Raw genomic sequence first — 57671 nt, forward strand, 5'->3', positions numbered from 1 at the left:
CCCGCTGGAGCCGACCCTGGAGACCCTGCGCGCGCTGCACAGGAAGCACCTCATGACGGTGCCGTTCGACAACGAGCGCCATGTCCACAAGGGCGCTGCGGTCTGGGACGAGGCGGGCACCGACCCGCAGGTGCTGTTCGACCGGCTGATCACCGGGCGCAGCGGCGGCGTGTGCCACGAACTCAACGGCCTCTTCCGCGCCCTGCTGCGGCAGCTCGGCTTCGACGTCGTCATCCTGTCGGCCGGCATCCGGGGCGCGGACCAGCAGTTCGGCCCCGACCTCGACCACATGCTCAACGGCGTCCGTATCGACGGCGAGCTGTATCTCGCCGATGTCGGCTACGTGGGGCCGTCGTTCGTGGAGCCGCTGCATGTCTCGCCGGAGATCCAGGAGCAGAACGGCTTCGCCTTCCAGGTGGTCGAGGAGGGCGAGTACCGCGTCGTCCGCCGCAAGGGCGCCACCGGCGACTGGGTGCCGGTCTTCCGCTTCCGGCCCGAGCCGCGCGAACTGTCCGCCTGGGACGGCTACGCGGCCTCCCTCACCGACCGCGCCGAGTGGGAGTGGGAGGGCCAGCAGATCGGCTCCGCGACCCTGATCCGGGGCCGCGCCTTCGAGGACGGGCAGAAGATCCTCATCGGGCGCCGGCATGTGATCTCCCGGAACGGCACGGAGACCTTCAAGGCCATCATCGACAAGGCCGTCTTCGAGGAGGTCGTACGGGACATCCTGCGCCTGCCCGCGTGACTCCGCGCCACCGGCGCGCACACGGATCAGGGGCCGCCCGGCAGTTCGCCGGGCGGCCCCTGATCCGTGTGCGCTAACCCGCCGGGACCGGCACCGCCGCCCCCAGAGCCGCCCGCAACTGACCGATCACCTGGGACAGTTCGGCCCGGTCGTTCGCGCCGCCGTAGACGTAGAAGTCCGGACGGATCAGCAGGGCCCGCGCGCGGCACTCGGCGAGATGGCGCAGATGGACGCCCTCGGTGTCGGTGACCTGCCAGGGGGCGGTGGCCGGGGTGCCGGCCGGCAGCACCTGCACCAGACGCGTGCCGAGCCGCTCCAGGAAACGCAGATCCTCCTCGGCCGGCAGCGCGGCCGGGTCGTCCGCGCACAGCAGCACGAAGCCGGTCCCGACCACCTCGTCGAACAGCCCGCTCCGCCCGGCGCGCTCCACCCGGCCCTGCGGGGCCAGCTCCCCGGCCGGGCGGCGCGGGGCACGGCCCGCCGAACACCGGTACAGCAGACCGTCCTTGAGCGGCTGCACCGCACCCTGCGGGCGGCCGCCGCCCAGCCCGCGGTCGCGGGCCGCGAGCATGGCGGTGTCCCGCTCGGCGGCCGCCACCGGGTCGTCCTGGCAGATGACCCGGCCGAGGTTCACCGACATCCCGATGGCGTGCTGGACATGCCCGCGCCGCTCCCGCTGATAGCTGTCGAGCACCTCCTGCCCGGCCCGGCCGGTGAGCACCAGGTCCAGCTTCCAGGCCAGGTTGGCCGCGTCCCGGAAGCCCGAGCACATGCCCTGCGCGGCGAACGGCGGCATCAGATGGGCGGCGTCGCCCGCCAGCAGCAGCCGGCCCGAACGCCACTGGTCGGTGGAGCGCGCGTTGAAGGTGTACACGGCGTGCCGCTCCAGGACCGCGTCCTCGGGCGTGACACCCTGCTCGCCCAGCAGCTGCCAGGCCCGCTCGGCGGTGTTCAGCTCCTCGACGGTCTCACCCGGCACCCGCATGAACTCCCAGCGCCGGTGCCCCGGCCCGGCCGACACATGGGTGCGGGGCCGGGCCGGATCGCACACCTGGAGGTTGTTCGGCTCGTACACGACCGGCCGGTGCGGGGCCACGTCACAGATCAGCCAGTCGTGCGAGAAGCCGAGGTCGGTGACGGTGGCGCCCATCTCACCGCGTACGAAGCTGTTCGCGCCGTCGCAGCCCACGACCCAGCGGGCGGTCAGGGTGCGGGCCGTGCGGGCCGCACCGCCGGCGGGCCGGACGGTCAGCGACACACCGTCGTCGGAGACGGCGAGGCCGACCGCCTCGTGGCCCCGCAGCACCGTGAGGTCCGGCAGCCGCGCACCACGGGACTCCAGGGCGGCCTCCAGCCCCGGCTGGTACATCGCGGTCGAGTCGGCCCAGCCGCACCGGCCCCGCTCGGAGGCCTCGATGCGCAGCAGGGACCGCCCCTGCGCGTTCAGCCACTCATAGGCCCCGGACGGTTCCGAGAAGCCCGGGATGGCGTCGGCGAGCCCGGCATCGGCCAGGATGCGTGCCGACTCGCTGTCGAAGTTGACCGCGCGCGGCATGGCGTACGCCTTCGGCCACCGCTCGACGGCGGTGACGCGGTGGCCGCGCTGGGCCAGCAGGATGGACAGGGTCTGCCCGACCGGGCCGTAGCCCACGACAAGGACGTCGCTGTCGGTCGCGGCGGTGACGGTCGCGGCGGTGACGGTGGCGGTGGTGGCGTTGCCGGTGGGAGGCATGGCGGTCCGTCAGCTCCCTCAGGCGGCCGCGGCCGGGGCAGCGGCCGGCAGCAGCGGTTCGAGGAACTCCGCGACCATGCCGGGGGTCGGCTGGTCGAAGAGCAGCATGGCGGGCAGCGCCAGACCGGTGGCCTCGGAGATCCGGTTACGCAGCTCGACGGCGGTCAGCGAGGTGAAGCCGATGTCGAAGAAGCCGCTGTTCTCCTCGATCTCGTCGAGGCCGTCATGGCCGAGTACGGCGGCTGCCTGGCCGCGCACCAGATCGGTGAGGACGTCGAGCCGCTCGTCGGCGCCCAGTCCGGCGAGCTTCGCGGCGAGGACCTCGCCGGGCTCCTGCGGGCCCTCGTTGTCGTCGGTCAGGTTCTGCGGGGTGGTGTTCTCGCCGTTGCCGGTCACGATCGATGCCTCCAGCCAGTAGTGACGGTGTTGGAACGCGTACGTGGGAAGGTCGGTCCTGCGCGCCCCGGTACCGGCGAAGGCCGGGCCGAAGTCGACGGGGGCGCCCCGGACCTGGAGCTTCGCCAGCGAGGCCCAGAAGGTGGCCAGGCCGCCTTCGCCCCGGCGCAGCGACCCGGCGACCACGGCGCCGCCGGGCATGCCGTCCAGGGCCTGCTGCAACGCGGGCACCAGGACGCCGTGCGGGCTGGACTCGACCCAGATCTGGTAGCCCTGGTCCCGCAGCGCGGCCGCCGCGTCCGCGAACCGGACGGTGCGGCGCAGGTTCTCGTACCAGTACTTGGCGTCGGTGTCGCCCGCCCCGATCCACTCCCCGGTGACGGTGGACAGCATCGGGATCACCGGCTTGCGGGGCTCGATCGGCGCCAGCAGGTCGTACAGCTCGGTACGGATGTCCTCGACGTGCGGCGAGTGCGAGGCGTAGTCGACCGGGATCCGCCGGACCCGCACGCCCTCGTCGTTGAGATGCGCGGTGAACTCGTCCAGCGCCCCGGCCCCGCCCGCGATCACCGTGAACCCCGGTCCGTTGACCGCCGCGACGGCCAGTTCGGTGCTCCACGGCTCCAGCCGGCGGGCCGTCTCCTCGGCGGGCAGGAACACCGTGGCCATGCCGCCCCGGCCGGTGATCGCGCCGATCGCCCTGCTGCGCAGCGCCACCACCAGGGCGGCGTCCTCCAGCGAGAGCGCCCCGCTGACGGCCGCCGCGGCGATCTCGCCCTGGGAGTGCCCGATCACGGCGTCCGGCTCGATCCCGTACGAACGCCACAGCGCCGCCAGCGACACCATCATCGCGAACGAGGCCGGCTGCACCACGTCCACCCGGTCCAGCGACGCCGCGCCCTCGGCCTGCCGCAGCACATCGGTGAGCGACCAGTCCACGTACGGTGCGAGCGCCGCCTCGACCTCGGCGATCCGGGCCGCGAACACCGGCGACTCGTCGAGCAGCCGGCCGCCCATGCCGAGCCACTGCGAGCCCTGCCCGGGGAAGACGAAGACGGTCCGGCCGTCCACGTCGGCCGTGCCCTGCACCACCTGCGCCGCCGCCGGGGTGTCCCCGTCGGCCAGTGCGCCGAGGGCCGCCAGAGCGGCCGGACGGTCCGCGGCGACGACCACGGTCCGCCGCTCCAGCGCCTCACGGGTGGTCAGCAACGAGTGCCCCACATCGGCGAGTGAGAGGCCGGGGAGGGAGTCGAGGTGGTCGTGCAGCCGCCGCGCCTGGGCGCGCAGCGCGGCGGGCGTCCGCGCGGACAGCAGCAGCGGCACGGCGGGGGGCGCGGTGGCCGTGCCGGTGCCGGTGCCGGTCGCGGCCGCGGTCGCGGGCTCTGCCTGGGCTGCGGGTTCGGGGGCCTGTTCGATGATGACGTGGCTGTTGGTGCCGCTGACGCCGAACGAGGAGACGGCGGCCCTGCGTGGCCGGTCCAGCTCCGGCCAGGGGCGCTGCTCCGTGAGCAGTTCGACCCCACCGCCGCTCCACTCGACCTTCGGCGACGGTTCGTCGATGTGGAGGGTCTTGGGGAGGGTGCTGTGACGTATCGCCTGGACCATCTTGATGATGCCGGCGACGCCTGCGGCGGACTGGGAGTGGCCGATGTTGGATTTCAGGGAGCCCAGCCACAGCGGCTGGTCCTGGGGTCGTCCCTGTCCGTAGGTGGCGATGACGGCCTGCGCTTCGATCGGGTCGCCGAGGGTGGTCCCGGTGCCGTGGGCTTCGACGGCGTCGACGTCGGCGGTGGTCAGTCCGGCGTTGGCGAGGGCCTGGCGGATGACGCGTTGCTGGGCGGGGCCGTTGGGGGCGGTGAGGCCGTTGGAGGCGCCGTCCTGGTTGACGGCGCTGCCACGGACCACGGCCAGCACGGGGTGGCCGTTGCGGCGGGCCTCGGAGAGCCGTTCCAGGAGGACGAGTCCTGCGCCCTCGGACCAGCCGGTGCCGTCCGCCCCGGCGGCGAACGCCTTGCAGCGGCCGTCCGGTGACAGACCCCGCTGGCGCGAGAACTCCACGAACACCCCCGGGGTGGCCATCACGGCCACGCCGCCGGCCAGGGCCATCGAGCACTCGCCGCCACGCAGCGCCTGCGCGGCCAGATGGACCGCCACCAGCGAGGACGAGCAGGCCGTGTCCAGCGTCAGCGACGGCCCCTCGAACCCGAAGGTGTACGAGATCCGTCCGGAGGCGACACTGCCCGAGTTGCCGATGCCCAGCAGCCCTTCCACCTCCTTGGGGATCTGCTGCAGACGGCCGGCGTAGTCGTGGTACATCACCCCCGCGTAGACACCGACGTTCGTGCCGCGCAGCGACCCGGGTGCGATACCGGCCCGCTCGAAGGTCTCCCAGGCGGTCTCCAGGAGCAGCCGCTGCTGCGGGTCGGTCGCCAGCGCCTCGCGCGGTGAGATCCCGAAGAAGGCGGCGTCGAACCCGGCCGCGTCGTGCAGGAACCCGCCCTCGCGGACGTAGGACCTGCCGGACTGATCGGGGTCGGGGTCGTAGAGCTCGTCGGTGTTCCAGCCCCGGTCGGCGGGAAACTCGGTGATGGCGTCGGTGCCGTCGGCGACCAGCTGCCACAGCTCCTCGGGGGTGGTGACGCCGCCGGGCAGCCGGCAGGCCATGCCCACGATCGCGATCGGTTCCCGGGCGGCTTCGGCGGCCTCGGCCTGCTCACGCTTGAGGCGCTCGTTCTCGATGAGCGAGGCGCGGAGTGCCTCGATCAGCTGGGCGGACCTGTCCTGCGTCGCTGTCATTGCTTCCTCCGTGTGAGTCACTGGACTGCCCTGCCGCCGAGGGCGAGCTGCAGCAGGCTGTCGACGCTCATCGCGCCGATGAGTTGGTTAGCGCCGGTGTCGTCGGTCTCCCCGGCCGGCTGATCCCCCTGGTCCGGCTGACGGGTGGCCTCGACGTGCGGCAACACCCGGTCCACGACACCCAGTTCGGTCAGCCGATCCAGCGGTGCGGTGGCCAGGAAGCGCCGGATCGCTGCCTCCTGGGCCTCCGGGAGCGCGGTGGCCGGGGTTGTGGTGACGGTGGTGGCGGTCAGGTGTTCCTGGAGGTGGTGGGCGAGGGCGGTGGGGGTGGGGTAGTCGGGAAGACGAGGGTGGCGGGCAGTTTGATGCCGGTCGCGGTGGTGAGGCGGTTGCGCAGATCCACCGCGGCCAGCGAGTCGAACCCGACGTCCTTGAACGCCTGGCCGGCCTTGACCGCGTCCAGCCCCGAGTGCCCGAGCGCCGCGGCCGCCTCGGCCCTTACCAGGGTGAGCAGTTCACGCTGCCGCTCGGCCGGCGAGAGCCCGGCGATCCGGTCGGCCAGACCGTTCGCGCCCGCCTGCTGCGCGGTGCCGGCCTGTTTGCGGGTGGGGCGGATGAGGGTGTGGAGGAGGTGGGGGGTGGGGTGGTTGCGGGCGTAGGCGGTGAGGTCGAGTTTGGCGGGGACGAGGGTGGGGCGGTCGCTGGTGAGAGCCGCGTCGAAGAGCGCGAGACCTTCCTCGGGGGTGAGCGCGCGCATCCCGCCACGGGCGGAGCCGGCCGGCAGACCGGCCGCCATCCCGCCACTCTGCTCCCACAGCCCCCAGGCCAGCGAGGTCGCCGGCAGGCCCTGGGAGTGCCGGAACCGGGCCAGCTCGTCCAGAAAACCGTTGGCGGCGCCGTAGTTGGTCTGCCCCCGGTTGCCCAGCACACCCGTCACCGACGAGAAGAGGATGAAGGCTTCGAGGGGGTGGTGGTGGGTGAGTTGGTGGAGGTGCCAGGCTCCGTCGGCTTTGGGAGCGAGGACGGTGTTGAGGCGTTGGGGGGTTTGGGCGGTGAGGGTTCCGTCGTCGAGGGTGCCGGCGGTGTGGATGACGGCGGTGATGGGGTGGTTGTCGAGGAGGGTGTGGAGGGTGTGGGGGTTGGTGGTGTCGCAGGCTTCGATGGTGATCTGGGCGCCGAGGGTGGTGAGTTGGTCGGTGGCGGGGGTGGTGTGTCCGGTGCGGTTGGTGAGGATGAGGCGGTTGACGTGGTGGTGGGTGATGAGGTGGTGGGCGATGAGGGTGCCCAGGGAGCCGGTGCCGCCGGTGATGAGGACGGTGCTGTGGGGTCCGAGGGGGCTGGGTTTGTCGGGGGTGGTGGTGTGTCGGTTGAGGCGGGGGACGGTGAGGGTTCCGTTGGTGAGGCGGAGGTGGGGTTCGCCGGTGGCGAGGGCGGTGGTGAGGGCGTGGGTGGAGGTGGGTGTGTTGTCGAGTTCGGCCAGGACGATCCGGTCGGGGTACTCCAACTGCGCACTGCGCACCAGACCCCGCACCGCACCGGCCTCGGGACCGTCCGAGCGGAGCACGACCACCAGGGGCCCGTCGGCGGGGGCTGACTCCTCGACGTACGACTGGAGTCCGGCGAGTACGCGGCCGGTCAGCTCGCGCACCTGCTCGGGCATGTCGAGGTCCGTGACCGGGCTCGCGTCCAGCGGCGTCCAGGCCGTCGGCGCGGCGGCGGCCGCGTCCAGCGCGACCGGGATCCACTCCACCGTGAACAGCGCGTCCCGCAGCGGGTCTCCGCCGCCGGTCAGCTGATCGGCGCTGACCGCCCGGGTGACCATGGAGCCCACCGAGGCCAGCGGGGCACCCGCCGGGTCCGTCAGTTCCAGCGACACCCCGCCGCCGGCGGGCGCCGCGTGCACCCGGAGCGTCGAGGCACCGGTGGCGTGCAGGGTCACGTCGTTCCAGGCGAACGGCAGCCTGACGCCGGTGTCGTCCTCCGTGCCGGGCGCGGCCGGGCAGAAGGTGCTGGCCTGGAGCGCGGCGTCGAGCAGGGCGGGATGCAGACCGAAGCGCTCGGCTGTCCCGCTCTCGGGTTCGTCGAGCGCGACCTCGGCGAACACCTCCGCACCCCGTGTCCACACCTTCCGCAGGCCCCGGAAGACCGGCCCGTAGGAGAGACCGGCGGCGTCCTGACGCTCGTAGAAGCCGCCCAGGTCGGCCGGTTCGGCACCGGCGGGGGGCCACACGGTCGGACCGGCGGTGCCGGGCAGCGGGGCCGCCGTGTCGCTCAGGAAGCCCGAGGCGTGCCGGGTCCACGGCTCGTCCGCGGCGGCGGACTCCGGCCGGGAGTGGATGGTCAGCGGACGCCGGCCCGTCCCGTCGGGCGCCGTGACACCGATCCGCAGCTGTACGCCACCGTGCTCCGGCAGCACCAGCGGCGCTTCGACGACCAGTTCGTCCAGTGTGCCGCTGCCGGTCTCGTCCCCGGCCCGTACCGCCAGCTCGACCAGCGCCGACCCCGGTACGACAGCCACGCCCGACACCGTGTGGTCGGCCAGCCAGGGGTGGGTGGACAGCGACAGCCGGCTGGTGCACCACAGCCCCGCCGAGCCGGGCAGCCCGAGGACCGCGCCGAGCATCGGATGACCCGCCCCCGCCAGCCCGGCCGCGGACACGTCACCGGCCGAGCCGTTGCCCGCCAGCCAGTAGCGGTCACGCTGGAAGGCGTACGTCGGCAGCGGCACCTGACGGGCACCGGTGCCCTCGAACAGCGCCAGCCAGTCCACGCCGCGCCCGACCGCGTGGAGCCGGCCGGCCGACTCCACGAGTACGGCCGCCTCCGGACGGCCCCGCCGCAGCGCCGGAGCGACGGTGACGGTGGCCTGGTCGGCCTCGGGGGTCCCGAGGGCTTCCAGGGTCTGGCCGGTCATGGCGGTGAGGACGGCGTCGGGGCCGAGTTCGAGATAGACCCTGGTCCCCTGCCGGTGGAGGGTGGTGACGGCGTCGGCGAAGCGGACGGCCTGGCGGGCGTGGCGGACCCAGTAGCCGGGGGTGCGGATGTCGTCGCCCGCGAGTTCCCCGGTCAGCGTGGAGACGATCGGGATACGGGGGGCGTGGAAGGTCAGCCCCGCGACGATCCGGCGGAACTCGTCGAGCATCGGGTCCATCAGGGGGGAGTGGAAGGCGTGGGAGACCGTGAGCCGCTTGGTGCGGTGTCCGGCTTCCTTCAGCTGTGCGGCGATGCCCTGCACGGTGTCGTCGTGTCCGGAGATGACGACGGAGGAGGGTCCATTGACGGCGGCGACGGCTGCGCGGTCGGTGTGGCCTTCGAGCAGGGGCAGTACGTCGGCTTCGGTGGCCGACACGGCGATCATGGCGCCGCCGGCGGGCAGGGCCTGCATCAACCGCCCACGGGCCACGACGAGCGCACTCGCGTCCGCAAGCGTGAGAACGCCCGCCACATGAGCAGCCGCAATCTCACCGATGGAGTGTCCGGCAACATAATCGGGTCGCACTCCCCAGGATTCGTGGAGTCGGTACAGGGCGACTTCCAGGGCGAACAGGGCGGGTTGGGTCCAGCGTGTGTCGTCCAGCCCGTCACCGAAGGCGATGACCTCGGCGAGGGGTCGGTCGAGGTGGGGGTCGAGTGCGGCGCAGGCCTGGTCGAAGGCTTGCGCGAAGACCGGGAACGCGTCATGGAGTTCGCGGCCCATTCCGGCCCGCTGCGCACCCTGACCGGTGAAGAGGAACGCCAGCTTCCCCGTGCCGCGTTCGCCTTCGACGAGGCCGGGGGCGGGCCGCCCCTCGGCCAGTGCGGCCACGCCGTTCAGCAGCTCCTCGCGCTGGCCACCCACGATCACCGCGCGGTGCTCGAAGGCCGTACGCGTGGACGCCAGCGAGTAGCCGACGTCGACGGGATCGAGGGCCGCGTCACCGGAGGCGAGCGCGTACAGCCGTGCCGCCTGAGCGCGCAGCGCGTCCGGGGTGCGGGCCGACAACACCCAGGGGACGGCGGGGGGCGCGGTGGCCGTGCCGGTGCCGGTCGCGGCCGCGGTCGCGGGCTCCGGCTGGGCTGCGGGTTCGGGGGCCTGTTCGATGATCACGTGGCTGTTGGTGCCGCTGACGCCGAACGAGGAGACGGCGGCCCTGCGCGGCCGGTCCAGCTCCGGCCAGGGGCGGGCCTCGGTCAGCAGCTCGACGGCCCCGGCCTGCCAGTCCACATGCGGCGACGGTTCGTCGATGTGGAGGGTCTTGGGGAGGGTGCTGTGACGTATCGCCTGGACCATCTTGATGATGCCGGCGACGCCTGCGGCGGACTGGGAGTGGCCGATGTTGGATTTCAGGGAGCCCAGCCACAGCGGCTGGTCCTGGGGTCGTCCCTGTCCGTAGGTGGCGATGACGGCCTGGGCCTCGATCGGGTCGCCGAGGGTGGTCCCGGTGCCGTGGGCTTCGACGGCGTCGACGTCGGCGGTGGTCAGTCCGGCGTTGGCGAGGGCCTGGCGGATGACGCGTTGCTGGGCGGGGCCGTTGGGGGCGGTGAGGCCGTTGGAGGCGCCGTCCTGGTTGACGGCGGTGCCGCGGATGACAGCGAGCACGGGGTGGCCGTTGCGGCGGGCCTCGGAGAGCCGTTCCAGGAGGACGAGTCCTGCGCCCTCGGACCAGCCGGTGCCGTCCGCCCCGGCGGCGAACGCCTTGCAGCGGCCGTCCGGTGACAGACCCCGCTGGCGGGAGAACTCCACAAAGGTGTCCGGGGTGGCCATCACGGCCACGCCGCCGGCCAGGGCCATCGAGCACTCGCCGCCACGCAGCGCCTGCGCGGCCAGATGGACCGCCACCAGCGAGGACGAGCAGGCGGTCTCGACGGTGACCGACGGGCCCTCCAGCCCCAGGGTGTACGACACCCGGCCCGAGGTGGCGCTGCCCGAGTTGCCGATGCTGAGCATGCCCTCGACCTCGCGCGGCACTTCGGTGAGCCCGAGCGCGTAGTCGTGGTACATCACCCCCGCGTACACGCCGACGCTGCTGCCGCCCAGGGTGACCGGGTCGATACCGGCCCTTTCGAAGGTCTCCCAGGCGGTCTCCAGGAGCAGCCGCTGCTGCGGGTTCATGGAGAGCGCCTCGCGGGGCGAGATTCCGAAGAAGGCGGCGTCGAACTTGTCGGCGTCGTGCAGGAACCCGCCTTCGCGGACGTAGGACTTGCCGGACTGCTCGGGGTCGGGGTCGTAGAGCTCGTCGGTGTTCCAGCCCCGGTTGACGGGGAATTCGGTGATGGCGTCGGTGCCGTCGGCGACCAGCTGCCACAGCTCCTCGGGGGTGGTGACGCCGCCCGGGAGCCGGCAGGCCATGCCCACGATCGCGATCGGCTCGGACTTCACCGCCTCGATGTCGCGCAGCCTGCCCTGCGTCTGCTTCAGCTCGGCGACCACGCGCTTGAGATAGTCGCGGAGTTTCTCGTCATTCGTCATCGGAAAGCCTGTTCCTTTGTCTCGTGTCCGGTGCGTCCGGTGGCAGGTCAGGAGAGACCGAGCTCGCTGTCGATGAGGTCGAAGAGTTCGTCGTCACTGGCCGTGTCGAGGTCGAAGCCGGCGGCCGCTTCGGCCGCCGCGCCGAACTGCGCGGCGAGCGCGTGCAGCCGGGCCGCCAGCTCGCTCTGCCCGCCCGCGTCCAGCACGGCCCCGGACAGTGCCCGCTCCAGCCGGTCCAGCTCGGCCAGCGCGGTGGCCGGGGTTGTGGTGACGGTGGTGGCGGTCAGGTGTTCCTGGAGGTGGTGGGCGAGGGCGGTGGGGGTGGGGTAGTCGAAGACGAGGGTGGCGGGCAGTTTGATGCCGGTCGCGGTGGTGAGGCGGTTGCGCAGGTCCACCGCGGCCAGCGAGTCGAACCCGAGGTTCCGGAAGGCCTGCTCCGGCTGCACCGCGTCCGCGCTCGCATGGCCGATGGCCACGGCCGCCTCGGTCCGTACGAGATCGAGCACGGCGCCCGCCCGCTCCTCATCGTCGGCCAGCCCCGCCAGCCGGTCCGCGAAGGACTCGGCTCCCTGAGCCGCCGTACCCGCCGTGGCCTGTTTGCGGGTGGGGCGGATGAGGGTGTGGAGGAGGTGGGGGGTGGGGTGGTTGCGGGCGTAGGCGGTGAGGTCGAGTTTGGCGGGGACGAGGGTGGGGCGGTCGCTGGTGAGAGCGGCGTCGAAGAGCGCGAGACCTTCCTCGGGGGTGAGCGCGCGCATCCCGCCACGGGTCGAGCCGGTGGGCAGGCCGGCCGCCATGCCGTCGGCCTGCTCCCACGGGCCCCAGGCGAGAGAGGTCGCGGGGAGCCCCTGCGCGTGGCGCTGGTGGGCGAGTTCGTCGAGGAAGGCGTTGGCGGCGCTGTAGTTGGTCTGCCCCCGGTTGCCGAGGGTGCCGGAGACCGAGGAGAAGAGGATGAAGGCTTCGAGGGGGTGGTGGTGGGTGAGTTGGTGGAGGTGCCAGGCTCCGTCGGCTTTGGGGCCCAGGACGGTGTGGAGGCGTTGGGGGGTTTGGGCGGTGAGGGTTCCGTCGTCGAGGGTGCCGGCGGTGTGGATGACGGCGGTGATGGGGTGGTTGTCGAGGAGGGTGTGGAGGGTGTGGGGGTTGGTGGTGTCGCAGGCTTCGATGGTGATCTGGGCGCCGAGGGCGCCGAGGGTGGTGAGTTGGTCGGTGGCGGGGGTGGTGTGTCCGGTGCGGTTGGTGAGGATGAGGCGGTTGACGTGGTGGTGGGTGATGAGGTGGTGGGCGATGAGGGTGCCCAGGGAGCCGGTGCCGCCGGTGATGAGGACGGTGCTGTGGGGTCCGAGGGGGCTGGGTTTGTCGGGGGTGGTGGTGTGTCGGTTGAGGCGGGGGACGGTGAGGGTTCCGTTGGTGAGGCGGAGGTGGGGTTCGCCGGTGGCGAGGGCGGTGGTGAGGGCGTGGGTGGAGGCGGGGGTGTTGTCGAGTTCGGCCAGGACGATCCGGTCGGGGTACTCCAACTGCGCACTGCGCACCAGACCCCGCACCGGGGCCGACGCCGGATCGCCGCTGTCGACGGTCACGACCAGCGTGCCGCCGTCCTGCGCCGGGTCCTCCACGAAGACCTGGAGGGCGCCGAGGACGTGTTCCGTCACCGCGCGCACCCTCTCCGGCATCGTGCCGTCCGTGGCGGCAGCGGCGACGCCGATGACATCGCACCGGGTCCAGCCCGTCGGCGCGGCGGCGGCCGCGTCCAGCGCGACCGGCGTCCACTCCACCGTGAACAGCGCGTCCCGCAGGGCGTTCCCAGCCCCGCCCAGCTGCTCGGCGGCCACCTCGCGGTAGACGAGCGAGCCGACCGTGGCCACCGGCGCACCTGAGGTGTCCGCCGCCGTCACCGAGAACCCGTCGGCCCCGGCCGGCGCGATCCGTACCCGCAGCGCGGTGGCGCCGGTGGCGTGCAGCGTCACCCCGCCCCAGGCGAACGGCAACCGGGTGCGGCCGTCGTCAGCGCGGCCGGGCGCGAACGCCGCCGCGTGCAGTGCCGAGTCGAGCAGGCCGGGGTGCAGCCCGAACCGCTCGGCGGCCGCCGAGTCCGCCGGGTCGAGAGCGACCTCGGCGAACACCTCCTCGCCGCGGGTCCACACCTTGTGCAGCCCCCGGAAGAGCGGACCGAAGGCGAAACCGCCCGCCGCCAGGCCCTCGTAGAAGCCGTCCGTGCCGACCGGTTGGGCGCCGGGGGGCGGCCAGGCGGCCAGGTCCGCGGATGCCGGGGACGCGGCGGATGCGGGAGCCGACGCGGCCACGGAGGCGAGCGAACCGCTCGCGTGCCGGGTCCACGGTGAGTCCGGCGCCGCGTCCTGCGGCCGGGAGTAGATCCCGAGGGCGCGCCGGCCGCTGTCGTCCTCGCCCGAAGCCACCACCTGGACATGCACACCGCCCTTGGCGGGCACCACCAGCGGCGCTTCGACGATCATCTCCTCCAGGCACGGGCTGCCCGCCTCGTCCCCGGTGCGTACGGCCAGTTCCACCAGGGCCGTACCCGGCAGCAGCACCGTGCCCGCGATGGTGTGGTCCGCCAGCCACGGGTGCGTGGCCAGCGACAGCCGTCCGGTCGCCAGCACACCGCCCGCGTCGGGCAGCACCGACACCGCCGCCAGCAGCGGGTGACCGGCCTCCGTCAGGCCCAGGGCACCGGCGTCCCCGGCGGGCGCGGCCGGCTCCAGCCAGTAGCGCTCCCGCTGGAAGGCGTACGTCGGCAACTGGACGCCGTGCGGCGGCTCGTCGCCGTACAACGCGGTGCGGTCCGTCCGGACACCCCGCGTGTGGAGCGTGCCGCGTGCCACGACGGCGGTGCGCACCTCGCTCTGTGCGCGGCGGAGGGTGGGGAGAGTGGTGGCGTCTGTGTCTTCGAGGGTCTGGCCGGTCATGGCGGTGAGGATGGCGTCGGGGCCGAGTTCGAGGTAGGTGGTGGTGCCGTGGTGGTGGAGGGTGGTGATGGCGTCGGCGAAGCGGACGGCCTGGCGGGCGTGGCGGATCCAGTAGTCGGGGGTGCGGATGTCGTCGCCCGCGAGTTCCCCGGTGAGGGTGGAGACGATCGGGATACGGGGGGCGTGGAAGGTCAGCCCCGCGACGATCTGGCGGAACTCGTCGAGCATCGGGTCCATCAGGGGGGAGTGGAAGGCGTGGGAGACCGTGAGCTCTTTGGTGCGGTGTCCGGCTTCCTTCAGCTGTGCGGCGATGCCCTGCACGGTGTCGTCGTGTCCGGAGATGACGACGGAGGAGGGTCCGTTGACGGCGGCGATGGCTGCGCGGTCGGTGTGGTCTTGGAGCAGGGGCAGTACGTCGGCTTCGGTGGCCGATACGGCGATCATGGCGCCGCCGGCGGGCAGGGCTTGCATGAGTCGGCCGCGTGCGGTGACGAGTGTGGCGGCGTCGGTGAGGGTGAGGATGCCCGCGATGTGGGCTGCGGCAATCTCACCGATGGAGTGTCCGGTGAGGTAGTCGGGTCGGATGCCCCAGGATTCGTGGAGTCGGTAGAGGGCGACTTCGAGGGCGAAGAGGGCGGGTTGGGTCCAGCCGGTGTCGTTGAGTCCGTGGCCGTCGGTGATGACTTCGGCGAGGGGTCGGTCGAGGTGGGGGTCGAGTGCGGCGCAGGCCTGGTCGAAGGCTTGCGCGAAGACCGGGAACGCGTCATGGAGTTCGCGGCCCATCCCGGCCCGCTGCGCACCCTGACCGGTGAAGAGGAACGCCAGCTTCCCCGGGGTCGGGGAGCCGGTGACGACATCGGGTGACGTGTTGCCCCCGGCGAGTGCCGTAAGACCCGCCAGGAGCTCTGCCCGGTCGGCGCCGACGATGACGGCTCGCTCTTCGAGGGCGGGGCGGTGGGCGAGGGCCCGGCCGATGGCGCCGGTGTCCGGGGCGTCGGGCTGCTGGGCGAAGGCGAGCAGCCGCTGGGCCTGGGCGCGCAGGGCGTCCGGGGTCCGGGCCGACAACTCCCACGCGGGCAACGCCGGTTCGGCCGGTTCGCTGTCCGTCTTCATGGCCGGGGGCTGTTCGATGATGACGTGGGCGTTGGTGCCGCTGACGCCGAACGAGGAGACGGCGGCCCGGCGTGGCCGGTCCATCTCCGGCCAGGGGCGGGCCTCGGTCAGCAGCTCGACGGCCCCGGCCGACCAGTCCACATGCGGGGTCGGCTCGTCGATGTGCAGGGTCTTCGGCATGAGGCCGTGCCGCATCGCCATGATCACCTTGATGATGCCGGTCACGCCGGCCGCCGCCTGGGAGTGGCCGATGTTGGACTTGGACGATCCGAGCCACACCGGCCGGCCCTCCGGCCGTCCCTGTCCGTAGGTGGCGATGACGGCCTGGGCCTCGATCGGGTCGCCCAGCTTCGTCCCGGTGCCGTGCGCCTCGACCAGGTCCACGTCGACCGGTGACAACCCGGCCTCGGCCAGGGCCTGCTGGATGACGCGCTGCTGGGAGGGGCCGTTGGGGGCGGTGAGGCCGTTGGACGTCCCGTCCTGGTTGACGGCGCTGCCGCGCAGCAGGGCCAGCACCTCGTGGCCGTTACGGCGGGCGTCGGACAGCCGCTCGATGAGCAGGAGCCCGGCCGCCTCGGACCAGCCGGTGCCGTCCGCGCCGGCCGCGAAGGCCTTGCAGCGCCCGTCGGCGGCCAGCCCGCGCTGACGGGAGAACTCCACGAACCCGTCGGGGGTGGCGAGGATGGTGATGCCGCCGGCCAGCGCGAGGTCGCACTCGCCGCTGCGCAGCGCCTGCGCGGCCAGGTGCAGGGCGACCAGCGAGGACGAGCAGGCGGTGTCGACCGTGACGGCCGGCCCCTCCAGCCCCAGGGTGTACGACACCCGGCCGGACAGCACGCTCGGCTGGTTGCCGGTGGCCGTGTAGCCCTCGATCTCCTCGCTGACCGCGCCGACGGCGTAACCGGTGTGGAAGGCACCGACGAAGACGCCGGTACGGCTGCCGCGCAGACCGGTCACATCGATGCCGCCCCGCTCGAAGGTCTCCCATGCGGTCTCCAGGATCACCCGCTGCTGCGGGTCCATGGCCAGGGCCTCGCGGGGCGAGATCCCGAAGAACGCGGCGTCGAAGCGGTCCGCGCCGGAGAGGAAGCCGCCCTTGACGGAGTACGTCCTGCCCGGGGTGCCGGGCTCGGGGTCGTACAGGCCGTCGATGTCCCAGCCCCGGTCGGCCGGGAAGTCGGAGACCGCCGTGCCGCCCTCGGCCAGCAACTGCCAGAGCTGCTCAGGTGAGTTGAGGCCGTCGGGGAAGCGGCCGGCCATGGAGACGATCGCGATGGGGTCGTCGTCGTCCGCCGCGGTGGCGCGCGGCGCCGTGGTGACGGACGCGGCGGGCGCTCCGTCGGGTGCGGCGCCCACGGTCTGGGCGAGCAGGTGCTCGGAGAGCCGCTGCGGGGTGGGGTGGTCGAAGGCCAGGGTGGCGGAGAGCCGGACACCGGTCGTGGCGTTGAGGCGGTTGCGCAGCTCGACCGCGGTCATGGAGTCGAAGCCCAGCTCCTTGAAGGTGCGTTCGGGTGCGATCGCCGTGCCGGAGCTGTGCCCGAGTACGGCGGCCGCCGCCTCCCGCACCGACTCCAGTACGGCGTCGGCCCGCCGGTCCGCCGGGAGGGCGCGGACGCGCTCCGCGAACGAGCCACCGTTCGGGCCGGAGCCGGTCGCGCCGCCCGCCGCCGGGGCCGGGTCCTCGCGCAGCGCGTCCCGCACCTCGGGAAGGTCGCCGATGAAGGGGCTGGGCCGGGCCGAGGTGAAGCCGGGCGCGAACCGGGACCATTCGACGTCCGCGACGGTGACCGTGGCGTCGCCGCCCGCCTGAGCGCGTCCGACCGCCCGCATCAGGGCGGTCGCCGCCAGCTCCGGGTCCATCGGCGGCACACCCAGCCGGCGCATCCGCTCGGCCGCGCCGTCGGCGGCGCCCATACCGGACCCGCCCCACGAGCCCCAGGCGATCGAGATCGCGGTGCGGCCGAGGGAGCGGCGCCGTTCGGCCAGGGCGTCGAGGTAGGCGTTGGCGGCCGCGTACGAGCTCTGGCCGCCGCCGCCCCACACACCGGCGCTGGAGGAGATCAGGACGAAGGCGTCGAGCGGCCGGTCGCCCAGCAGCTCGTCCAGGTGGGCGGCGCCCAGGACCTTCCCGGCGAGAACACGGTCCATCTCGTCCGGTCCGGTGTCGGCGACCGAGCCGGACTGCCCGACGCCCGCCGCGTGCACCACGGCGGTGAGCGGCTGCCCGTCGGGAACGCGGTCCAGCAGCGCGGCGACCGAGGCCCGGTCGGTCATGTCGCAGGAGACCACCGAGACAGTCGTGCCCAACGCGGACAGTTCGTCGGCGAGTTCGGCCGCTCCTTCGCCGGCCGGGCCGCGCCTGCTGCTCAGCATCAGGTGCCCGGCCCCGGCCAGGGCCAGCCGGCGCGCGATGCGTGCGGCCACCCCGCCGGTGCCGCCGGTGACCAGCACGGTGCCGCGCGGAGTCCACTCGGATGCGGTGGCCCGCTGCTGTGGCTGCTGCTGGGGCGCCCGGCCCAGGCGTCGTACGAACAGCCCCGAGGCGCGGACCGCCAACTGGTCCTCGCCCTGGGGGCCGCCCAGTGCCGTGGCCAGCCGCCGCGCGGTCCTGGCGTCGAAGGCGTCCGCGCCACCGCCCGGCAGGTCCACGATGCCGCCCCACAACCGGGGGAACTCCAGCGCCGCGGCCACCCCGAAGCCCCAGACCAGGGCCTGCGCGGGGTCCGTCACCGCGCCGTCAGGACCGGCGCCCACCGCGCCCAGGGTCAGCGACCACACGGGCCCCGCCGCCCCGGCCGCGTCCAGTGCGGGCAGCAGCCGGGCCAGTGATGCCAGGCCCCGGGTCAGCGCCGGGTGCGACGGATGCGGCCGGGTGTCGAGAGCGAGCAGCGACAGTACGCCGCCGCCCGGCCCGGAGGTCCCCTCCAGGGCCGCCGCCAGCCCGTCGCCGTACGACTCCGGGTCCGGCCCGGCCTCGTACACCGTGAACTCGACGCCCTGCGTGCGCAGGCCGTCCAGGATCGCCTCCGCCCGGCTGTCCGCAAGCCCGGCCGGCACCACGGCCAGCCAACGGCCCGACGGCGCCGCCCCGGTGTCCTTGGGCAGCCGCTTCCAGCCGACCCGGTACGTCCACGCGTCCAGCGTCGAACGCAGCCGCTCGCCGCGCCGCCAGTCGGCGAGGATCGGCAGAGCGGCACCCAGCGCCGCGCTGTCCCCACTGCCCAGCGTCTCCTCGAACGCCTCCAGGTCGCCCTTCTCCACGGCCTCCCAGAACCGCGACTCCGCCGGCTCGGCGGTCCGTGCCTCCGCCTGGCCGTCCGCCGCCCCGGCCGGTTCGTCCAGCCAGTAGCGCTCCCGCTGGAACGCGTACGTCGGCAGCTCGGCCCGGCGCATGCCGTCACCGGCCGCGAAGAAGGCCGACCAGTCGACGCGAACGCCCCGGGTGTGCAGCACGCCGAGGGCCGACACCAGTGCGGCGGGCTCCTCCTGTGCGCGGCGGAGGGTGGGGACGGTGGTGGCATCGTCCACGACTTGGCCGGTCATGGCGGTGAGGATGGCGTCGGGGCCGAGTTCGAGGTAGGTGGTGGTGCCGTGGTGGTGGAGGGTGGTGATGGCGTCGGCGAAGCGGACGGCCTGGCGGGCGTGGCGGATCCAGTAGTCGGGGGTGCGGATGTCGTCGCCGGCGAGTTGTCCGGTGAGGGTGGAGACGATGGGGATGCGGGGGGTGTGGAAGGTGAGTCCGTCGAGGATCTGACGGAACTCGTCGAGCATCGGGTCCATGAGGGGGGAGTGGAAGGCGTGGGAGACCGTGAGCTCTTTGGTGCGGTGTCCGGCTTCCTTGAGCTGTGCGGCGATGCTGTGGACGGTGTCGTGGTGTCCGGAGATGACGATGGAGGAGGGTCCGTTGACGGCGGCGATGGCTGCGCGGTCGGTGTGGTCTTGGAGCAGGGGCAGTACGTCGGCTTCGGTGGCGGATACGGCGATCATGGTGCCGCCGGTGGGCAGGGCTTGCATGAGTCGGCCGCGTGCGGTGACGAGTGTGGCGGCGTCGGTGAGGGTGAGGATGCCCGCGATGTGGGCTGCGGCAATCTCACCGATGGAGTGTCCGGCAACATAATCGGGTCGCACTCCCCAGGATTCGTGGAGTCGGTAGAGGGCGACTTCCAGGGCGAAGAGGGCGGGTTGGGTCCAGCCGGTGTCGTTGAGTCCGTGGCCGTCGGTGATGACTTCGGCGAGGGGCCGGTCGAGGTGGGGGTCGAGTGCGGCGCAGGCCTGGTCGAAGGCTTGCGCGAAGACCGGGAACGCGTCATGGAGTTCGCGGCCCATCCCGGCCCGCTGCGCACCCTGACCGGTGAAGAGGAACGCCAGTGCCCCGTCCGAGGGGCGGCCGACGACGGTGTCCGGGCCGGGCCTGCCCTGGGCGACGGCGCGCAGGGCGTCGAGGGCGGACGCGCGGTCGGTGGCGGTGATGACGGCGCGGTGGTCCAGCTGGGCGCGGGTGGTCGCCAGGGCGTGCCCGACCTCCCGGAGGGTGAGCTCGGGCCGCTCAGCCAGATGGGCCGAGAGCCGGGCCGCCTGGGCGGGCAGCGCCTCGGCGGAGGCGGCGGACAACGGCAGTACGGTGACGGGCAGTTCGGCCGCGCCCCGGCCCGGACCGGCGTCCTGGCCGCCGTTCACGTCCGGGTCCTCGCCCCCGTCCCGGTCCTCGGCCGGGGGCTGCTCGATGATGACGTGGGCGTTGGTGCCGCTGACACCGAACGAGGACACACCGGCCCGGCGCGGCCGGTCCAGCTCCGGCCAGGGGCGGGCCTCGGTCAGCAGCTCGACGGCCCCCGCCGACCAGTCCACATGCGAGGTCGGTTCGTCGATGTGCAGGGTCTTCGGCAGTGTCCCGTGCCGCATCGCCTGGACCATCTTGATCACGCCGGCGACCCCGGCGGCGGACTGGGCGTGCCCGATGTTGGACTTCAGGGAGCCCAGCCACACCGGCTGCCCGTCCGGCCGTCCCTGCCCGTAGGTGGCGACGACGGCCTGGGCCTCGATCGGGTCGCCCAGCTTCGTCCCCGTACCGTGCGCCTCGACGGCGTCGACATCGGCGGCGGTCAGTCCGGCGTTGGCGAGGGCCTGCCGGATGACGCGCTGCTGCGCCGGACCGCTGGGCGCGGTGAGGCCGTTGGAGGCGCCGTCCTGGTTGACGGCGCTGCCACGGATCACGGCGAGCACGGGGTGCCCGTTGCGGCGGGCGTCGGACAGCCGTTCCAGCAGCACCAGACCGACGCCCTCGGACCAGCCGGTGCCGTCCGCCCCGGCGGCGAAGGCCTTGCAGCGGCCGTCGGCCGCCAGGCCCTGCTGCCGGGAGAACTCGACGAACGAGGTCGGCTGGGCCATCACCGCGACGCCGCCGGCCAGGGACATCGTGCACTCGCCGCTGCGCAGCGCCTGGGCGGCCAGGTGCAGGGCGACCAGTGAGGACGAGCAGGCGGTGTCGACCGTGACGGCCGGCCCCTCCAGCCCCAGGGTGTAGGAGATGCGGCCGGAGACCACGCTTCCGGCGGTACCGATGCCGATCTGGCCCTCGATGCCCTCGGGCGTACGGGTCAACTGCTGTCCGTAGTCGTGGTACATGACGCCCGCGAAGACGCCGACGCTGCTGCCCCGGAGCCCCGTCGGGTCGATGCCGGCCCGCTCGAAGGTCTCCCAGGCGGTCTCCAGGAGCAGCCGCTGCTGCGGGTCGCTGGCGAGGGCCTCGCGCGGCGAGATCCCGAAGAACGCGGCGTCGAACTCCCCGGCGTCGTACAGGAATCCGCCGTCGCGGACGTACGAGGTGCCGAGGTGGCCGGGGTCGGGGTCGTAGAGCTGTTCCAGGTTCCAGCCCCGGTCGTCGGGGAAGGCCGAGACGGCGTCGGTGCCTTCGGAGACCAGCCGCCACAGCTCCTCGGGGGAGGTGACGCCGCCCGGCAGCCGGCAGCCCATGCCGACGATCGCGACCGGCTCGTCGTCGTAGGCGGCGCGGACCGTGGCGGGGGAGGTGCCGGGGCCGGTGGCCCTGGTCAGCAGGGCCCGCAGGTGGCGGGCCACGGCGTCGGGGGTGGGGTGGTCGAAGGCCAGGGTGGTGGGCAGCGGCAGCCCGGTCGCCTCGGTGAGACGGTTGCGCAGCTCCACGGCCTGTACGGAGGTGAAGCCGAGGGCCTTGAAGGCGCGGCCGGCGCCGACCGCCCCGGGGCCGTCCAGTCCGGCGGTGCGCGCGGCCTCGGTGCGTACGAGTTCGAGGAGCATCCGCACCCCGCCGTCCTCGGGCAGTGCGGCCAGCCGCTCGCGCAGGGCGGCGGCCCGCGCGTCGTCGGCCTCGCCGCGGCGCGGGGCGGTGTCGACGAGGTCGTCGAAGAGCGCCGGTACGGCGTCGTGGTGCAGCGTGGCGGTGTCGAGCTTCACCGGGTACAGGCAGGCGGGGCCGGTGAGTTCGGCGGCGGCGTCGAGCATGGCGAGGCCGGTGCGGGCCGGCAGCGGCGCGATGCCGGGCGGCAGGTCACGGTCGGTGGCCTCACCGGCCGCACCCGCTGCCTCCGCCCTGCCGGGCAGGTCCCAGGGCCCCCAGGCCAGGGCCAGGGCGGGCAGTCCGCGGGCCCTGCGGTGCCGGGCGAGGGCCTGGAGGAAGGCGTCGGCGGCGGCCCGGGCGGGGTCGGCGGGGACGCCGAGGAGGCTGTCGGCGGAGGAGAACAGCACGAACGCGGCCGGCTGCGCGGCGCGGGTCAGCTCATGGAGGCCGAGCGCGCCGTCGATGGCGGCGGCCAGCGGTTCGCCGGGCCAGGAGTCCTCGGGGTCGGGTGCGTGCAGCACGGTGCCGACCGGGCGTTCGGCGTGGGCCAGCACCGCGGCCAGGGCCTCGTGGTCGGTGAGGTCGCAGGCGTGCAGCCGGATGCCGGCGTCCGGGCCGGCGAGTTCGGCGAGTTCGGCGCGCAGCGCTTCGGCGGCCGGGTCGGCCTCGCCCTGGTCGCTGATCAGCAGCAGGTGCCGGGCCCGGTGGGCGGCCACGACATGGCGTGCGGCGGCCGCGCCCCGGGCGCCGCCGGCGCCGGTGACGACCACGGTGCGCTGCGGGTCCACCAGCGGCTGCCCGGAGCCCTCGGTGGCGGCCGAGACCCGGGCCAGCCGGGGCTGGAGCACGACCCCGTCGCGGATGGCGAACTGTTCCTCGCCGGAGCCGAGGGCGGTGCGCAGGACGGAGTCGTCCAGGCCCGTGTCGAGGTCGGCGAGGACGATCCGGCCCGGGTGGCGTGCCTGGAGCGCGCCGACGTAGCCCCAGATCGCGGCCTGGACCAGATCCGGGACGTCGCCGCCGGTGCCGCCGTCTGCGCCGGTGCCGGTGCCGGTGCCGGTGGCCACGGCTCGACGGACCACGACGACGAGCCGGGAGCCGGCCTGCCGTTCGTCCGCCAGCCACGGTTCGACGGACCGGGCCAGCATGCGTACGGCGTCCTCGACGGCCGCGCCGGACATCCGCCGCCCGGCCGTGGAGCCCCGGGCGGCCAGCACCGTCACCTCGGGGACCGGGGCGCCCGCCGCGATCTCCTCCCGGAGGTCGTCCAGGTCGGCGGGGTCGGCCGCCAGGGCCCATTCGCCCGTCGCGGGCCGGGTGGCGGCGAGCGACGGCACCGGGACCCAGTCGACGCGCAGCAGCGCCTCGTGGTGGCGTCCGCCGGTCGCGCGCAGCCGGGCGGGCCGGGCGAGCAGCTCGTGCCGGGTGATCTTGCCCGACTGGGTGCGGGGCACCTGCTCGATCTCGTACAGCTCCTCGGGCACCTTGTAGTAGGCGAGTTGTTCCCGGCAGGCCTCGAACAGCCGCTCCGCGTCGAGCCCTTCGGGCCCGGGGACCAGGAAGGCGACCGGCACCTCGCCCAGGACGTCGTGCGGCTTGCCGACCACGGCGCAGTCGGCGACTCCCGGCACCTGCCGCAGGACCTGTTCCACCTCGCCCGGGTGGATGTTCTCGCCGCCCCGGATGATGATCTCCTTGATGCGTCCGGTGACGGTGAAGTACCCGGCGCCGTCGCGGCGGGCCAGGTCGCCGGTGCGGTACCAGCCGTCCCGCAGCGCGGCGGCGGTCTCCCTGGGCCGCCGGTGGTAGCCGGGCGTCACGTTGGGTCCGCTGACCCAGACCTCGCCCTCCTCGTCGGTGCCGACCTCGGCACCGGTCCCCGGGTCCACCAGTCGTACGTTGAGACCGGGCACCGGCAGACCGCAGGAGCCCTCGACCCGGGCGCCGGTGGGCCAGTTGATGGTGATCGAGCCGCAGGTCTCGGTGGAGCCGTACGCGTCGAGCAGCGGCGCCCCGAAGGACTCCTCGAAGGCCTGCCGCAGTGACGCGGTGGTGATGGCGCCGCCGACCAGGCACATGCGCAGGGCGGGTGCGCGGAAGCCGGTCTCGCGGGCGGCCCGGACGAGGTAGTGGTACATGGTCGGCACGCCGCCGAGGAAGGTGCTCTCCCGCTCCGCCAGCGCGCTGAGGATCTCGTCGGCCGAGAAGCCGTCGACGATGTGCGCCGAGGCCCCGACGGCGGTCACCGCGAGCACGCAGACGATGTGCGACAGGCTGTGGAACAGCGGCAGCGGCCACAGCACCCGGTCCTCGGCGGTCAGGCCCGGCACCGGTACGTAGCAGGCGGCCACCGACCACAGGCAGTTGCGCTGGGTGGACAGCACGCCCTTGGGCCGTCCGGTGGTGCCCGAGGTGTAGAGGATCCAGGCGGTGTCGTCCAGCCCGAGGTCGTCGCCGGCCGGCACGGCGGGCTCGGTGGTGGCCAGCCGCTCGTAGGACACACTGCCCGGCAGCGCCGGCGCGGACGCGCTCGGGTCGTCCACGACGACCACCCGCAGCTGCCGGTTCTCAAGTGCCATCTCCCGCACCTGGTCCAGGTGCGCGGTGTCGGTGATCACCACCCGGGCCCCGCTGTCCCGCAGCAGATAGTCCAGTTCGGCCTCGGTGGAACGGGGGTTGAGCGGCACCCCGACCGCACCGGCCCGGACGACGGCCAGATAACTCTCCACGGTCTCCACCCGGTTGCCCAGGACGATGGCCGCCCGGTCGCCCGGCTGGAGACGCAACTCGGCCAGATTCCCGGCCAGTCTGCCGGTGCGTGCCTCCAACTCGGCCCACGTCACGCTGCGTCGGCCGTCACTGAACGCCGTCTTCTCCGGAAAGGAAATCGCGTGCGATTTCAGGAGTTCCGGCAACGGCCTAATCAGTTCGGTACGGAGCATTACCGATCCACCCCTTGTTCGGAAAAGACGGAGTACGCGATGTGCGACTCAGTCTTGTCCGCGGGGAAGGGTGCGACCCCCCAGTAAACCCCCCTAGGGCCGCCCTGTTCCGCGGCGGCCGGTGACTTTCCACCCCAGACAATGGAAGCCGGCGGAGCACGACCATACGCTCGGTCAAGTGGCCTTTCCCGGCGAGGAGATTACCGGGTCCCACGAGAAACGCAAGCAGAACCGATCAAGTAATGCGATCTCATTCCGAGGGGAATCATGATGATCCACGACTGGCTGTACTGCAGGCTGCCCGACCAGACCTGGGCCGGCCAGGGCCCGCCGCCCTCGCCCCGGCTGCCCGCCGGGGTGCGCGAGGCCCTGGCCCTGGCCCGTTCCGATCCGGACGCGCGGTGGTTCTTCCAGCCGCTGCGCGACGGCTCCGGGCCCGGCACCGAACTCTGGCTGACCGCCGGCCGGCCGTTCACCCGGACCGTGCAGGCGGCGCTGCTCACCGAGGCGGCCCGGACCGGCAGCCGGCTGCTGCACCGCCCCGAGCGCCGGGCGCCGGAGTGCACCGACGAACTGTCCGCCCGGTCCAGCGAACTCGCGCTGGCCGTCGCGACCGCGGGCGGCCTCCCGGCACGCGACCGGTTCGCCCTCGCCGTACGCCATCTGCGCCACGCCGCGGCACTGGTCCCGGACGCGGACCGGTCCGCGTTCCTCTTCCTGTGCTGGCAGCACTGGGCCGGCCGGATCGACGCCGGCCGGCGGCTGCTCCTGGGACGGCAGGCGGCCGCACCGGACGCGGACCTGCTGCCGGACGCCCTGGACGACAACCCCCTGACCGGCCTGGACCCCGCTCTGGCCGGCCCCTGGGAGCGCTACCTCGACGCCCTCGACGCCCTGGCGGGCCATGCCGCCACGGGCGGACTGCCCGGCAACTACCTGCTGTTCGAGCAGATCCATCTGACGCATCTGCGCCTGGGCGTCCCGCCGGAGGCCGAGGCACTGGCCGCCCTGGCGATACGCAACGCGCCCGCCGCGGCCCTCCCGGAACCGGCGGTCCTGCAGGCCGCCTGACCGGCCCCGGCACCGGTCCCGACACCGGCCCCGACACCTGTCCCAACCGATCACCCAACCTGAGGGGAGGCCTCAGTGGCCTTGCCGTCCGCGCCGGTCACCGGCGAACTCCACCGGGTCGCCGTCGATCTCGGCGACCGCTCGTACACCGTCCACATCGGCCCGGGAGTACGGCAACTGCTGCCCGGCGTCGTCGAGGAGACGGGCGCCCGCCGGGTCGTCGTCGTCTCCGCCCGGCCCGACGACTGGGTACCCGATCCCGGCGTCCCGTTCCGGCTGGTCAGGGCCCGGGACGGGGAACCCGACAAGAATCTGGTCACCGTCGACGAACTCTGCCGCGCCTTCGCGGAGTTCGGACTCACCCGGCAGGACGCCGTCGTCAGCTGCGGCGGCGGCACCACCACCGACACGGTGGGCCTCGCGGCCGCGCTCTTCCACCGCGGGGTGCCCGTCATCCATCTGCCGACCTCCCTGCTGGCCCAGGTCGACGCGAGCATTGGCGGCAAGACCGCGGTCAACCTGCCCGCCGGCAAGAATCTCGTCGGCACCTACTGGCAGCCCGCGGCGGTGCTCTGCGACACCGACTACCTGGCCACCCTCCCGCCGCGAGAACTGGTCAACGGCTACGGGGAGCTGGCCCGCGCCGCCTTCATCGGGACCGGTGACATCCGGCATCTGCCGCTGCACGAGCAGATCGCCGCCAGCGTCAGGATGAAGGCGTCCGTGGTGATGGCCGACGAACGCGACAGCGGGCCGCGGCATCTCCTCAACTACGGCCACACCCTGGGCCACGCCCTGGAGATCGCGACCGCGTTCGAGCTGCGCCACGGTGAGGCCGTCGCGCTCGGCACGCTGTTCGCCGGCCGGCTCGCCGGGGCGCTCGGCCGGATCGGCCCCGACCGCGTCGCCGCCCACCTCGACGTCGTACAGGGCTACGGCCTGCCCACCCGGCTGCCGGCGGGCCCCTCGGACGCCGAACTCGTCGCCCTGATGCGGCGCGACAAGAAGGCCGCCACCGGCCTCGCCTTCGTCCTGGACGGCCCGCGCGGGCCGGAACTCGTACAGGACGTACCGGTGACGACCGTCCTGCGCACGCTGGAGGCGATGCCGCGCGACGCCGGCTGAGCACGGCCCGCACACCAGGGCCCGGCCGGCCCGCCCCGCTCCGGGGGTGGGCCGGCCGGGCCCTTCCGTACGTCGCTCCGTACACGGCGGAACGGAGAGGGCCCCGGGCCGCCGGTGGGGAGACCGGGGCCCGGGGCCGGTGGGGGGCGGGAAAAGTCCTGTCCCGACGGGGGTCTGGCGATTCCGACGGGGGTCCGGCGGTTCCTGCGGGGGTCAGACGGTGTGCAGCAGCGGGCACAGGAGCAGCAGCTCGCCCGGCTCGCCCAGGACCGCGTCCGGCCCGGCGGAGACCAGCTCGTCCCGGTCCACGTCGGCCCATACGGCGGCCACCGCCGTGACCCCGGCGCCGCGGGCACTGGTCAGGTCGGTGACCGCGTCGCCGATCATCAGGGCCTCCTCCGGCTCGGTGTTGAGCAGCATCAGGGCCCGCCGGACGATGTCGGGAGCCGGCTTGGGACGCTCGACCTCGTCCGAGCCGATGACATGGTCGAAGAAGTCGAGCACGCCGAGCGAGGCCAGCAGCGACCGTGCGCGCGGACCGCTCTTGCCGGTGGCCACCGCCATCCGCACCCCCCGGTCCCGCAGTTCGTGGAGCAGTTCGGGGACACCGCCGAAGAGCCGCACCTCATGGGAGAGCCGATAACTCTCCCGTACGAAGGGCTCCTCCATTTCCGGGGGCAGCCCCATGATCCGCATGATGTCGGGGAAGTACCGGCCCTGGTGGCGGTTGTACTCCTCGAAGGGCGCCGGACCGTCGCCGACGACCTCCGCGTACGCCACCGTGAAGGCCTGGCGCATCACCTCGAAGCTGTCCACCAGGACACCGTCGAGGTCGAACACCACGGCCCGGAAGGCGGGCCGGATCTGCGTGATGGGCATCGGCATCGTCATGGGGTCTCCTCACCGGAGGGTCGTGGCCCGCGCCTGGCGGGCCGAGGCGTAGATCCGCTCGATGACCGTGATGGTCCGGAGGGTCTCCCGGACGGCGCGGCCGGGGCTCGCCGGATCGGCGAGCAGCGCGGGCAGTTCGTCGAGCTGGCGCAGGTACTCGGCCCCGACCGGCTCCTCGGCGTACGGCATCTCTGTGACGGTGCCGTCCTGGGTGAGGGTGAGTTCCGAGCCCTTCACCCGGTTGGGGCTGAAGCCGAAGGTGCAGCGCAGCGAGGCGCTGCCCGCGCTGCCGTCGACCCGGATCACCGTGACGTCGTGGGGTTCGTGCGACGCCCAGCTGGCGCGCAGCGACACCGACACCCCGTTGTCCGCGACGAGGAATCCGCGGGCGGTGTCCTCCACGTCGCCGCCGCCCCCGCCCCCGCGGCCTCCGTCTGCGTCGCCGCCGGCCGGTGTGTCGCGCCAGGCGGCGCGGGCCGTGGAGCTGCGGACGAAGTCGTCGGAGACGGTGCCCAGGGCCTGCCCGAAGCCGACGTCGCCGAGCAGGGGCGCGACGGTGTCCAGCAGGTGCCAGCCCAGGTCGACCAGGGCCCCGCCGCCGGAGTACTGGCGCTGGGTGAACCAGCCGCCGGCGTCGGGGATGCCCCGGGCGCGTACCCAGGACAGCTCCACATGGCGGATGTTCCCCAGACCGGCGACCAGCCGGCGCAGGGCCAGTACGTCGGCCCGGTAGCGGGCGGCGCTGCCCGCCAGCAGTACGGACCGGCCGCCGGCCTCGGCGGCGGCGAGCTGCCGGGCCTCGCCGGAGTCCAGGCAGACCGGCTTCTCGACGAAGACCGGGATGCCGTTGCCGAGCAGCCGGCAGGCGATCGTGGCGTGCAGATGGTTGGGCACCGCCACCACCGCGAGGTCGGCGTGGTCCGGGGTGAGCTCCTCGACGCTGCTGAGGAGCTCGGTGCCGCCGAGGTCATGGACGGTGCCGGCCAGGGCGGCCGGATTCGGGTCGACGATCGCGCTGACGGCGAAGCCGGGGTGTTCGTGGAGCCGGGGCAGCCAGATGGACTTGGCCGCCCAGCCGAGCCCCACCACCGCGACCCTCAGGGGCCGCTGCCGGGTGCTCTGCGGGCTGTTCATGCCGAGGCCAGGGCGTCCGCGACGATCTCGGCGACCTGGTGCATCTGCTGCTCGGTGCCGAGCAGGGTGCGGTGGTGCAGCCAGATGGCGTCCGCGTTGATCGCCTCGGTGGTGGGGCAGCGGCGGGCGATCTCCTCCACCGTCTCGTCGGGGGCGCCGGACTCCCAGAAGCCGTCGGAGCGGTAGATGGCGCGGAAGGCGATGAAGGCGGGCAGGCCGCGGGCGATGAGCTCGTCCACCAGCTGGTTGCGGCGCTCCTCGGCCATCCCGGGGATCCGGAACATCGCCATGTAGTGCGGGTGGGAGGTGACGCGCGGGTCGTGCTCCTGCGGTACGACGCCGGGTATCGCGGCGAGCAGCGAACTCAGCAGCGGGGCGCGCTCCGCGCGGGTGGCCAGCTGCGAGGGGTAGCGGCCGAGCTGGGCGCGCAGCACCGACGCCGAGAACTCGTTCATCCGGAAGTTGGAACCGGAGGTCCGGTGGTAGTACTTGCGGTCGGTGGCGGGCCGGCCGCAGGAGTGGCGCAGGAACGCCTCCTCGTACGACTCGCGGTCCGGGAAGAGCACCAGACCGCCTTCGCCGGCCGTCATCAGCTTGCCGTTCTGGAAGCTGAACGCGGCGATCGAGCCCAGGTCGCCGTAGCTGCGGCCCTGCCACCGGGCGCCCTGTCCGTGCGCGGCGTCCTGGATCAGCGGGATGCCGTGGTCGGCGGAGATCTTGTCCAGGGCGTCCATGTCCGGGAAGTGGCCGGCCATGTGGACCGGCATGATCGCCCGGGTCCGCGAGGTGATGGCGGCCTCGACGGCGGCCGGGTCCAGGCCGTACGTCCCGGGGTGGACGTCCACCGGGACGGCGACCGCGCCGAGCCGCTGGGCGGCCTGCGAGGACGAGATGAAGGTGAACGCGGGCACGATCACCTCGGAGCCGGGGCCGACCCCGAGCACCTGGAGGGCCAGTTCCAGGGCATGGGTGCCGTTGGTGACGGCCAGCGCGTATTCGGCACCGTGGAATGCGGCGAACTCCCGCTCGAAAGAGGTGACTTCGCTGCCTCCCATCCGCCACCACTGGCCCTGCTCCAGCGCCCTGATCAAGGCGGTCCGCTCTTCGTCGCCGTACTGGGGCCACTGGGGAAGTTCGAGATGCTGCCGGTCAACGGACATTATCAACCGATCCTTTGATGAGGAGGAGGCCGGTAATTCATTCGGCCAAAGCGGCGGTATTTCCGTCCTGCGGCTATCACGCTACCCCAGGGATAACGAGACTTCCCATCCCCTGCCCACCCCCCTGTATGTCCCCAGGATTCCCGGGCGGCACCCCCTGTGAATTCCCGGAACCGGAATTCGGTGCTAGAAATTCAAACAGTCTCCTGATGCAGAGAGGTGGGATCATGAGCGCGATACTCCTGATCAACGGCCCTAATCTGGGCATCCTCGGAAGGCGTGAGCCCGAGGTCTACGGAACCGACACCCTGTACGACATCGAGCAGGCCATCGAGAAGGAGGTGGCCGAGCGCGGCTGGGACCTGGTCTCCGTCCAGCGCGACTCCGAGGGCGAACTGATCAAGTCGATCCAGGAGCACTACTACACCGTGGGCGCGATCGTGAATCCCGGCGCCCTGATGATCAACGGCTGGGGGCTGCGCGACGCTCTCGCCAACTACCCCAAGCCGTGGATCGAGGTGCACCTGTCCAATGTGTGGGCGCGTGAGCAGTTCCGGCACGAGTCGGTGATCGCCCCGCTCGCGGACGGAATCGTCGTCGGCATGGGCGCGCTGGGCTACCGGCTCGCGGCCCGGGCCCTGCTCGCCATGGCCGACCCGACGAGCCGGCAGGGGGGCCGGCGATGACCCAGCAGCTCACGCCGCAGCGCGTCACGGTGGACCGCGACGCCTGGGTCCGGCGCTACCACCCGGCGCCGGACAGCGGGGTCCGGCTGGTCACCCTGCCGCACGCCGGCGGCGCCGCCCCCTGGTTCCGGCCGCTGTCGGCGGCGCTGGCACCGGGGATCGAGGTGCTGTCGGTGCAGTACCCGGGTCGGCAGGACCGGCTGCGGGAACGGCCGGTCACCGACATCGCCACCCTGGCCGACCTGGTCACCGAGGCACTGCGGGACTGGACCGACCGGCCGCTGGCGCTGTTCGGGCACAGCATGGGCGCCACCGTCGGCTTCGAGGTGGCCCGCCGGCTGGAGCGCGACGGCCACCCGCCGGTGGCGTTCTTCGCCTCCGCCCGCCCGGCACCGGGACTGAACCCGGCCCAGCGCGTCCACTGGCTCGACGACACCGGGCTGCTGGCCGAACTGCGGGTGCTCAGCGGCACCGACCCCCGGCTCTTCGACGACGAGGAGCTGCTCCGGCTGATGCTGCCGATGATCCGCGCCGACTACCGGGCGGTCGAGACCTACCAGTGCGCCACGGACGCCGTGATCGGCTGTCCGGTCACCGTCCTGGTGGGCGACAGCGACCCCCGGGTCAGCGTGGAGTCCGCGGCCGCCTGGGACCGGCACGCCCCGGCCGGTACCGACCTGCGGGTCTTCTCCGGCGGCCACTTCTATCTCACCGACCACCAGGAGGCCGTCACCCAGCTGGTACGTGATGCCCTTGCCCGGTACGTCCGCTGAGCGGGACGACCGGCGGTGCGGCCAGCGCGACGGCCGACACCAGCAGCCCGCCCCCGGCGGCCCAGCGGCCGTCGAACCGGGTGACCGGACGCCCCCCGAGCAGCGGCCCCGGCGCCAGCAGCCGCGCACGGAACGTCCCGGCGGCCGGGTCGAAGACGACCTCGGCGGCCGGGAAGTCCAGCTCCCGGCCGCACAACGGGAACCAGACCTTGTACACCGCCTCCTTGGCGCTGAACAGCAGCCGGTCCCAGGCCACTTCGGGCCGGGCCGCCGCCAGCGCCGCCACCTGCCGCCGCTCGGCCGGCCGGGCCACGGTCCCCAGGACGCCGCGCGGCAGCGGCAGATCCGGTTCCGCGTCGATGCCGAGCCCCGCGAGGTCCTCCCGCCGGGCCAGTGCCGCCGCGTGGAAACCGGCGCAGTGCGTCATGCTCCCGACCACCCCGGCCGGCCAGCGCACCGCGCCGCGCCGGCCCGGCAGCAGCGGGGCAGGCGGCAGACCAAGCCGGGCCAGCGCCTGCCGGGCGGAGCCCCGTACGGCGGCGAACTCCCGCTGCCGCTCGGGAATCGCCTCCGCCACCACCGCCCGCTCCTCCTCGTAGGGCCACTCCGGCCGCTCCGGCGTGGCGCCGTACGACTCCACGCAGACCGCGCCCCTGGGCAGGAGTCCGGCGATCACCGCAGGACGTCCTCGTCCTCCGCGGCGGCCGGTACCAGCCGGCCCGCGCCCGCCGCCACCGCCACCGCCTCGATGGACAGGACCAGTGCGTCGCGCAGTGCGTCCAGTGGGTCCGGCGCGGGCCGTACCCCGCCACCGGTGAACACCCGCAGCGCCGACTCGCAGGCGCCTCCGGGATCCTCTGTGCGCCATCCGTCCGGGAACATTTCCACGTTCTCCTTCCTCGGGGCTTCCACATGCCTTTCCACAGAAATTAGTGCCGGGGATCTTCCGCCATCCCCCTGGGTATCCCCCTTGAACGCCCCGCGATTCCATACGGGCATTCCGGCGTCGGGGCCCGCCGGTAATCCCCGGATAGGCTGCCGTCCATGACATTTCTGGGAATGGACTTCGGCGGTACCAAAGTCGCTTTCCGGACCGAATACGGGACGGAAGGAAATCCGGCGGAGCCCGCGGACGGGCCGGACGGGCCGGACGAGTCGGTGTTCCGGTGGCCCGCGACCCGCACCGTCGGGGACGACCTCGCCGCGCTCGCCGGGCACACCAGGACCGTGCTGGCCCGGCAGTCCCGGCCGGTCGGGTCCGTCGGGGTGTCGATGCCCGCCACCCTGGGGCCGGACGGCCGGGTGCTGACCTGGCCGAGCCGTCCCTTCTGGCAAGGCGTCGACCTCATCGCCGAGTTGACGGCCCTGCTGCCGGACGCCCGGATCCGCTGCGCGGACGACGGCGATCTGGCCGCACTCGCCGAGGCGGACCGGGCAGGCTGCCGTGACGTGGTCTACCTGGGCGTCGGCACCGGTGTCGGCGGCGGGATCGTCCTGGACGGGCAGCTGGTCCCGGGGCCCGGCCGCGGCTCCTGCGAGGTCGGCCACATCGTTGTGGACCGGTCCGGCGAGCGGTGCGACTGCGGACGCCGGGGCTGCGTGCAGGCCGTGGCCTCAGGACCGGCGACGCTGCGCCGGGCCGCCGCCGGCCGGGGCGCGCCGGTGGAGTACGCCGGACTGCGGGACGCCTTCGCGGTGGGCGAGTCATGGGCCGTGGAAGCGATCGAGGAGAGCTGCGCCGCGCTGGCGGCCGCCGCCGTCAGCCTCGGTGAACTGGTGCGCCCCCAGCAGGTGGTGGTGGGCGGCGGTTTCGCCGCGGGCATCCCCGGCTTCGTGGCCTGCCTGGCGGCGCACACCGCCCGGCTGGGCCGCCCCGGTGTTCCCCCGCCGCCGGTGCGCGCGGCCCGGCTCGGCGGTCTGTCCTCCCTGCACGGCGCCGTCCTGCTGGCCCGCGGCGCCTGATCCGCCCGGCCTCGTCGGTCCCTCTGGTCACCTGGCCCCCCTGGTTCATCCGGTCCCCCTGGGATCACGCCGCCGCCCGGGCCGGTGTGCGCAGCCCGCCGGTCAGCGCCGGGTCGTGCTGGAGGATGGCCAGTTCCAGTTCCCGCAGCGTACGGCCCGGGTCGAGGCCGTAGCCGTCCACCAGGGACATCCGGGTGCGCTGGTACACCACCAGGGCCTCGCGCTGCCGGTGGCAGCGGTAGAGCGCCAGCATGAGCTGACCGCACAGCCGCTCCCGGGTGGGCTCGGCCGCCGCCACCTCCTCCAGCTGGTGGACGACCTCGAAGTGCCGGCCGAGGGTGAGCAGCGCCTCGGCGTGGTCCTCCACGGCCGACAGCCGTTCGTTGTCCAGCAGCGTCGTCTGCGGCCAGGAGATGCCGGCCTCGGCGAGATCGGTCAGGGCCGGGCCCCGCCACTGGTCCAGGGCCTCGCCGAGGGTCCGGGCCGCCTGCTCCTGGAAGCCGCTGGACAGCTCCGCCCGGCCCCGTACGGCCAGCGCCCGGAAGCGGTTGACGTCCACCGTGTCGGGATCGATGTGGAGCAGATATCCCGGCGAGGAGGTGGCCAGGTCCACCGGGTCCTCCCCGGGGCCGCTCTCCGAGAGCGTGCGGCGCAGCCGCGACACCCCGTTCTGCACCATCTTCCGGGCGGTGGGTGGGGCGTCGTATCCCCACAGGGCCCTGACCAGGGCGCTGGTGGCCACCACCTTGTTGCTGTTGAGCAGCAGATATCCCAGTACCGCGCGCTGGATCGTGCCGCCCAGCGCCACCGGGGCGTCGTTGCTGATGACTTCGACCGGACCGAGAACACCAAACTTCACCGTGACCACCGTTTTCGACAGCAGGGCAACACCTACACAGGAAGTAAACAAACCGAGCGGTCTCTTTGTCAACCGGTTTCGAGAGGGTGTTGTGTCGCCTGTTTGGTTGGATCGCGGTGCGATATTGGGCTTCACCTGCGCTTTCGGATGCGCTGTGAGGCATTGTTGACCTTGAAAAGAAACCGACCGCGCGGTTGCTTATGCGGCGCTGCCGGCCTCCGCCCCCAGCCCCGCGGGCAGATCCTTGCGCTGGCTGATGCCGAGCTTGCGGTACGTCCTGGTCAGGTGCTGCTCCACCGTGCTCGGGCTGACGTACAGCTTGGTGGCGATCTCACGGTTGGTGTAGCCGCGCACCGCCAGCGACGCCACCCGCCGCTCGGAGTCGGTGAGGACGACCCCGGCCGCGTTCTCCCTGGCCGGTGAGGCCTCGTCCAGCTCCTCCGGGGCCGACAGCAGCTCCGCGCACAGCGGCTCCGCCCCGCAGCGCCGCGCCATGTGGCGGGCCCGCCGGAACACCATCCGGGCCCGGCGGCTGTCGCCGTTCTCGTAGTGGGCGTGGCTCAGGTCGGCGAGCACCCGGGCCTGCTGGTAGTCGTCCCCGCACTCCTCGAAGAGGTCCAGCGCCTCGGACAGCAGTTGGGGCCGGCGCTTGGCCGGCCCCGAGGCCGCCATCATCCGCAGCGCCAGACCACGTCCGTACGGGCCGGCCGCCTCCGGCCGCCCCAGCTGGTCGTACGCGAGCTTCCTGGCCTGGTCGGCGTTGCCCAGCCGCAGCCACGCCTCGGCCGCCCCGGTGCGCCAGGCGGGCAGCCCAGGGACGTCCAGGCCCCACAGCCGCATCCGCTCGCCGCAGGCGAGGAAGTCGGCCAGGGCCGCGTGCCAGTGGCCGGTCGCCAGCTGGTGATGGCCGCGGGCGTACAGATACGTCAGCCCGTACCTGCTGTCGTACATCTGCTCAGGCACCGACTGGGTGAGCCGGCGGGCGACCTCCTCGAAGTCGCCGGTGCGGGTCGCGGCCAGGATCAGGACGCCGAGCGGCAGTCCCACCGCCGTGCCCCAGGACTTGGGGGGCAGCAGCACCAGCGCCATCCGGGCCTGCTCCAGCGCGGTGCCCAGCTCGCCCAGCCGCAGCGCGGCCTCCGCCCTGGCCGCCGCCAGGAACGCGCGCAGCGCGACCGGCAGCCGGTGGACGTCCCGGGCCGTCAGCCGGTCGCACCAGCCGAGGGCGTCCGTGGGCCGGCCGGCCGCCGTCAGCACGGACAGGGCGGTCAGCGCCGCCTCCTCCGACCACTCGTCGGCGTGACCGCGCAGCAGATCGGCGAGGACCCGCTCGGCACGCTCGGCGGCGGCCTGCGGCCGGCCCCGGGTGAGGGCGTCCGCGAGCACCCCGGTGGCCTGCAACAGGGGCCCGGAGCCGGCCGGTCCGCCGGGGCCGCCGAACGCGACGGCCGTCTCCGAGGCCTGCGGCCGGTTCTCCTTCGCGAGCGAGGGATACGTCCAGGCCAACCAGTGCTCGAAGTCCGGCAGTTCGGTGCTCTGCCCCGGCTGCGGCACCCGCGCCGTGGAACGCAGCCGCTGCAGGACCCGGCCCGCCTCCTCCGTACGGCCGTGCCACAGCAGCCGGCGGACCAGCGCGATCCGGTCCGACGGGCCGAGCCGGCCGGCCGCCGCGGCCGCGCCGAGCGGCCCCAGGTGCCGGGCGGCCACCGACGGGTTGCCGAGCCATTCGACATGCAGCAGCCGGGCCCTGGTCGCGGCCCGGACGGTCTCGTCCTCGCAGGAACGGTGGGCCAGTTCCAGGAAGGCCTCGGCGTTCTGCCGCCGGCCGGCCAGCAGCGCGCCCTCCGCCGCCTCGCGCAGCGCCGCCACGGCCCAGTCGCCCGGGGCCGACTGCGTCTCCACCAGATGCCCGGCGATCCGGGCCACCGGCTCACCCCGACGGTGCAGCAGCCGGGCCGCCTCCAGGTGCAGCCGCTCCCGCTCGGTCGGGGCCATCGCGCCGAGCACCGCCAGCCGCGCCACGGGGGTACGGAAACGTCCGTCGTCCAGCATCCCCGAGCCGTTCAGGGCCGCGAGCACCGCGCTCACCCCGGCCACCGGCACCCCGGCCAGCTCGCCCGTCTCGGCCGGTCCGGCGGCCTCGGGCCCCAGCACGGCCAGCGCCCGTACGACGTCGAGCACGGTGCCGCCGCCGCGCTCCAGATGGCCGGCGAACGCCTGCCCGTACCCCTGCGGCCGGATGCCGCCGGATATCCGGAAGTCCTCGACCAGCGCGCTCAGCAGCAGGGCGTTGCCCCCGGTCAGCCGGTGGAACTCCGCCGCCACCGGCTCCGCCCGCTCCGCCCCGAGCCGTTCGGCGGCCAGCTGCCCCACCCCGGCCGGGCCCAGCGGATCCACCGTCAGCCGGTCGCAGTACGGAAGTCGCTGCAACTCGGCACGGAAAAGCGGTAGTTCGGTGTCCGACCCGGTGTCGTCGGTGAACACCAGCAGCAACGGCACCGGGCCGATCCGGCGGGCCAGATGCAGCAGCAACCGCGCGGAGGGCGCGTCCGCGTGCTGGACGTCGTCCACGGCGACCAGCAGGGGGGTGTCGCCGCCCGCCGCGATCAGCACCCGGCACAACCGGTCGAAGAGCCGCACCACCTCCGGCCCTGGCAGCTCCGGTCCGCCGTCGTTCTCCACCGCGTCCGCCGCCCGGTCCAGCCACCCGGCGGCCTCGCGCCCCGACGCCCCGGGCAGCGGGTTGCCGTGGACGAGCTGGCTGACGATGCCGAGCGGCAGCCCGCGCTCGGAACGCGCCCCCACCGCCCGCAGTACGTGAAATCCGAGTTCCTCGGCACGTGTCATGGCGTAATTCAGCAGCTCCGTCTTTCCATTGGGTCCGGTGCTGCCCAGAACCACCGCTTTTCCGCGCCGCGTTGTGCATTCCGTCATCAGGCGGTCGAGTAGCCCGACGTGCTCGTGCCGTTCAACCAGTCGCACCGGTTCCCCCTCGGCTGAAAGCTCCGCATACGAATTGGCGCGAAGCGGTATCCAGGACTCGTCAGCGAGGCTAGCTCCGGCGGGTAACGCGACCGCCCATCGTCCGTCACCACCGGGGAACCGGACGGTCATCGCGGCGCCTGCCCAGGCACGATCCCGGCTTCCGCCGGCAGGCGGCCGGGCGCCGGCGCCCCCGGTTCCTCGCCCGCCGGGCCCGGGTGCCGGCAGTGCTCAACCGCAGGATCTGATTGTCCGGTGACGGGTCGAGCGGATGAGGACGGAGACCAGGACGGCGAGGTCGGCTGCGCCGGCGGCGTCGTCCGCGTAACGCGTGATCCGCAAGGGGCCGGTCCGATCCAGCCGAACTCCCTCCAGCTCCAGGACATAGCCGAGAGTGAGCATGGCGAGGCGGGCGTTGCCGTCGGTGAAGGGGTGGAAGAAGGCCACGTCCAGGTAGGCCCTGGCCGCGCGGGAGGCCAGGGGGACCTCCAGGTCGGCGCTGTCGCGCAGACACCGCTCGAAATCGAGCTGGGTGTGCGGCGTAAGGGCGTAGCGTTCACGGCCGCCCTTGGCGAAGGCATCGCCTTGCCGGAACGGAACCTCGGGCATGCCGAGGACAAGCCGTTGCCATTCGGCCAGAAGGGCGCAGCTGAGGGGGCGCTGCCGGGAAGCGTCTGCGCGCGACCGGGCCAGCGCCGCGTGCAGCCGGTCGGCTCGATCCGGATCCGTGGCGCGGGCCCCCGCATCGCACCAGGTGCCGAGGCCGTCCACGGTCGCCCGAACCGGGGCCGGTGTCTCACCGACCACGGAAGCCCAGTCGATCCGGTTCCTGACATGGCACCAGGCGGCCAAGGCGTCAGCGGTCACGGTAGGGCTGCTCTCCGGTCAGTCCTACGGCAAGATCCTCTCCCACGGTGTCGACCAGGGTCCGCGGCGGTTCCGTCCAGCTCTCGAACCGTCCGCCGATCGCGGTCTCGACCGCGGCCTTCGTACTTTCCGGCCCCATGCCCGTGGAAGAGAGAAACCACGTCAGCACCGTGTGGCAGAGCCCGTACCAGCCGCATTCGGCACCCGTGCGGTCCACCACCACCGTCACCAGCCGGGTAGCCGCCCGTTCCAGGTGCCAGCTGCGCTCCTCGGCGTCCGCTCCGGCAGGCGGTGCCAACCCGGCGAACCGCTCGGCCAGTTCCTCCAGCCAGTCGCGCCACTCCAGCAGCGACGCGATCACCTTGGCGGCCGTCGCCGCGGGTTCGCCTGTCGAATGGGAGGCGCAGCACCAGCTGGTGACGACGCCACCGCCACCACCCTCGCCGACCGCCCAGTGCCACCCGCAGGCCCACCGGCCGTATCGGGCTGCCAGAAACGCCGTGACCTCGGTGGTGAAGCGGTGATTCTCCCGCCACTGGGCACCGGCGGGAGGCACCATCGAGGCGATCACCACGGCGACCTGAGAGGCCTCCTCATCGTCCCAGGCGAAGGCGATGAGACCGGGATCGACGGCAGACCACGGCAACCAGGCCGGAGCGAGCTCGTGGTCGATGGCCGTGGCGTTCCTCCAGAACCGGGCAGGGTCCGCTCGGCCGCTGCCGGGCGACACACGCGAAGCGGCGGCATCCCGCTGTCGCAGGATGCCGCCGCTCGCACAGAAACCTACAGAAAGATGCAGGTCGGGATGGGTACACATCGCGATCCAGCAGCCATCTGCGTGGTGCCCCCAACGGGATTCGAACCCGTGCTACCGCCTTGAAAGGGCGGCGTCCTGGGCCACTAGACGATGAGGGCTTATGGCACCGGAAGCATATGGGAAGCCGCTCGGTATCGCCAAAACGGTTTACGGCGATGTCGCGGGCGGCGACAGGGGCGACGGGGCGGTTCCCGGTTTCACCTCCTCGGGCAGGTGGCGGCTGACCTCGGCGGTGGTCAGACCGAGGCCGCCGAGGGTGATGTCGTCCCAGGCCTGGAGCTTCTTGGTGTCGCGGTCCAGGTAGAGGACGGAGGCCATGATCTTCTGCGGGGCGTCGCCCTCGACGGCGCGCAGCCCGCCGCCGCCGGTGGAGCCCTCGATCATCAGCCGGCTGCCCTGCCGGAGGACGGTGGTGTCCCGCCGGTGCAGATGGCCGGCGAGGATCAGCGGGGTCGTGCCGTCTGCCTCCTGCGCGGCCACCGGGTTGTGGGCGACGGCGATGTCGACCTCGTCGCCGGTGGCGTTCTGCTTCCTGATCGCGGTGGCCAGCCGCTGCCCGGCGGCCCGTTCCGCGGGGTCGCCCGCCGCGGCCACCGAACGGTCGGGGGTGAACTGGGGGTCGCCGATGCCCGCGATGCGTACGCCCTTGACCGTCACGGACCGGCCGCCGTCCACGACATAGGCGCCCCGGCGGGTCGCGACCGACCGCTGGCTGGCGAGCGAGTCGTGGTTGCCGCGTACGAAGACATAGGGCGCGCCGAGGTCCGGGATGGTCGAGGTGAAGCCGTTCTCGGCGGGGGTGCCGTGGTCCATGAGGTCGCCGGTGTCCACGATGACGTCGATCCGGTACTCGGCGACGATCGACTCGATGATCTGCCAGGCCGCCGGGTTGAGGTGGATGTCCGAGACATGCAGCACGCGCAGGGTGGTGGGGTCGGGGTTGTACGCGGGCAGGGTCGAGGCCGCGTCGTACAGCTTGGTCATGTTGGTGACCAGCCGGGCCAGCTCCTGCTGGTAGACGTCGAAGTCGCTGACGATGCTGCGCGCGTTGCCCACCACCGAGGGGGCGCTGCTCAGCAGCCCGGAGAACCTCGGCTCCAGGACGGACTTCGGGTTCCAGGTCGCGTACGCGGTCCCGCCGCTCACCAGCAGCAGGACGAAGGCCAGCCCACCGGCCGCCAGCGCCCGCCGGGGCCGCCGGTAGACCACCAGACCCAGGGCGGTGGCACCGACCAGGACCGCGCCGCCCGCCTGGACGCCCAGCTGGACGAAGCTGTGCCGGACGTCACGGGTCACCTCGTCCTGGAGGCCGCTGAGCCGCTCGGGGTGCTTGACCAGGGTCCGGGCCCGCTCGGGGTCGAGGGTGTCCACGTCCACCTGGAGCCGCAGCGGGCCGTCGTGGCTGTCGAGCTGGAGGGCCCCCAGCGGTGAGACGTTCACCTTGGTGTCGCCGGTCCAGGAGGGGTGCAGCGACATCCGGGTGTTGATCGGCCCGACGGGTTCGCTGATACCGCCGAGCACCACCAGCCCCAGCCAGCCTCCGGCGACCGTCACGGCGGCCAGCGCGAGGGCGCGTACGTACGGGTGGGCGGGCCGCGCGAGGGTGAGCGTGGGCTCACCGTTCCGGGCCCGGCGGCGGGCCCTGATCGTGGCGGGGAGGCCGGTGAGGTTCCGGAGTCGCCGGAGTCGCCGGGTGCGCCGGGTGCTGGGGGTATCCGGGGTACGAGGGGTGTGCGGGGTGTTGCCGTTGGGCAGATCGGCGACCATTGCCCACGTATGCCCGCAGGGGACCTGGCCCATGCGGGCCGGTTCCGTGCGGACCGGTTCAGCCCCAGCCCAGTTCGTGCAGCCGCTCGTCCTCGATGCCGAAGTGGTGGGCCACCTCGTGGACGACGGTGGTGGCGACCTCGTCGACCACCTCCCCGGTCGACCCGCACATCCGCAGGATCGGGCCCATGTAGATGGTGATCCGGTCCGGCAGCACACCCGCGTACCACTCGCCGCGCTCGGTCAGCGGAGTCCCCTCGTACAGCCCGAGCAGCCCGGGGCCGTGCGGACCCGAAGCCTCCGGTTCGTCCTCGACGAACACCGCCACGTTGTCCATCACCCGGGCCAGGTCCGGCGGAATCCGGTCCAGCGCATCGCTCACCAGTTCCTCGAACGCGTCACGCGACATCTCCAGCACATGGCCATTGTCCGCCCTCGACGGCCACGGCCCTAGCCCCACACGGCTAACCCCACACGGCTAACCCCACACGGCTGACGCCACCGCCGCGCCCGCGAACGCCGCGCCGAGGCCGGCGACCAGGGTCGCCGTGACGTTCAGCGCGGGGAGCAGCCGGGCGCCCTGCTCGGTGAGCCGCAGGGTCTCGTAGGAGAAGGTCGAGTACGTGCTCAGGGCGCCGCACAGGCCGGTGCCCAGGAGGAGCTGGAGGTGGGGGGAGACCGAGCCGGTGATGACGCCGAGGAGCAGGCAGCCCACGACGTTGACGGTGAAGGTGCCCCAGGGGAAGAGGGTGTCGTGCCGGGACTGGATCGTACGGTCCGTCAGATAGCGCAGCGGGGCGCCGACCGCGGCACCGGCGACGACGAGCAGCCAGTTCACGCGGGCGGCTGCTTCCCGGGCTTGCCGGAGGCGCCCGGTTTCCCGGCCCGGCCCGCGTACCGGATGACCTCGACCTCGTCGAGGACGACCAGCCCCTCGGTGACCAGCTCGTCGAGCTGGGGGAGGAAGGCGCGGATCCGGTCCTCGCTGTCGACGATGACGATCGCGACCGGCAGGTCCTCGCTGAGCGACAGCAGCCGGGAGGTGTGCACGATCGACGACGCCCCGAAGCCCTCGACGCCCCGGAAGACCGAGGCGCCCGCCAGGCCGGCCGCGTGGGCGCGGTGCACGATCTCGCTGTGCAGCGGGCGGTGGTGCCAGGTGTCGTTCTCACCGGTGAGGACGGTGAGCCGCAGGGCGGGGCCGGTGAGACTCATCACATCCTTCCGCCACGTGCGTTCACGGCCGCGCGGGTGAGGGCCGACGCGGCCCAGACGGCCACCAGCGCGGCCATCGGCGTGGCGGCGAGGTAGGCCGCCGCGAGGGCCGCCCGGCCGCCGTGCACGAGCCGCTGGATGTCCACCGCGTACGTGGAGAAGGTGGTGAACCCGCCGAGCACCCCGGTGCCCAGGAAGGGCCGTACGAGGGGGTGGACCGCGCGGACCTCGGTGATGACGACCATGAGGACGCCGATGGCGGCGCAGCCGAGCGTGTTGACGGCCAGGGTCGTCCAGGGGGAACGCGCCGGTGGCGGTGGGCAGCAGCAGCCCCGCGCCGTAGCGCGCGCAGGCGCCGATGACGCCGCCGAGAGCGACGACGGCGAGCGCCGGGGCCTGGCCGCGCAGGGGCGCGGGCGGGCGGGCAGCGGCGGTGGGGGTGTCCGCCACGCGCGATTGCGCACCGCTCATCCGGACCTCCTGCCGCCGCGGCCAACGTTACCGGAGGGGCCCGGACTCCGTTGGACAGGCCGAAGCCGCCGAATCCGGCCGTCCCAGGCCGGCCCCAGCCCATCGAGGTGCTCCCGTGACGCCGCTCCGTACCGCCGCCGCCCTGCTGTTGCCCCTGGTGGCGGTGACCGGCTGCGTGAGTGTGGCCGGGGCCCAGGACGACCCGAAACCGCACGGCTCGACGGCCGTGACGGGCGAGGCGGGCGGCACCGACGGCGGGCAGCCGGGCGGCAGAGAGCGGTGGCCGGGCGGGCGGCGGTCCGGTAGGGGCGGGGCCCCGGCCCCGGACGGCGGGTCCGGGACGCCGTCGGTGAGCGCCGAGGAGTCGGTGCCGGGGCCGACCCAGGGGCCCGGGGGCGCCGGTGACTCCGGGCAGCCGTCGGGGAAGCCGTCGGGGCGGCAGTCCTCCCCGGCCAGGCCGTCGGAGTCGGCGGCGCAGCCGTCCGCCTCGGCGAGCCACCCTGACACCTCGTCGTCGGCCTCGCCCGGCGACGGCGCGCCCAGTGCCCCGTCACCGTCCAGTGCGGTGTCCGCGGTGGTGCTGGATTCAGCCGCGCGTTCAGCCGCCGACCACCTGATTGGCCAAAGCGGACGATGATGCGTATGCTGGTAGATCGTTTGATCCCATTGCCCGGCGCCACTGCACTCTCTTGACAAGCAAGAGGGGAAACGCGCCACGTTGGCGCGTTCCTTTTCTCCTGTGGCTGACCGCATCGAGGCGGTTGTAAGCAACCTGCGGAGCTGGCGCGTGCCGAGTCTCCGAGAGGTTTAGCTTCAGCATGTCTGTTGACACTGCCGACCGTTCCGCCATGCCCATCAACACGGACATGGACGAGTCGCTCGACACCAGCACCACCACCGAGCACACCCCCGACACCACCGACGTCACCGACGCTCCGGACGTCACCGACGCCGCCGACGTCATGGACGCCCCCGAGGTCCCGGACGCTCCCGAGGTCCCCACCGTCACCTTCGCCGACCTCGGTCTTTCCGAGCAGATCGTGCGCAAGCTGGCCCAGAACGGTGTCACCGCCCCGTTCCCGATCCAGGCCGCGACCATCCCGGACGCCCTGTCGGGCAACGACATCCTCGGCCGCGGCCGCACCGGCTCCGGCAAGACGCTCTCGTTCGGTCTGCCGCTGCTCACCACCCTGTCCGGCGGCCACACCGACAAGAAGCGCCCGCGCGGTGTCATCCTCACCCCGACCCGCGAGCTGGCGATGCAGGTCGCGGACGCGCTCCAGCCGTACGGTGACGTGCTCGGCCTGAAGATGAAGGTCGTCTGCGGCGGTACGTCGATGTCCAACCAGATCTACGCCCTGGAGCGGGGCGTCGACATCCTCGTCGCCACCCCGGGCCGGCTGCGTGACCTGATCGACCGCGGCGCCTGCATCCTGGACCAGGTCAAGATCACCGTGCTGGACGAGGCCGACCAGATGGCCGACATGGGCTTCCTGCCCGAGGTCACCGAGATCCTCGACCAGATCCCGCAGGGCGGCCAGCGCCTGCTGTTCTCCGCCACGCTGGAGAACGAGATCGACTCCCTGGTCAAGCGGTACCTCAAGGACCCGATCACCCACGAGGTCGACGCCGCCCAGGGCGCCGTCACCACGATGACCCACCACGTCCTGGTCGTGAAGCCCAAGGACAAGGCCCCGGTCACCGCCGCCATCGCCGCCCGCAAGGGCCGCACGATCATCTTCGTCCGCACCCAGATGGGCGCCGACCGCGTCGCCGAGCAGCTGCGGGACGCGGGCGTCAAGTCCGACGCCCTGCACGGCGGCATGACCCAGGGCGCCCGTACGCGCACGCTGGAGGACTTCAAGTCCGGTTACGTCAACGTGCTGGTCGCCACCGACGTCGCCGCGCGTGGCATCCACGTGGACGGCATCGGCCTGGTGCTGAACGTCGACCCGGCCGCCGACCACAAGGACTACCTGCACCGCTCGGGCCGTACCGCCCGCGCCGGCGAGTCCGGCACGGTCGTCTCCCTGGCCCTGCCGCACCAGCGCAAGCAGATCTTCCGCCTGATGGAGGACGCGGGCGTCGACGCCTCGCGCCACATCATCGGCGGCGGCGGTGCCTTCGACGAGGACGTCGCCAAGATCACCGGTGCCCGTTCGCTGACCGACGTCCAGGCCGACGCGGCCGCCAACGCCGCCCAGCAGGCCGAGCGCGAGGTCGCCGACCTCACCCGTGAGCTGGAGCGCCTGCAGCGCCGCGCCACCGAGCTGCGCGAGGAGGCCGACCGCCTCACCGCCCGCGCCGCCCGCGAGCGCGGTGACGACCCCGAGGAGGCCGTCGCCACCGCCCAGGCCGCCGCCGCCGAGGCCGTGGCCGCCGCCGCTGCCGTCCCCGCCCAGGCGGAGCAGCCCCGCGAGGAGCGCCAGGAGCGTTCCTTCCAGCGCCGTGACGACCGTGGCAGCTACGAGCGCCGCCGCGACGACCGCCCCTCGTACAACAGCCGTGACCGTCGTGACGAGCGTCCTTCTTCCTCGTCGTCGTCGTCGTCCTCGTCGTCGTACGGCCGTCGTGACGACCGTCCCGCGTACAACAGCCGCGACCGCCGCGACGACCGCCCGGCCTACAACAGCCGTGACCGTCGTGACGACCGCCCTTCTTCCTCGTCGTCGTCCTCGTCCTCGTCGTCGTACGGCCGTCGTGACGACCGCCCCGCGTACAACAGCCGTGACCGTCGTGACGAGCGTCCTTCTTCCTCGTCGTCGTCCTCGTCCTCGTCGTCGTACGGCCGTCGTGACGACCGTCCCGCGTACAACAGCCGTGACCGTCGTGACGAGCGTCCGTCGGACCGTCCCACCGAGCGCCCGGCCGGCCGTTCCTACGACCGCCCCTTCAACCGCGACCGTCGTGACGAGCGCCCGGCGTCCTTCAACCGCGCCGACAGCAACGAGCGCCGCCCCTACGGCCACCGTCCCGGCACCGGCTCCGGCACCGCCACCGGCTCCTTCGGCCGTCGTGACGACAAGCCCCGCTGGAAGCGCAACGGCTGACAACGCCTGGTGAACTGAGCGGACGGGCCCGGCAGATGCGACGCATCTGCCGGGCCCGTCCGCTTTATTCGTGTGGCCAAGTGGTCGACGGCAGTGGATAGTCGCCGTGGCCCTGCCAATAGGCAGCGCTTTCACGGGAGGGGATCCGAATGGCCCACCAGGCCATCAGACGATGCGTGGTCGCCACAGCGGCCGCCGGGCTCGCACTCATCGGACAGAGCGGCGCGGCCCACGCCGCGACGCCGAACACACCACCGTCGCAGCCACTGCTGTCCGAGCTGTCGACCGGTACGAAGGCCTGCGCGGCAGGTGACCAGCGTCCGTATGTGAGCAGCCGGCCGCGCCTGAGCGCGGTGCTGCGGGACCCGGACGCCACCGGTGCGGTGTCCGTCAGGCTCAACGCGGAGTTCGAGGCCTCCTGGACCGACGCCGACGACCAGCTCCAGACCCGCACCTACTCGTCCGGCACCGCGCTGACCAGTGGGTCGACCTTTACCTGGACCACCCCTTCCGACCTCCCCGCCGACACCGTGGTCTCTTGGCGGGTCCGGGCCACGGACGGCACTGACCGGTCGCCGTGGAGCTCCGACGACGGCCGGGGCCAGTGCGAGTTCGTCTACGACGACACCAGCCCGGGCAAGCCGTCCGTCTCCTCGGCCGACTACCCGGACGACGACACCTGGCACGAAGGCGTCGGCAGATACGGAAGTTTCACCTTCGTCTCGCCGTCGGCCGACGTGGTGGCCTACCGCTACTCCTTCACCGGTGAGACGGAGAAGACGGTCGCGGCGCCGGGCCCCGGCGAGCCGGTGACCGTCCGGTGGATGCCCGAACGGCACGCCCCCTACTACCTCGACGTCCAGTCGGTCGACAGGTCGGGCCGCCTCAGCAGCCCCACCACGTACCGCCTTTGGGTGACCGGCGGCCGTACCCCCGTCGGGTACTGGAAGCTCGCGGACGCCGCCGGTTCGGCCGGGGCGAGCGACGCGGGCAGCGGTTCGCGGCCCGCCGCCGCGGGCAGTGGTGTGACCTTCGGCGTGTCCGGTCCCACGCGCACCGGCCTCGGGTCGGCCGCCGGGTTCGACGGCTCGGCCGACGCGGAGCTGACAACGGGTGAGCCGGTCGCCGACACGTCGAAGACCTTTGTGATCAGCGCCTGGGCCCGCCCGGACTCGGTCGGGCAGGACCTGACCGCGGTCAGCCAGGGCGCGGTCAGCCTCGGACTCGACGACGGGGCATGGTCGTTCACCCTCGGCGACGTGCGGGTGAGCGGCGGCAGCCCGTCGGCGGGGGAGTGGGCGCACCTGGTCGGTGTGTACGACGCCGAGCTGAATACCGCCCGGTTGTACGTCAACGGCACCTCGGCCGGCACCGCCGGAGCAGCCCCCGCCGCGTCCGGCGACCCGCTGCGCATCGGCGGCGCGGCCGACGGCGGCTCCAACTGGCACGGCCGGCTCGCCGACATCCGCGTCTGGGACCGGGTCGTCGTATCCGCCGAGGTCACCGAGCTCGCCGCCCACACACCCGCCCGCCGGGGCTACTGGCAGCTCAACTCGGCCTCGGACGGGACCTCCCCCGAGCTCGGCGGCGGGCTGCCCCTCACCCTCGCCGGAGACGCCTCCATCCACACCTCGGAGAGCACCTGCGACATCCTGGAGGACCCGGACTGCGTTCCCACCGGCGACCCGATCACGGGCACCGGTGACCTCCAACTCGACGGTGACGGCGACTACGCCTCCACCACGGACCCGGTGGTCGACACCGACGACAGCTTCACCGTGACCGCCCAGGTACGGCTGGACGACCCCGACGCGACCCGCGACATGGCCGTCCTGTCCGTACCCGGCGAGCACACCAACGCCTTCGTCGTCCGCTACGAGGCCGCCACCCACAGCTGGGAGCTGGTCATGTCCCACAGCGACAGCGCCGACGCCGAGGTGACCGCCGTACGCGCCTACGCCAACCCCGGCGACACCAGCGGCGTCCAGGCGCTCGCCGTCGTCTACGACGACAGCGCCGACCAGATCCGGCTCTACGTCGACCGGCAGCTGCTGTCCACCACGCAGGTGACCCTGGCCAGTTCCGACACCTGGAAGGCCACCGGCGGTCTCCAGGTCGGCCGTGCCCTGACCGCCGACGGCTGGGGCGAGTACCTCGACGGCCGGATCGACGAGGTCCGGGCGTATGCGGGCGCGCTCGGCGCGACGGCGATCGTGCAGGTCGGCGCCGGGGGCGAGCTGCCCGACATGTGAGCCTTGTGCTCGGCCGGAGGCGGCTGCGGGAGGGCCGGGCCGTCTCCGGTGAGGCCCATGTCCCGTACCAGCAGGTCAGGGCCGACCAGGGCAGGAAGGCGACGGTCCCGGTCGCAGGCGCGCCGGCTGTGCCGACGGCGCGGCCACCAGCGAGTCGGTCACGGTCACGCCATGTGACGCATGTCACGCCCCCGGCAAGGGAATTGCTGGGGGCATGACAGCACCCCAGCCCGAAGTCCCCGCACCCGGCGCGCCCCTGTCCGAAGCGCCCCTGTCCGACGCGCCGGCGCCCGAAGCGCCCGTCACCGACGAGGAACGCCTCCGCCAGCTCGGCTACACCCAGGTACTGGCCCGCCGGATGTCCGCGTTCTCCAACTTCGCGGTCTCCTTCACCATCATCTCCGTCCTCTCCGGCTGCCTCACGCTCTACCTGTTCGGCATGAACACCGGCGGCCCCGCCGTCATCACCTGGGGCTGGGTCGGCGTCGGCCTGATGACCCTGGTCGTCGGCCTGGCGATGGCCGAGATCTGCTCCGCCTACCCCACCTCCGCCGGCCTCTACTACTGGGCCCACAGACTCGCGCCCCCGGGCAGCGCGGCGGCGTGGGCCTGGTTCGCGGGCTGGTTCAACGTCCTGGGCCAGGTGGCGGTCACCGCCGGCATCGACTTCGGCGCCGCGTTCTTCCTCAACGCCTACCTGGACCTCCAGTTCGGCTTCCCGGCCACCCCCGGCCACACCGTCCTGCTCTTCGCCGCGATCCTGGTGCTGCACGGCGCCCTCAACACCTTCGGGGTGCGGATCGTCGCCGTTCTCAACGACATCAGCGTGTGGTGGCACGTCATCGGCGTCGTCCTCATCGTCGGCGCGCTCACCTTCGTACCGGGCGAGCACCGTTCGACGTCCTTCGTCTTCACCCACTTCGTCAACAACACCGGCTGGGGCAGCAGCTTCTACGTCGTCCTGCTCGGCCTGCTCATGGCCCAGTACACCTTCACCGGCTACGACGCCTCCGCCCACATGACCGAGGAGACCCACGACGCCGCCACCGCCGGTCCGCGCGGCATCGTCCGCTCCATCTGGATCTCCTGGATCGCCGGCTTCGTCCTCCTGCTCGGCTTCACCTACGCCATCCAGGACTACCACGCCACCCTGCACAGCAAGACCGGCGTCCCTCCGGCGCAGATCCTCATCGACGGCCTCGGCGTGACCGCCGGCAAGCTGCTCCTGCTGGTCGTCATCGGCGCCCAGCTCTTCTGCGGCATGGCCTCCGTGACCGCCAACTCCCGCATGATCTACGCCTTCTCACGGGACGGCGCGCTGCCCTTCTCCCGCTTCTGGCGGCACATCAACCCCCGTACCAGAACGCCCACCAACGCCGTCTGGCTCGCCGCCCTCGGCGCCCTGGTCCTCGGCCTGCCCTACCTGATCAACGCCACCGCCTACGCGGCCGTGACCTCCATCGCCGTCATCGGCCTCTACATCGCCTACGTCATCCCCACCCTGCTGCGGCTGCGGAAGGGCGACGCCTTCGAACCCGGCCCCTGGCACCTCGGCCGCTGGTCCCGCCCGATCGGCGTGGTGGCCGTGACCTGGGTCGCCCTGATCACGGTCCTGTTCATGCTGCCCCAGCTCAGCCCGGTCACCGTCAACAGCTTCAACTACGCCCCGGTCGCCGTCGCCGTCGTCCTGGGCTTCGCCGCGGTGTGGTGGGCCGTCAGCGCCCGCACCTGGTTCATGCGGCGCCCGCCTAACGAAGATTGAGCCCTCCGTCCAGCACGATCACCTCGCCCGTCAGATACGTACTCCCCACCACCGCCGCCACCAGATCGGCCACGTCCCCGGGCTGCGCCGGGCGCCGCATCGGCGACCGCTCGCTCCACAGCTCGTGGGCGTCGGCCCAGTCCCGGGTCATGGGGGTGTCCACCAGCCCCGGGGCCACCGCGTTCACCCGGACCCGCGGCCCCAGCGCGGCCGCCAGCAGCCGCGTCACATGGTTCAGCGCCGCCTTGCCCGCCGCGTACGGAACCGACGCCCCCTTCGGCCGCACCCCCGCATGGCTGGTGATGTTCACGATCGCCCCGCCCCCCGGCCCCGGCGCCTCCCGCAACGCCGGCACCGCGGCCGTGCACAGTACCCACGGCGCGATCAGATTCACCTCCAGCAGCCTGCGCCACTCCGCGGTCGACGCCGCCGCCAGATCCTCGTGCGGGATCGGCCGGCTGATCCCCGCGTTGTTCACCAGCACATCCAGCCGCCCGTACCTGCCCACGGCCGTCTCCACCAGCCCCCGAGCCGCGTCCTCGTCCGCCAGGTCCGCCCCCAGGTAGCTCCCGCCGACCTCCCGGGCGATCCGCTCGCCCTCCAGCCGGCTCTGTCGCGAGTGCACCACCACCCGCATCCCGTCCCGCGCCAGCCGCCGCGCCACGGCCTCCCCGATACCCGACGCCGATCCCGTCACCAGAGCCACCGGTCGCTGATCATCTGCCATCCCCGGATCCTGCCACGCCGCCTGTACTCCCCGATCGTCAATGCGCTCGGAGCTACCGTGTCCGGGCAGCTATGCTGCGGTGTGCGGGCCGTTAGCTCAATTGGCAGAGCAGTGGACTTTTAATCCATTGGTTGTGGGTTCGAGTCCCACACGGCCTACCCGCAGGCAGGCGGTCTCGCCACCGCTGTCCTGCGTGAATGCGCCCCGGGTGGCTTTCGCCGCCCGGGGCGCTGCTTCGTCTCCGGGGGCAGGTGAGCCCGAGGTGATTCGGGCCGCGCACGCCGGGGGCGACCGGGTGTGGGGCGCGAACGTTCTCGCGGGAATGGCGCGGCAGATGCTGTTACGCCGGCCGTCCGGGCGATGCCCTGGAACTGGTGAGGCTCGCGCAGGACGGCGCCCGTGACGATGCCGGGCCGCGTGTCCTGGAGATGCTCCACACCCGTGAGGCATGGGCCCTTGCCGCCCTCGGACGCACCGCGGCATTCAACCGCGCCACCGAGCAGGCCCGGCAGGACCTTGCCGACGCCACGCCGGACGATGAGCCCCACTGGATCGCGTACTTCGACGATGCCGAACTGGCCGGCGTCACCGGAGGGCGGCTGTTGGACATGGCCCGGCAGGACCCGCGAGCCCACGCCGGCCGGGCCGAGGAAGAGATCCGGCAGGCCCTCGCCACGCGCGGCGCCGAAGCCGGGCGCAGCCACGCCCTGGACCGCATCGGGCCGGCCGAGGTCTACTTCCTTGTGGGCGACCTCGCCAGTGCCTGTACCGAGGCGCACGCCGCGGTGGATGTCGCCGAGACGGTCCAGTCCGGGCGGGTCCGGGCCGGGCTCGCCGACCTGTACGGGTACACGATCGGGCACGGTGCGTCGGCGCAGGTGGGGCAGGCTCGCGCTAGGCTCCGCGAGCAGTTGGCCGACTGACCCGGGGGTGCCTGATCGTGACCACCTTTTCCGTGACCGGACACATGGACCTGACTGACGCGTCGGTGCCTCTGATACGGGCCGCGCTGCGGGAGCTGCTCGCCGCGCATGCCGGGCCCGATCTCGTCGGCGTCTCGTGCATCGCACGCGGTGCCGATTCCCTGTTCGCGGATGCGGTCCTCGAAGCGGGCGGCCGTCTCGTCGTGGTCATCCCGTCGGAGGATTACCGGCAGGCGAAGGTGAAGCCGGACCATGCGTCGCAGTTCGACCGGCTGCTGGAAGCGGCGGCGGAGGTGCTGGTGATGCCGCACGAGACGGCGAACCGTGCGGCCTATGAGACGGCGAACCGTGTACTGATCGAGCGGGCTGACCGGCTGGTGGCTGTGTGGAACGGTCAGCCGCCGGGAGGCAAGGGCGGTGGCACGGCGGATGTGGTGGTGGAGGCCCGCGCGGTGGGCGTTCCCGTCGATGTTGTGTGGCCGGACGGTGCTGCCCGCAGCTCCTGAGCGGCTGACCCCGAACGCAGAGAAGTCCCCGCGCCAGGCGTTCTGGGCGGGGACTCGGTCGTTCATATCGCACGCTGGTTTGTCGAGAGCGCCCATCTCGGATCCCCGACCATCCCTGGGAGTAATTGCTTTGAGGTGGCGTCAGAGCGAGGCTCGTCGCGTCCCTTTGGCTATTCGGCGGTGAGAAGCGGTTGTGTCCGGTCGTGCGTCAAGGTCGCCTCCGTCCTGGTGGGCATTGCCTGATCCTGAGGGAGCGGTGAACCGAAGCGCGCCAGACAGTGCCAGACCTTCTTGAGTGCCTGCGGGTCGTAACGGCCGGTGCGGGCGGCGTCCCCGATGATCCGGGGATCGAGGCGGCCGTCCACCGCGATCTCAGCACCCAGGTCGACGTATTCCTGCCCGCGGAAGCCCGGGTGGCGTCGCAGGCTTTCCACGGTGAGCCGGAATCCGGCATGCCATTCAACCGGGCACGGCAGCCGGCGGGCCGCGGCTTCTACTCCCGTGCCGCGGTAGCTGGGATCCAGGACCAGTGCTTCCACATGGCGGTCGAGCCTGACCGGCCCGTGCACCTGGGCCTCGATGTGGCCGTCCAGGGCGTCCAGGCTGTCCGCCTCGGCCGACTCGATGAGCGAGAAGCGGGTCGCGACACCGAAGGCAGATGGTTCCGCAGAGCTGTCCGGGTAACAGAAGGTAGCTCGCGGGAGCGTCTCGGCGGTCAGCCTGAAGTGCGCGGAGCCGAATCGCGGTGCCGCACCGGTCACCCTGCGTCGGAAGTTCAGCCCGCCGTAGACGGGACGTTCGTGAGCGGCCGCGTGGTCGTAGGCGCCGTTGAAGATCCGGCTCTCCCAGCGCCACCGGTCACCGCCGGGACGGGCAGTCAAACCGCCGTTGCTGGTCCCGGTCACGAACTGCGAGTAGTAGACACCGTCTTGCGCCAGGCTGATCAGGATCTGCCGGTCGCCCGCCGTACGGTCAGGATGAAAGTTCATCGTCACCCGCAACCGGGGGTCGAGCGGCTCTCCGGACGACAGCGCCGCGACGTGGGCCAGGGCTCGCTCCTGCGGTGACCGGCATGTGTCAGCACTCACCGACGCAGTGTCCCGGAACGTGGTCTGTCACCGCACATGGATTGATCCGCCGGGTGACGGTGACTGTCGGACGAGACCGGCGGCGATTGCCGTCGAAGGCTCACCGACTCGTCCTCTCCAGGCCGGGACCGCGGGCCCGGTCCGGGTATTGGCGGCGTCGGCCGCGGTTCAACCGGGCGGTTCTGCCAGGGCCTTGAAGGCAGGGCGGAGCAGGGCGGCGATGCGGTCGGCCGGGGCGTCACGAAGAACGGTCAGGCCGAGGAACTGGTGGCCGATGGTGACACCGAGCAAGCTGGTGATGACGAGTGCGGCGCGCAGCTCGGGATCATCGGCCGCGGGCAGCGCGGCGCCGACGCTGTCGATCTGCCGGCCGAGGGCGGCGCGGACGTGATCGGCTGCTGCCGGGTCGGTGAGCATGGAGCGCATCATCGCCAGCGTGCCCTCGGGAAGGCCGCCGAGCTTGAGGCCGAGCGTGGCCAGCAGCTGTTCGACGAGCGCGTCGGTGTCCGTGGTCGCCGGCGGCTCGGGGAACGCCTGCACGACTTGGGTGAACAGCTCGCGCTTCGAGCCGAAGTACTGCATGACCAGGGCGGGGTCGACGCTCGCCGCGGCGGCCACGGCGCGGATGGTGGTGCGGTCGAATCCCTTCTCGGCGAACAGCTCCCGGGCACCGTCGAGGATGCGCGCCTCGGTGGCTCGGCGGCGGTCGGCGCGGGAGTGCTGAGGGGCGGTCACCGGTTCACTCTACAACCGTTGACCCGGCCTCGACCGACCCCTACGGTGATCGGGTCAACAGTCGTTGAGTGAATGGAGTCACCCCTGTGCCGAATCCGGGGACACCTGCTGCCCGCACTCCTCGCGAGGCGCTGGCCCGCTACTACGGGGCCATGCTCGACAAGTCCGCGGACGATCTCGCCGATCTGCATGCCGTCGACGCGGTGCACGAATTCCCGTTCGCCTCTCCCGGTTTTCCCCCGCGCTACGAGGGGCGCGAAGCGGTACGCGCGGGATACCGGGCGGCCTGGGGCGCCAGCCCCGCCCGGGTGGAGGAGATCAGGAGGATCGCGGCCTACGAGACCGCTGATCCGGACGTGATCATCGCCGAGCATGTGGTGGTGGGAACGCTGCCGACCAGGAGCACCGCCTTCACCGTCCCCGGTCTCCTGATACTCCACGTCCGCGGCGGACTGATCACGCGGGTCCGTGACTACATGGACGGTTCGGGGGTCGCCGACGCCAGACGATGACAGCGGCAGTGGCAGCGGGCCTGTGCACGCTGACGATCCAGGCGCGCGCCGGCCGTGGTTGTCACATTCGTGGGCCCGGCGGTGTCTTCATGCCGAACAGCCAATCAGCGCAATGTCCGAGGAGGACAAACCATCATGGCGCTTCGCATTCCGAAGGCCGAGCTTCCCGCCGAGCTCAGCGAGAACATGATCAAGCAGTTCGGTGCCGTGCCCGAACCCTTCGAGGTGACGGCGCACAACCCCAAGGTCGCCGAGGACTCCACGGAGATGGGGGGCAAGGTGAGCGAGTGGGACATGGCGGACCAGGGTCTCAAGACGTTCGCGCACATGGCGGTCGCGGCGCAGGTCGGCTGCGGCTGGTGCCTCGACATCAACTACTTCCAGGCGCTGCACCAGGAGCTGGACCTGGCCAAGGCGAGCCAGGTGCCGCGCTGGCGGGAGTCGGAGGTGTTCACACCGCTGGAGCGGGACGTGCTGGAGTACGCCGAGGCCATGACGAACACGCCGCCGACCGTCACCGACGAGCTGTACGCGAGCCTGCTCGACCGGCTCGGCCCGGCGGCGATGGTCGAGCTCACCGCGTGCATCGCCTTCGCCAACCTGTCCACCAGGAACAACTCGGCGCACGGGATCACCTCGCAGGGCTTCTCCGACGCGTGCGGGATCCCGCTGGCCGCGCGTCCCGGGAGCGCCGGCGTGGCGCCCACCGCATGACAGTGGACCCGTTCGTCGCCCACCGCAGCCTGCTGTTCACGGTCGCCTACGAGATGCTCGGGGTCGGCGGCCGACGCGGAGGACGTGGTGCAGGAGTCCTGGCTGCGGTGGGCCGACGTCGACCACGCGCAGGTGCGCGAGCCGCGTGCGTACCTCGTCAGGGTCGTCACGCGGCAGGCGCTCAACCGGCTGCGGACCTTGTCGCGCAGCCGCGAGGAGTATGTCGGCGAGTGGCTGCCGGAACCGCTGCTGACCAGCCCCGACGTGGCCGAGGACATCGAGCTCGCGGAGAGCGTCTCGATCGCGATGCTGACCGTCCTGGAAACGCTGGGGCCGACGGAGCGGGCGGTGTTCGTGCTCCGCGAGGTCTTCGAGATGCCGTACGGCGAGATCGCCGAGGCGACGGGCAAGTCCGCGGCCACGGTGCGGCAGGTCGCGCGGCGGGCACGCGAGCATGTGGCGGCCCGGCGGCCGCGAATGCCGGTGAGCCGGACGGAGCAGCGGGCCGTGGTGAAACGCTTCCTTCTGGCATTGCGGACCGGGCAGGTGGGGGAACTGCTGGAGGTCATGGCGCCGGACGTGGTCATGATCACCGACGGTGGCGGGATCGTGACCGCCGCCCTCACTCCGATCCACGGGGCCGACGCGGTGGCGCGGGTGCTCGCCCGTGCGAACCGGATGACGGCCGGGTTCGAGGCGACGTCCGTATGGCTCAACGGCGCGCCCGCGGGCCGGATCGAGTTCAACGGCGAGTCGTCCGCGGTGAGCCTCGTGGTGGAGAACGGGCGGGTCACCCGGATCTACGTCGTGAGGAACCCGCAGAAGCTGACGCGGCTGGACGAACCGGCCGAACTCGCCAGATAGGGGCCGGTGTTGCTCCGGTGCCGTGCGTGGTCCGGGAGGTTGGAACCGCCCGGACCACGCACGACCGCTGCTGGAGAAGGACGTGCCCGCCGGCCGGTGCCGGCCCGGCCGGCGGGCGTTCAGGTTGTGTTCAGGGCGCGGCTGGCAGGGTCGGAACACCGTGCCCCGCAGGGGTGCTGCCCACCAGGAGCGATTGAACATTGAACATGGATACGCCGGCCACGTCGGACTCACCGGCCACGCTTGCCGAGCTGAACGCCGCCGACGCCGGCAGCGTGGTGACGAAGAAGCTCCCGGAGGTCACCCTGGCCTTCTGGGTCATGAAGATCGCCGCGACGACCCTCGGTGAGACGGCCGGCGACCTCTTCGCCCAGACCCTCGGGCTCGGCTACTTCCTCACCACGATCGTCCTGTTCCTGATCTTCGTCGTCACGCTGGTCGTCCAGCTCGCGTCCAAGCGCTACAACCCCTTCTTCTACTGGACCGTCATCCTGTCCACCAGCATGGCCGGCACCACGATGTCCGACTTCATGAACCGTGACGCCAGCTCCAGGTACCTCTCCGGCGGGGCCACCTCGCTGGGCTGGGGACCGCAGGGCCTGGGGCTGGGGTACCCAACGGGGGCGGCGATCCTGGTCTCGGTCCTGATCGCGATCTTCGTCGTCTGGCGGATCACCGGCCTGACGTTCTCCATCCGGGACATCGTCACCTTCCGCGGGGAGGCCCTGTTCTGGTCGGCGATCCTGGTGTCGAACACCCTCGGCACCTCCATGGGTGACTTCCTGTCCGACAGTTCCGGCCTCGGGTACGCCGGTGGCGCGCTCCTCGTCTCCGGGCTGCTGGCCGGGCTCCTCGCCCTCATGCGGGTACCCGTGGTGCCGAACGTCCTGCTGTTCTGGATCGCCTTCGTACTCACCCGCCCGCTCGGGGCGACCGCCGGTGATCTCCTCACCAAGCCCACCGCCAAGGGCGGCCTCGACCTCGGTACGGCGGGCTCGTCGGCGGTGCTCCTCGCGCTGCTCGTCGGCCTCATGGGGTACGCCCAGATGCGGGAGCGCCGGAACCGTACCGCCGCGTCCTAGGGGTCCGGGTCCGCCCGGCCGGTCCTGGCGACGTGGCCGGGCGCGTGGCCTAGGCTGCGCGCCCATGAGCAACAAGTCCGCGCCCTTCGACGAGCTGGACCGCAAGATCGTGGCGGCGCTGATCGAGAACGCCAGAACGAGCTTCGCCGAGATCGGTGCGGCCATCGGGCTGTCGGCGACCGCCGTGAAACGCCGGGTGGACCGGATGCGGGAGAACAACGTCATCACCGGTTTCACGGCGACAGTGCGGCCGGCGGCGCTCGGATGGCGTACGGAGGCGTTCGTGGAGGTCTACTGCGACAGCGCGGCGCCGCCGAGGCGGCTGACGGAGGTCGTGCGGAACCATCCGGAGATCACGGCGGCGATGACCGTGACGGGCGGCGCTGACGCGTTGCTGCACGTCAGGGCGACGGATGTGGAGCACTTCGAGGAGGTGCTGGAGCGGATCAGGGCGGAGCCGTTCATCCGGAAGACGATCAGCTATCTGGTGCTGTCGCATCTGCTGCCGGACAGCGCGGAGGCCGGGGCGCGGGAAGCCGCCCCCTGGCAGGGGGAATGACGCAGCAGGCGTGCGCGCGGGGGCCGTTTTGCGCAGCGTCACTGCGTGTACGCGCAGCTTTTCTTCCTTGTCGGGCGTACCAACGGTTTCTACCGTTGAGGTATCCCCCGTAGCCCCCGTGCGGAAAGTGGAGGTGCCCGACTGTGCCCAGGCGCTATCTCGTCTGTGAGCCCCGTTACTTCGACGTCACGTATGCGATCAACCCGTGGATGAGCCAGGACGCGCCGGTCGACCGCGAGCTGGCGCGCCGGCAGTGGGAGGGACTGGTCCGGGCCTACCGTACGGCCGGGCACACCGTGGAGACGGTGCGTCCGGAGCCGGGGCTGCCGGACATGGTGTTCGCGGCGAACGCGGCGCTGGTGGTGCGGGGCCGGGTCTTCGGGTCGCGGTTCATGGCGCCGCAGCGGCGGCCGGAGTCGGCGGCGTACGAGACGTGGTTCAAGGCCGCGGGCTACGACGTGTACCAGCCGGAGGCGGTGTGCGAGGGGGAGGGCGACCTGGTGGCGGCCGGGCGCTTCATCCTGGCGGGCTCGGGGTTCCGCACCGTACGGGCGGCGCACGACGAGGCGCAGGAGTTCTTCGGCGTGCCGGTGATCGGGCTGCAGCTGGTGGACCCGTACTTCTACCACCTGGACACGGCGCTGTTCGTCCTCGACGCATTCGACGCATTCGACGCACTCGACACCGGTGATCCCGGCGACGCGCGC

At 72.6% G+C, this 57671-nt stretch carries 37 protein-coding genes, 2 tRNA genes and 3 pseudogenes (2 of these 42 cut by a window edge); 19 read left to right on the forward strand and 23 right to left on the reverse strand.

Translation table 11 applies throughout. From position 1 onward, the window contains the following. Window positions 1–745, forward strand: partial view of an arylamine N-acetyltransferase family protein gene (locus RWE79_RS21495; RefSeq protein ID WP_475941692.1) — the 3' portion only. It extends 44 nt beyond the left edge of the window; 745 of the gene's 789 nt are visible here — the last part of the coding sequence; its start codon lies off the left edge, out of view; its stop codon occupies window positions 743–745. 73 nt (window positions 746–818) lie between these two features. On the opposite strand, the gene mhpA is transcribed toward RWE79_RS21495, so the two are convergent. The 5 genes and pseudogenes from mhpA to RWE79_RS21520 form a co-directional block, all read right to left on the reverse strand. Beyond that, complete coding sequence (gene mhpA, locus RWE79_RS21500; protein WP_475941693.1) at window positions 819–2477, reverse strand: bifunctional 3-(3-hydroxy-phenyl)propionate/3-hydroxycinnamic acid hydroxylase MhpA; 1659 nt, start codon at window positions 2475–2477, stop codon at window positions 819–821. A gap of 18 nt (window positions 2478–2495) precedes the next feature. Next, window positions 2496–5642: pseudogene (locus RWE79_RS21505) on the reverse strand (type I polyketide synthase); the annotation flags it as partial. A gap of 44 nt (window positions 5643–5686) precedes the next feature. Continuing rightward, entirely contained in the window at window positions 5687–5845 is a 159-nt protein-coding gene (locus RWE79_RS21510; protein ID WP_475941694.1) for a hypothetical protein, read from the reverse strand. A 113-nt stretch (window positions 5846–5958) separates the two neighbouring features. Further along, the gene (locus tag RWE79_RS21515) at window positions 5959–11079 is read right to left on the reverse strand and encodes a type I polyketide synthase (protein ID WP_475945984.1); all 5121 of its coding nucleotides are present in this window, start codon (window positions 11077–11079) and stop codon (window positions 5959–5961) included. A gap of 86 nt (window positions 11080–11165) precedes the next feature. Next, window positions 11166–24410 carry a type I polyketide synthase gene (locus RWE79_RS21520; protein ID WP_475941695.1) on the reverse strand — a complete coding sequence of 4415 codons (13245 nt, stop codon included), beginning with the start codon at window positions 24408–24410 and terminating at the stop codon, window positions 11166–11168. 267 nt (window positions 24411–24677) lie between these two features. Between RWE79_RS21520 and RWE79_RS21525 the strand changes: the two genes are divergently transcribed. Then, complete coding sequence (locus RWE79_RS21525; RefSeq protein WP_475941696.1) at window positions 24678–25481, forward strand: hypothetical protein; 804 nt, start codon at window positions 24678–24680, stop codon at window positions 25479–25481. Between the two features lie 75 nt (window positions 25482–25556). Then, entirely contained in the window at window positions 25557–26606 is a 1050-nt protein-coding gene (locus RWE79_RS21530) for a 3-dehydroquinate synthase family protein (RefSeq protein WP_475941697.1), read from the forward strand. A gap of 213 nt (window positions 26607–26819) precedes the next feature. On the opposite strand, the gene RWE79_RS21535 is transcribed toward RWE79_RS21530, so the two are convergent. From RWE79_RS21535 to RWE79_RS21545, 3 genes are read right to left on the reverse strand one after another with little or no spacing between them, the layout of a single operon-like run. After that, window positions 26820–27497, reverse strand: a complete 678-nt coding sequence (locus RWE79_RS21535) for an HAD-IA family hydrolase (protein ID WP_475941698.1) — start codon at window positions 27495–27497, stop codon at window positions 26820–26822. A 9-nt stretch (window positions 27498–27506) separates the two neighbouring features. After that, complete coding sequence (locus tag RWE79_RS21540; RefSeq protein ID WP_475941699.1) at window positions 27507–28631, reverse strand: Gfo/Idh/MocA family protein; 1125 nt, start codon at window positions 28629–28631, stop codon at window positions 27507–27509. Beyond that, on the reverse strand, window positions 28628–29791 hold the full coding sequence (locus tag RWE79_RS21545; RefSeq protein WP_475941700.1) for a DegT/DnrJ/EryC1/StrS family aminotransferase: 1164 nt from the start codon (window positions 29789–29791) through the stop codon (window positions 28628–28630). Before RWE79_RS21545 ends, RWE79_RS21540 begins: the two co-directional genes overlap by 4 nt. Before the next feature lie 227 nt (window positions 29792–30018). Between RWE79_RS21545 and RWE79_RS21550 the strand changes: the two genes are divergently transcribed. Then, window positions 30019–30477: a type II 3-dehydroquinate dehydratase gene (locus tag RWE79_RS21550; RefSeq protein WP_475941701.1), complete on the forward strand. Its 459-nt coding sequence runs from the start codon at window positions 30019–30021 to the stop codon at window positions 30475–30477. Then, complete coding sequence (locus RWE79_RS21555) at window positions 30474–31250, forward strand: thioesterase II family protein (RefSeq protein WP_475941702.1); 777 nt, start codon at window positions 30474–30476, stop codon at window positions 31248–31250. Before RWE79_RS21550 ends, RWE79_RS21555 begins: the two co-directional genes overlap by 4 nt. On the opposite strand, the gene RWE79_RS21560 is transcribed toward RWE79_RS21555, so the two are convergent. Beyond that, window positions 31207–31926 carry a 4'-phosphopantetheinyl transferase family protein gene (locus RWE79_RS21560; RefSeq protein ID WP_475941703.1) on the reverse strand — a complete coding sequence of 240 codons (720 nt, stop codon included), beginning with the start codon at window positions 31924–31926 and terminating at the stop codon, window positions 31207–31209. The two genes, RWE79_RS21555 and RWE79_RS21560, sit on opposite strands and share 44 nt — an antisense overlap. Further along, the gene (locus RWE79_RS21565; protein ID WP_475941704.1) at window positions 31923–32132 is read right to left on the reverse strand and encodes a hypothetical protein; all 210 of its coding nucleotides are present in this window, start codon (window positions 32130–32132) and stop codon (window positions 31923–31925) included. The genes RWE79_RS21560 and RWE79_RS21565 overlap by 4 nt, the downstream gene beginning before the upstream one ends. Window positions 32133–32294: 162 nt before the next feature. Between RWE79_RS21565 and RWE79_RS21570 the strand changes: the two genes are divergently transcribed. Beyond that, complete coding sequence (locus RWE79_RS21570) at window positions 32295–33212, forward strand: ROK family protein (RefSeq protein WP_475941705.1); 918 nt, start codon at window positions 32295–32297, stop codon at window positions 33210–33212. Window positions 33213–33276: 64 nt separating this feature from the next. Here the strand turns inward: RWE79_RS21570 and RWE79_RS21575 are convergent, their stop codons facing one another. The 10 genes and pseudogenes from RWE79_RS21575 to crcB all read right to left on the reverse strand — a co-directional run bounded on the left by RWE79_RS21575 (window position 33277) and on the right by crcB (window position 42190). Next, complete coding sequence (locus tag RWE79_RS21575; protein WP_475941706.1) at window positions 33277–34071, reverse strand: AfsR/SARP family transcriptional regulator; 795 nt, start codon at window positions 34069–34071, stop codon at window positions 33277–33279. A 198-nt stretch (window positions 34072–34269) separates the two neighbouring features. Next, entirely contained in the window at window positions 34270–37185 is a 2916-nt protein-coding gene (locus RWE79_RS21580) for a helix-turn-helix transcriptional regulator (protein ID WP_475941707.1), read from the reverse strand. A 99-nt stretch (window positions 37186–37284) separates the two neighbouring features. Next, window positions 37285–37920 carry a Fic family protein gene (locus RWE79_RS21585; RefSeq protein WP_475941708.1) on the reverse strand — a complete coding sequence of 212 codons (636 nt, stop codon included), beginning with the start codon at window positions 37918–37920 and terminating at the stop codon, window positions 37285–37287. Then, window positions 37910–38737: a hypothetical protein gene (locus RWE79_RS21590; RefSeq protein WP_475941709.1), complete on the reverse strand. Its 828-nt coding sequence runs from the start codon at window positions 38735–38737 to the stop codon at window positions 37910–37912. The genes RWE79_RS21585 and RWE79_RS21590 overlap by 11 nt, the downstream gene beginning before the upstream one ends. 22 nt (window positions 38738–38759) lie before the next feature. Beyond that, a tRNA-Glu gene (locus tag RWE79_RS21595) sits at window positions 38760–38835 on the reverse strand. A gap of 49 nt (window positions 38836–38884) precedes the next feature. Continuing rightward, the gene (locus RWE79_RS21600) at window positions 38885–40504 is read right to left on the reverse strand and encodes a metallophosphoesterase family protein (protein WP_475941710.1); all 1620 of its coding nucleotides are present in this window, start codon (window positions 40502–40504) and stop codon (window positions 38885–38887) included. Between the two features lie 58 nt (window positions 40505–40562). Beyond that, the gene (locus RWE79_RS21605; protein WP_475941711.1) at window positions 40563–40922 is read right to left on the reverse strand and encodes a metallopeptidase family protein; all 360 of its coding nucleotides are present in this window, start codon (window positions 40920–40922) and stop codon (window positions 40563–40565) included. Between the two features lie 60 nt (window positions 40923–40982). After that, window positions 40983–41342 carry a fluoride efflux transporter FluC gene (locus RWE79_RS21610; protein ID WP_475941712.1) on the reverse strand — a complete coding sequence of 120 codons (360 nt, stop codon included), beginning with the start codon at window positions 41340–41342 and terminating at the stop codon, window positions 40983–40985. Continuing rightward, on the reverse strand, window positions 41339–41719 hold the full coding sequence (locus tag RWE79_RS21615) for a DUF190 domain-containing protein (protein WP_475941713.1): 381 nt from the start codon (window positions 41717–41719) through the stop codon (window positions 41339–41341). Before RWE79_RS21615 ends, RWE79_RS21610 begins: the two co-directional genes overlap by 4 nt. After that, window positions 41719–42190: pseudogene (gene crcB / locus RWE79_RS21620) on the reverse strand (fluoride efflux transporter CrcB). Before crcB ends, RWE79_RS21615 begins: the two are co-directional and overlap by 1 nt. A gap of 115 nt (window positions 42191–42305) precedes the next feature. Between crcB and RWE79_RS21625 the strand changes: the two are divergent. The 4 genes from RWE79_RS21625 (at window position 42306) to RWE79_RS21640 (ending at window position 49254) form a co-directional block, all read left to right on the forward strand. After that, window positions 42306–42827, forward strand: coding sequence for a hypothetical protein (locus RWE79_RS21625; RefSeq protein WP_475941714.1), 522 nt, complete (start codon window positions 42306–42308; stop codon window positions 42825–42827). 211 nt (window positions 42828–43038) lie between these two features. Next, entirely contained in the window at window positions 43039–45240 is a 2202-nt protein-coding gene (locus tag RWE79_RS21630; RefSeq protein ID WP_475941715.1) for a DEAD/DEAH box helicase, read from the forward strand. Between the two features lie 149 nt (window positions 45241–45389). Continuing rightward, complete coding sequence (locus tag RWE79_RS21635) at window positions 45390–47492, forward strand: LamG domain-containing protein (RefSeq protein WP_475941716.1); 2103 nt, start codon at window positions 45390–45392, stop codon at window positions 47490–47492. Window positions 47493–47706: 214 nt separating this feature from the next. Next, the gene (locus tag RWE79_RS21640; RefSeq protein ID WP_475941717.1) at window positions 47707–49254 is read left to right on the forward strand and encodes an amino acid permease; all 1548 of its coding nucleotides are present in this window, start codon (window positions 47707–47709) and stop codon (window positions 49252–49254) included. Here the strand turns inward: RWE79_RS21640 and RWE79_RS21645 are convergent. Beyond that, entirely contained in the window at window positions 49241–49981 is a 741-nt protein-coding gene (locus RWE79_RS21645; protein WP_475941718.1) for an SDR family NAD(P)-dependent oxidoreductase, read from the reverse strand. The genes RWE79_RS21640 and RWE79_RS21645 overlap by 14 nt on opposite strands. Before the next feature lie 85 nt (window positions 49982–50066). Here RWE79_RS21645 and RWE79_RS21650 point away from each other — a divergent pair. The 3 genes from RWE79_RS21650 to RWE79_RS21660 all read left to right on the forward strand — a co-directional run bounded on the left by RWE79_RS21650 (window position 50067) and on the right by RWE79_RS21660 (window position 51410). Beyond that, window positions 50067–50139: transfer RNA gene (locus RWE79_RS21650), tRNA-Lys, on the forward strand. A gap of 216 nt (window positions 50140–50355) precedes the next feature. Then, on the forward strand, window positions 50356–50904 hold the full coding sequence (locus tag RWE79_RS21655; protein ID WP_475941719.1) for a hypothetical protein: 549 nt from the start codon (window positions 50356–50358) through the stop codon (window positions 50902–50904). A gap of 17 nt (window positions 50905–50921) precedes the next feature. Next, a complete protein-coding gene (locus RWE79_RS21660; protein WP_475941720.1) occupies window positions 50922–51410 on the forward strand; it encodes a hypothetical protein in 489 nt (162 codons plus the stop codon). Between the two features lie 170 nt (window positions 51411–51580). Here RWE79_RS21660 and RWE79_RS21665 read toward each other — a convergent pair whose 3' ends face one another. After that, a complete protein-coding gene (locus RWE79_RS21665; protein ID WP_475945986.1) occupies window positions 51581–52399 on the reverse strand; it encodes a DUF3626 domain-containing protein in 819 nt (272 codons plus the stop codon). A gap of 267 nt (window positions 52400–52666) precedes the next feature. Beyond that, the gene (locus RWE79_RS21670; protein WP_475941721.1) at window positions 52667–53233 is read right to left on the reverse strand and encodes a TetR/AcrR family transcriptional regulator; all 567 of its coding nucleotides are present in this window, start codon (window positions 53231–53233) and stop codon (window positions 52667–52669) included. A gap of 86 nt (window positions 53234–53319) precedes the next feature. On the opposite strand from RWE79_RS21670, the gene RWE79_RS21675 reads away from it, so the two are divergent. From RWE79_RS21675 to ddaH, 6 genes and pseudogenes are all read left to right on the forward strand, one after another. Then, entirely contained in the window at window positions 53320–53745 is a 426-nt protein-coding gene (locus tag RWE79_RS21675; protein WP_475941722.1) for a nuclear transport factor 2 family protein, read from the forward strand. Between the two features lie 135 nt (window positions 53746–53880). Beyond that, the gene (locus tag RWE79_RS21680) at window positions 53881–54459 is read left to right on the forward strand and encodes a carboxymuconolactone decarboxylase family protein (protein ID WP_475941723.1); all 579 of its coding nucleotides are present in this window, start codon (window positions 53881–53883) and stop codon (window positions 54457–54459) included. Continuing rightward, window positions 54456–55323, forward strand: a pseudogene (locus tag RWE79_RS21685) (RNA polymerase sigma-70 factor). The gene RWE79_RS21680 and the pseudogene RWE79_RS21685 overlap by 4 nt, the downstream one beginning before the upstream one ends. A gap of 206 nt (window positions 55324–55529) precedes the next feature. Beyond that, entirely contained in the window at window positions 55530–56405 is an 876-nt protein-coding gene (locus RWE79_RS21690) for a COG4705 family protein (RefSeq protein ID WP_475945988.1), read from the forward strand. 64 nt (window positions 56406–56469) lie between these two features. After that, complete coding sequence (locus RWE79_RS21695) at window positions 56470–56964, forward strand: Lrp/AsnC family transcriptional regulator (RefSeq protein ID WP_475941724.1); 495 nt, start codon at window positions 56470–56472, stop codon at window positions 56962–56964. A gap of 143 nt (window positions 56965–57107) precedes the next feature. Continuing rightward, window positions 57108–57671, forward strand: the 5' portion of a protein-coding gene (gene ddaH, locus RWE79_RS21700) for a dimethylargininase (protein WP_475941725.1). The gene runs 285 nt beyond the window's last position; only the first 564 of its 849 coding nucleotides appear in the window; its start codon is at window positions 57108–57110; its stop codon lies off the right edge, out of view.

Source organism: Streptomyces sp. RLA131, assembly GCF_056270125.1.

Excerpts from the sequence above, each read along its gene's own strand:
- mhpA (WP_475941693.1), bottom strand. The coding sequence starts at position 2,477 with ATGCCTCCCACCGGCAACGCCACCACCGCCACCGTCACCGCCGCGACC.
- RWE79_RS21520 (WP_475941695.1), bottom strand. The coding sequence starts at position 24,410 with ATGCTCCGTACCGAACTGATTAGGCCGTTGCCGGAACTCCTGAAATCG.
- RWE79_RS21525 (WP_475941696.1), top strand. The coding sequence starts at position 24,678 with ATGATGATCCACGACTGGCTGTACTGCAGGCTGCCCGACCAGACCTGG.
- RWE79_RS21535 (WP_475941698.1), bottom strand. The coding sequence starts at position 27,497 with ATGACGATGCCGATGCCCATCACGCAGATCCGGCCCGCCTTCCGGGCC.
- RWE79_RS21540 (WP_475941699.1), bottom strand. The coding sequence starts at position 28,631 with ATGAACAGCCCGCAGAGCACCCGGCAGCGGCCCCTGAGGGTCGCGGTG.
- RWE79_RS21545 (WP_475941700.1), bottom strand. The coding sequence starts at position 29,791 with ATGTCCGTTGACCGGCAGCATCTCGAACTTCCCCAGTGGCCCCAGTAC.
- RWE79_RS21550 (WP_475941701.1), top strand. The coding sequence starts at position 30,019 with ATGAGCGCGATACTCCTGATCAACGGCCCTAATCTGGGCATCCTCGGA.
- RWE79_RS21555 (WP_475941702.1), top strand. The coding sequence starts at position 30,474 with ATGACCCAGCAGCTCACGCCGCAGCGCGTCACGGTGGACCGCGACGCC.
- RWE79_RS21565 (WP_475941704.1), bottom strand. The coding sequence starts at position 32,132 with ATGTTCCCGGACGGATGGCGCACAGAGGATCCCGGAGGCGCCTGCGAG.
- RWE79_RS21570 (WP_475941705.1), top strand. The coding sequence starts at position 32,295 with ATGACATTTCTGGGAATGGACTTCGGCGGTACCAAAGTCGCTTTCCGG.
- RWE79_RS21580 (WP_475941707.1), bottom strand. The coding sequence starts at position 37,185 with ATGACCGTCCGGTTCCCCGGTGGTGACGGACGATGGGCGGTCGCGTTA.
- RWE79_RS21590 (WP_475941709.1), bottom strand. The coding sequence starts at position 38,737 with ATGTGTACCCATCCCGACCTGCATCTTTCTGTAGGTTTCTGTGCGAGC.
- RWE79_RS21600 (WP_475941710.1), bottom strand. The coding sequence starts at position 40,504 with ATGGTCGCCGATCTGCCCAACGGCAACACCCCGCACACCCCTCGTACC.
- RWE79_RS21615 (WP_475941713.1), bottom strand. The coding sequence starts at position 41,719 with ATGAGTCTCACCGGCCCCGCCCTGCGGCTCACCGTCCTCACCGGTGAG.
- RWE79_RS21630 (WP_475941715.1), top strand. The coding sequence starts at position 43,039 with ATGCCCATCAACACGGACATGGACGAGTCGCTCGACACCAGCACCACC.
- RWE79_RS21635 (WP_475941716.1), top strand. The coding sequence starts at position 45,390 with ATGGCCCACCAGGCCATCAGACGATGCGTGGTCGCCACAGCGGCCGCC.
- RWE79_RS21640 (WP_475941717.1), top strand. The coding sequence starts at position 47,707 with ATGACAGCACCCCAGCCCGAAGTCCCCGCACCCGGCGCGCCCCTGTCC.
- RWE79_RS21645 (WP_475941718.1), bottom strand. The coding sequence starts at position 49,981 with ATGGCAGATGATCAGCGACCGGTGGCTCTGGTGACGGGATCGGCGTCG.
- RWE79_RS21665 (WP_475945986.1), bottom strand. The coding sequence starts at position 52,399 with ATGAACTTTCATCCTGACCGTACGGCGGGCGACCGGCAGATCCTGATC.
- RWE79_RS21680 (WP_475941723.1), top strand. The coding sequence starts at position 53,881 with ATGGCGCTTCGCATTCCGAAGGCCGAGCTTCCCGCCGAGCTCAGCGAG.
- RWE79_RS21690 (WP_475945988.1), top strand. The coding sequence starts at position 55,530 with ATGGATACGCCGGCCACGTCGGACTCACCGGCCACGCTTGCCGAGCTG.
- RWE79_RS21695 (WP_475941724.1), top strand. The coding sequence starts at position 56,470 with ATGAGCAACAAGTCCGCGCCCTTCGACGAGCTGGACCGCAAGATCGTG.